Origin of the sequence: Streptomyces sp. NPDC005281, from assembly GCF_040607495.1 — a bacterium.
Taxonomy (GTDB): Bacteria; Actinomycetota; Actinomycetes; order Streptomycetales; family Streptomycetaceae; genus Streptomyces.
Genome location: NZ_JBEXGX010000038.1, coordinates 1 through 57,671, shown reverse-complemented (window position 1 = coordinate 57,671; position 57,671 = coordinate 1). Strand labels below are relative to the sequence as shown.

At 70.6% G+C, this 57,671-nt stretch carries 49 protein-coding genes (1 of these 49 running past the window's edge); 22 read left to right on the top strand and 27 right to left on the bottom strand.

The genetic code is table 11. The annotated features are described in order from the left end of the window. The 3 genes from ABZV42_RS36015 to ABZV42_RS36005 all read left to right on the top strand — a co-directional run. Positions 1-835: the 3' portion of an enoyl-CoA hydratase/isomerase family protein gene (locus ABZV42_RS36015; protein ID WP_355983180.1), read on the top strand. 452 nt of this gene lie to the left of the window's left edge; only the last 835 of its 1,287 coding nucleotides appear in the window; its start codon lies off the left edge, out of view; it ends in the stop codon at positions 833-835. Positions 836-912: 77 nt separating this feature from the next. Continuing rightward, complete coding sequence (locus ABZV42_RS36010; protein ID WP_355983182.1) at positions 913-1,827, top strand: hypothetical protein; 915 nt, start codon at positions 913-915, stop codon at positions 1,825-1,827. Between the two features lie 40 nt (positions 1,828-1,867). Continuing rightward, complete coding sequence (locus tag ABZV42_RS36005; RefSeq protein ID WP_355983184.1) at positions 1,868-2,623, top strand: hypothetical protein; 756 nt, start codon at positions 1,868-1,870, stop codon at positions 2,621-2,623. Positions 2,624-3,040: 417 nt separating this feature from the next. Here ABZV42_RS36005 and ABZV42_RS36000 read toward each other — a convergent pair whose 3' ends face one another. Together ABZV42_RS36000 and ABZV42_RS35995 are read right to left on the bottom strand one after the other, a co-directional pair. Next, the gene (locus tag ABZV42_RS36000; RefSeq protein ID WP_356055668.1) at positions 3,041-3,859 is read right to left on the bottom strand and encodes a hypothetical protein; all 819 of its coding nucleotides are present in this window, start codon (positions 3,857-3,859) and stop codon (positions 3,041-3,043) included. A gap of 192 nt (positions 3,860-4,051) precedes the next feature. Then, entirely contained in the window at positions 4,052-4,357 is a 306-nt protein-coding gene (locus tag ABZV42_RS35995; RefSeq protein ID WP_078943692.1) for a WXG100 family type VII secretion target, read from the bottom strand. Positions 4,358-4,634: 277 nt separating this feature from the next. Between ABZV42_RS35995 and ABZV42_RS35990 the strand changes: the two genes are divergently transcribed. Both ABZV42_RS35990 and ABZV42_RS35985 read left to right on the top strand, forming a co-directional pair. Next, positions 4,635-9,200, top strand: a complete 4,566-nt coding sequence (locus tag ABZV42_RS35990; RefSeq protein ID WP_356055666.1) for an FtsK/SpoIIIE domain-containing protein — start codon at positions 4,635-4,637, stop codon at positions 9,198-9,200. Between the two features lie 127 nt (positions 9,201-9,327). Then, positions 9,328-10,047, top strand: coding sequence for a hypothetical protein (locus tag ABZV42_RS35985; protein ID WP_356055664.1), 720 nt, complete (start codon positions 9,328-9,330; stop codon positions 10,045-10,047). A 146-nt stretch (positions 10,048-10,193) separates the two neighbouring features. Here the strand turns inward: ABZV42_RS35985 and ABZV42_RS35980 are convergent, their stop codons facing one another. After that, positions 10,194-12,074, bottom strand: a complete 1,881-nt coding sequence (locus ABZV42_RS35980; RefSeq protein ID WP_356055662.1) for a serine/threonine-protein kinase — start codon at positions 12,072-12,074, stop codon at positions 10,194-10,196. A 90-nt stretch (positions 12,075-12,164) separates the two neighbouring features. Beyond that, entirely contained in the window at positions 12,165-13,013 is an 849-nt protein-coding gene (locus ABZV42_RS35975; protein WP_356055660.1) for a menaquinone biosynthesis protein, read from the bottom strand. Positions 13,014-13,358: 345 nt separating this feature from the next. On the opposite strand from ABZV42_RS35975, the gene ABZV42_RS35970 reads away from it, so the two are divergent. Further along, entirely contained in the window at positions 13,359-13,562 is a 204-nt protein-coding gene (locus tag ABZV42_RS35970; RefSeq protein ID WP_037627265.1) for a cold-shock protein, read from the top strand. Positions 13,563-13,730: 168 nt separating this feature from the next. Here ABZV42_RS35970 and ABZV42_RS35965 read toward each other — a convergent pair whose 3' ends face one another. Further along, a complete protein-coding gene (locus ABZV42_RS35965; protein ID WP_356055658.1) occupies positions 13,731-15,716 on the bottom strand; it encodes an Ig-like domain repeat protein in 1,986 nt (661 codons plus the stop codon). 148 nt (positions 15,717-15,864) lie between these two features. Next, positions 15,865-17,769 carry an AMP-binding protein gene (locus ABZV42_RS35960; RefSeq protein WP_355983198.1) on the bottom strand — a complete coding sequence of 635 codons (1,905 nt, stop codon included), beginning with the start codon at positions 17,767-17,769 and terminating at the stop codon, positions 15,865-15,867. A gap of 839 nt (positions 17,770-18,608) precedes the next feature. Between ABZV42_RS35960 and ABZV42_RS35955 the strand changes: the two genes are divergently transcribed. Both ABZV42_RS35955 and ABZV42_RS35950 read left to right on the top strand, forming a co-directional pair. Further along, positions 18,609-19,517, top strand: a complete 909-nt coding sequence (locus ABZV42_RS35955; RefSeq protein WP_355983200.1) for a MaoC/PaaZ C-terminal domain-containing protein — start codon at positions 18,609-18,611, stop codon at positions 19,515-19,517. Between the two features lie 208 nt (positions 19,518-19,725). Then, positions 19,726-21,018, top strand: a complete 1,293-nt coding sequence (locus ABZV42_RS35950) for a DUF6716 putative glycosyltransferase (protein WP_355983202.1) — start codon at positions 19,726-19,728, stop codon at positions 21,016-21,018. Positions 21,019-21,058: 40 nt separating this feature from the next. Here the strand turns inward: ABZV42_RS35950 and ABZV42_RS35945 are convergent, their stop codons facing one another. From ABZV42_RS35945 to ABZV42_RS35910, 8 genes are all read right to left on the bottom strand, one after another. Then, positions 21,059-21,829 (bottom strand): TetR/AcrR family transcriptional regulator, encoded by a 771-nt coding sequence (locus tag ABZV42_RS35945; protein ID WP_355983204.1) that lies wholly within the window; start codon positions 21,827-21,829, stop codon positions 21,059-21,061. Positions 21,830-21,876: 47 nt separating this feature from the next. Beyond that, on the bottom strand, positions 21,877-22,182 hold the full coding sequence (locus tag ABZV42_RS35940) for a DUF4229 domain-containing protein (RefSeq protein ID WP_355983206.1): 306 nt from the start codon (positions 22,180-22,182) through the stop codon (positions 21,877-21,879). A gap of 221 nt (positions 22,183-22,403) precedes the next feature. Continuing rightward, positions 22,404-22,937 (bottom strand): GNAT family N-acetyltransferase, encoded by a 534-nt coding sequence (locus ABZV42_RS35935; protein WP_356055656.1) that lies wholly within the window; start codon positions 22,935-22,937, stop codon positions 22,404-22,406. Between the two features lies 1 nt (position 22,938). After that, entirely contained in the window at positions 22,939-24,102 is a 1,164-nt protein-coding gene (gene mqnE, locus ABZV42_RS35930; protein ID WP_355983210.1) for an aminofutalosine synthase MqnE, read from the bottom strand. A 95-nt stretch (positions 24,103-24,197) separates the two neighbouring features. After that, complete coding sequence (locus ABZV42_RS35925) at positions 24,198-24,653, bottom strand: Lrp/AsnC family transcriptional regulator (protein WP_355983212.1); 456 nt, start codon at positions 24,651-24,653, stop codon at positions 24,198-24,200. Between the two features lie 54 nt (positions 24,654-24,707). After that, positions 24,708-25,397 carry a UbiX family flavin prenyltransferase gene (locus ABZV42_RS35920; protein ID WP_355983214.1) on the bottom strand — a complete coding sequence of 230 codons (690 nt, stop codon included), beginning with the start codon at positions 25,395-25,397 and terminating at the stop codon, positions 24,708-24,710. A 31-nt stretch (positions 25,398-25,428) separates the two neighbouring features. Further along, positions 25,429-26,331 (bottom strand): menaquinone biosynthesis prenyltransferase MqnP, encoded by a 903-nt coding sequence (mqnP, locus tag ABZV42_RS35915; RefSeq protein WP_355983216.1) that lies wholly within the window; start codon positions 26,329-26,331, stop codon positions 25,429-25,431. Further along, a complete protein-coding gene (locus tag ABZV42_RS35910) occupies positions 26,328-27,779 on the bottom strand; it encodes a menaquinone biosynthesis decarboxylase (protein ID WP_356055654.1) in 1,452 nt (483 codons plus the stop codon). The genes mqnP and ABZV42_RS35910 overlap by 4 nt, the downstream gene beginning before the upstream one ends. Positions 27,780-27,868: 89 nt before the next feature. On the opposite strand from ABZV42_RS35910, the gene ABZV42_RS35905 reads away from it, so the two are divergent. After that, complete coding sequence (locus tag ABZV42_RS35905) at positions 27,869-28,267, top strand: PLDc N-terminal domain-containing protein (protein ID WP_355983220.1); 399 nt, start codon at positions 27,869-27,871, stop codon at positions 28,265-28,267. Positions 28,268-28,363: 96 nt separating this feature from the next. Here the strand turns inward: ABZV42_RS35905 and ABZV42_RS35900 are convergent, their stop codons facing one another. Beyond that, positions 28,364-28,699: an ArsR family transcriptional regulator gene (locus tag ABZV42_RS35900; protein WP_355983222.1), complete on the bottom strand. Its 336-nt coding sequence runs from the start codon at positions 28,697-28,699 to the stop codon at positions 28,364-28,366. Between the two features lie 120 nt (positions 28,700-28,819). Here ABZV42_RS35900 and ABZV42_RS35895 point away from each other — a divergent pair, with 120 nt between their 5' ends. From ABZV42_RS35895 to ABZV42_RS35875, 5 genes are all read left to right on the top strand, one after another. Continuing rightward, on the top strand, positions 28,820-29,806 hold the full coding sequence (locus ABZV42_RS35895; RefSeq protein ID WP_356055652.1) for a zinc-binding dehydrogenase: 987 nt from the start codon (positions 28,820-28,822) through the stop codon (positions 29,804-29,806). Positions 29,807-30,029: 223 nt separating this feature from the next. After that, the gene (locus tag ABZV42_RS35890; protein ID WP_355983226.1) at positions 30,030-30,698 is read left to right on the top strand and encodes a methyltransferase domain-containing protein; all 669 of its coding nucleotides are present in this window, start codon (positions 30,030-30,032) and stop codon (positions 30,696-30,698) included. Between the two features lie 65 nt (positions 30,699-30,763). Further along, a complete protein-coding gene (locus ABZV42_RS35885) occupies positions 30,764-31,222 on the top strand; it encodes a nucleoside deaminase (protein ID WP_355983228.1) in 459 nt (152 codons plus the stop codon). 94 nt (positions 31,223-31,316) lie between these two features. Next, a complete protein-coding gene (locus ABZV42_RS35880) occupies positions 31,317-32,258 on the top strand; it encodes a 2-oxoglutarate and iron-dependent oxygenase domain-containing protein (protein WP_355983268.1) in 942 nt (313 codons plus the stop codon). A 131-nt stretch (positions 32,259-32,389) separates the two neighbouring features. Further along, the gene (locus ABZV42_RS35875) at positions 32,390-33,475 is read left to right on the top strand and encodes a hypothetical protein (protein ID WP_356055650.1); all 1,086 of its coding nucleotides are present in this window, start codon (positions 32,390-32,392) and stop codon (positions 33,473-33,475) included. On the opposite strand, the gene ccsB is transcribed toward ABZV42_RS35875, so the two are convergent. From ccsB to hemL, 7 genes are all read right to left on the bottom strand, one after another. Next, positions 33,460-34,548: a c-type cytochrome biogenesis protein CcsB gene (gene ccsB, locus ABZV42_RS35870; protein ID WP_356055648.1), complete on the bottom strand. Its 1,089-nt coding sequence runs from the start codon at positions 34,546-34,548 to the stop codon at positions 33,460-33,462. The genes ABZV42_RS35875 and ccsB overlap by 16 nt on opposite strands. Positions 34,549-34,577: 29 nt before the next feature. Further along, entirely contained in the window at positions 34,578-36,392 is a 1,815-nt protein-coding gene (locus ABZV42_RS35865; protein ID WP_355983234.1) for a cytochrome c biogenesis protein ResB, read from the bottom strand. Between the two features lie 3 nt (positions 36,393-36,395). Further along, the gene (locus ABZV42_RS35860; RefSeq protein WP_355983270.1) at positions 36,396-37,133 is read right to left on the bottom strand and encodes a cytochrome c biogenesis protein CcdA; all 738 of its coding nucleotides are present in this window, start codon (positions 37,131-37,133) and stop codon (positions 36,396-36,398) included. A gap of 50 nt (positions 37,134-37,183) precedes the next feature. Next, positions 37,184-37,801: a TlpA disulfide reductase family protein gene (locus ABZV42_RS35855; protein WP_355983236.1), complete on the bottom strand. Its 618-nt coding sequence runs from the start codon at positions 37,799-37,801 to the stop codon at positions 37,184-37,186. Between the two features lie 66 nt (positions 37,802-37,867). Next, positions 37,868-39,130 (bottom strand): hypothetical protein, encoded by a 1,263-nt coding sequence (locus ABZV42_RS35850; protein WP_355983238.1) that lies wholly within the window; start codon positions 39,128-39,130, stop codon positions 37,868-37,870. 151 nt (positions 39,131-39,281) lie between these two features. Next, positions 39,282-39,983 (bottom strand): histidine phosphatase family protein, encoded by a 702-nt coding sequence (locus ABZV42_RS35845; protein WP_355983240.1) that lies wholly within the window; start codon positions 39,981-39,983, stop codon positions 39,282-39,284. Then, complete coding sequence (gene hemL, locus ABZV42_RS35840) at positions 39,980-41,296, bottom strand: glutamate-1-semialdehyde 2,1-aminomutase (RefSeq protein WP_355983242.1); 1,317 nt, start codon at positions 41,294-41,296, stop codon at positions 39,980-39,982. Before hemL ends, ABZV42_RS35845 begins: the two co-directional genes overlap by 4 nt. 578 nt (positions 41,297-41,874) lie before the next feature. Here hemL and ABZV42_RS35835 point away from each other — a divergent pair. Beyond that, complete coding sequence (locus ABZV42_RS35835; RefSeq protein ID WP_019061278.1) at positions 41,875-42,312, top strand: hypothetical protein; 438 nt, start codon at positions 41,875-41,877, stop codon at positions 42,310-42,312. 206 nt (positions 42,313-42,518) lie between these two features. Here the strand turns inward: ABZV42_RS35835 and ABZV42_RS35830 are convergent, their stop codons facing one another. Beyond that, complete coding sequence (locus tag ABZV42_RS35830) at positions 42,519-43,256, bottom strand: SDR family oxidoreductase (protein WP_355983244.1); 738 nt, start codon at positions 43,254-43,256, stop codon at positions 42,519-42,521. 462 nt (positions 43,257-43,718) lie between these two features. Here ABZV42_RS35830 and ABZV42_RS35825 point away from each other — a divergent pair, with 462 nt between their 5' ends. After that, positions 43,719-44,333, top strand: a complete 615-nt coding sequence (locus ABZV42_RS35825) for a hypothetical protein (RefSeq protein ID WP_356055646.1) — start codon at positions 43,719-43,721, stop codon at positions 44,331-44,333. Between the two features lie 311 nt (positions 44,334-44,644). Beyond that, positions 44,645-45,343, top strand: coding sequence for a class F sortase (locus ABZV42_RS35820; protein ID WP_355983248.1), 699 nt, complete (start codon positions 44,645-44,647; stop codon positions 45,341-45,343). 57 nt (positions 45,344-45,400) lie between these two features. On the opposite strand, the gene ABZV42_RS35815 is transcribed toward ABZV42_RS35820, so the two are convergent. From ABZV42_RS35815 to kdpF, 4 genes are read right to left on the bottom strand one after another with little or no spacing between them, the layout of a single operon-like run. Next, entirely contained in the window at positions 45,401-46,033 is a 633-nt protein-coding gene (locus ABZV42_RS35815; protein WP_356055644.1) for a potassium-transporting ATPase subunit C, read from the bottom strand. A 6-nt stretch (positions 46,034-46,039) separates the two neighbouring features. Next, a complete protein-coding gene (gene kdpB, locus ABZV42_RS35810) occupies positions 46,040-48,175 on the bottom strand; it encodes a potassium-transporting ATPase subunit KdpB (RefSeq protein WP_355983252.1) in 2,136 nt (711 codons plus the stop codon). Next, the gene (kdpA, locus tag ABZV42_RS35805) at positions 48,172-49,851 is read right to left on the bottom strand and encodes a potassium-transporting ATPase subunit KdpA (protein ID WP_355983272.1); all 1,680 of its coding nucleotides are present in this window, start codon (positions 49,849-49,851) and stop codon (positions 48,172-48,174) included. Before kdpA ends, kdpB begins: the two co-directional genes overlap by 4 nt. Positions 49,852-49,883: 32 nt before the next feature. Then, positions 49,884-49,973, bottom strand: a complete 90-nt coding sequence (kdpF, locus tag ABZV42_RS35800; protein ID WP_355983254.1) for a K(+)-transporting ATPase subunit F — start codon at positions 49,971-49,973, stop codon at positions 49,884-49,886. 302 nt (positions 49,974-50,275) lie between these two features. Between kdpF and ABZV42_RS35795 the strand changes: the two genes are divergently transcribed. The 5 genes from ABZV42_RS35795 to ABZV42_RS35775 all read left to right on the top strand — a co-directional run bounded on the left by ABZV42_RS35795 (position 50,276) and on the right by ABZV42_RS35775 (position 57,573). Then, complete coding sequence (locus tag ABZV42_RS35795) at positions 50,276-50,830, top strand: hypothetical protein (RefSeq protein WP_356055642.1); 555 nt, start codon at positions 50,276-50,278, stop codon at positions 50,828-50,830. Between the two features lie 116 nt (positions 50,831-50,946). Continuing rightward, positions 50,947-52,971, top strand: a complete 2,025-nt coding sequence (locus ABZV42_RS35790; protein ID WP_356055640.1) for an APC family permease — start codon at positions 50,947-50,949, stop codon at positions 52,969-52,971. Positions 52,972-53,183: 212 nt separating this feature from the next. Next, positions 53,184-55,142 (top strand): amino acid transporter, encoded by a 1,959-nt coding sequence (locus ABZV42_RS35785; protein ID WP_356055638.1) that lies wholly within the window; start codon positions 53,184-53,186, stop codon positions 55,140-55,142. Between the two features lie 166 nt (positions 55,143-55,308). Further along, positions 55,309-56,034 (top strand): response regulator transcription factor, encoded by a 726-nt coding sequence (locus tag ABZV42_RS35780; protein WP_355983262.1) that lies wholly within the window; start codon positions 55,309-55,311, stop codon positions 56,032-56,034. Continuing rightward, positions 56,035-57,573, top strand: coding sequence for a HAMP domain-containing sensor histidine kinase (locus ABZV42_RS35775; protein ID WP_356055636.1), 1,539 nt, complete (start codon positions 56,035-56,037; stop codon positions 57,571-57,573). It begins immediately after the preceding gene. Positions 57,574-57,671: the final 98 nt, after the last annotated feature.

Below are 57,671 nucleotides of genomic sequence, written 5' to 3'. Positions count from 1 at the left end.
GCGGGCAGCCGGGCTGATCAGCAAGGAACTCGACAAGGCGGCAGACATCGCGCCGGACGAACCCGGGTTCTGGGACAACCTCACCAAGGGTGTCGCGGACGCGTGGGATGCCACAGGTCAGTGGATCAAGGACCACGCCGACATGATCAAGCTGATCGGCGACTTGTTGAGCGACCTGACCGCGGTGCTCGGACTGCTGGCCATCATCACCCTCCCGTTTCCCCCGCTGGCGGCTGTCTTCGGTACCGCGGCGCTCATCGCGAGCGGGCTCGCGCTGGCCGCCCACGGGTTGGCCAAGGTCGCCGGCGCCGATGTGAGCTGGATGCAGCTCGGGATGGACGCGGTCGGTCTGATGCCTGGGATCGGGATGTTCAGCAAGGGCATCAAGGTGGCTGGAGAGACCGCTGATATCGCCAAGGTCGCCGCTGCGGGCAAGGTCGCCGCGCTGGGCGAAGGGTTCCAGGCCACCGAGATCGGCAGCTCGCGCATCCTGATGGCTTTCGGAAAGTCGTCACAGGGGCTCGCCGGCGGACTCGGCAAGGCCGGACTGGTGAAGCTCGGAGGCATGTCCGACCACGTCTTCGAGGTCTCTCACGCGACCAGTGGCCTGATGTCCCGCATGGGCGGTCTCGCGAGCGCCGGCTACCACGAGGGCCAATGGATGGGCTCCAAGGGCCTGAACATGATCCCGGGGGTGAAGATCGACCCGATGGGTGCCGGAATCGCCATCGACGCCGGCCTCAAGATCTTCCCCAAGATCGTTCCCATCCACCAGCACATAGGAGAGGCGCTCTTCCCCGGCGACCGATTCGAAAAGGCCGCTTCGGGCGGTTGAGTGCGGATACGACGTGACAGAGCAGACAGCATTCCACGGCTCCCGGTAGTCGTCGGACAAGGAAGATGCGTGCGGATATGAACGTCTGGCAGCCCGAATCGGGGGAGATGCTCCTCGCCCGCGCCCCCGTGGCCTTCGCCACGGGAGCGGCCATGCGCGTCAGAGGTATGCGATGGTTTCGCGACCTCGAGCGTCGTGACATCCAGAACGAGTTGACGGGCTGGCCTGAGGGACCGGCGTACACCGCTCGTTCAATGAGCGACGCAACGGCACGGAACACGGTCAAGGGCGCCGCCATCGCTGTGGGAGTCGCCGTCATGGGCGTCCTCGGCTCCGCGGGAGGCAACGTCAGCGGCAGCGCCTTCCCGGACTCCGGCTCCGACACTCCGGACAACCGGGACGACGAGGTACTGGACTTCCCCGTCATGTGTGCCGGGCCCGGCACCATCGCCCGCACCCTGCCGTGGCAACTCGACCCCGGACGTTCCGACGAGAAGCGCTACCGCACACATGCGATCGTCACCGATCGCCGCATGGTCCTCGTGGGTCTCCCCTTCCATAAAAAGAACCTGAAGAAAGTCGAGGACGAGGTCCTCTGGGAAACTCCCCGCTCGACAGTCCGTCGCGTCGAGCGAAAGGACTTCAAAGACGGGAACGACTTCAACGTCACGTTCACCGACGGTTCCTGGTGCAGGCTGAGCAGTTTCAGGCGCCAGCGCCTGACACGCCATCTGGTGGCGCCGATCGAACTGTTCCGCAAGGAATCCCTCACTGAGGCGCAACAGGCGGCAGTTGATGCCTACGCCTCGAAAGTGCAGGCTCCTGATGCCGTCTCTCCCGTGATCAGTCGCCCTCCGGGCGGTCATTACCGGGTCGAGTTCCTGCTGCCGAACAAACTCGATTCCTACTTCGGTGCATCGGAAACAAACATGATCATGGATTCCGAGGGGCGAGAGGTCCAACCTGCGGACTACCTCCCGGAAGACCTCTGATGCCCACCTCCTGCGCCTGACCAGAACGGTCCAGATATCCATGGCAACCTCCGCAGATGCAGCACGTGGTGTTCCCCTCACCGCATCCCACGACGAACCCCCGCCCATCTGGTTTCTCGTCCCTGAGGGCTTCTTCGCACTCCCCCTCGCCGTGACTCCCGAAGAACGGACGGAACGCGCGCATTCCTTCGTACGAGAGCTCTACTCGCGTGGTTGCGAGGAGGTCTGGGAGCCGGCGGCCCCGTACTACGCGGGCATCGCCGAACTCATGGCGGGTACCGGAATCTCGTACGCGGCGATGGGGCTCTTCTCCACCGCTGCCGGTGAGGACGACGCCGACCGGACCATGAGCCGGCACGAGCTCGCCAGGGGTGCCGCCCAGTGCTCCTTCACGGTGGCGGCCGTCCCGACCGATCAGTCCGCGAATGACACCGACGTGGTCGCCCAGGGCATCCTCGCCGTCCTCTCCGGCGATCAATACAACGACGCCCGCTGGCTCGATCTGCCCTGCGGTCCCGCGGTTTCCTGCGTCATGCTGCGCAAGTACTCACTCGCCCCGGAGACGACGGCGGACGGAGCGGCGTCAGATCTCCTCACCGGACAGATCCAGGTCCACGTCCCCTTCCCGACCGGCCCGTTCATTGCGGTGTTCACCCTCTTCACGGCGTCCATGGACTACTGGTCCGAATTCTGCGACCTACTGGCTGCCGTTCTGCGTACGGTTTCCTTTGCCGACCCCGGGGCCAGCAGCGTCGATGGCTCGGTCCGAGGGATCAGTGGGCGGCGGTCACCGTGATCGTCTCTGCGAGGCTGTCCGTCAGGGCGCACTACGCGGGCCAGCTCTCCCAGTCGCGGCTCCGGAACGTACGAGAGCGCGACGATCGGCGCACGGCCGCGCGCGTCGGCCGCCGCCGCCTCCAGTTCGACGGCGAGCGCCTCGATCAGCCTCTCGTCGCCGCCACGGCCGACGCGCAGCCGGGCCTCGCCCAGCGCCCAGGAATCCAGGTCGACCGGGCCGTGCACGGGGAGGACGGTCAGACGGTAGTCGGAAGGGGGCGGAGGGGTGGATCCCGGCGCAGGTCCAGGAACAGCTTCAGGAACCGGTGCTGGTGCGGGGGCAGGCGAAGGTACACGTGCAGGCCCAGGTGCGGGTCTCGGCGCGGGTGCCGGGCTCGGTTCCGGCCGGGGGCCGTGGTGTCGTCCGATGGCCCGGTCATGTCGCTCGCCCACCCGTCCGTTCCGCGCGGGGCTGCCTGGTCCTCGACCCCCGCCCCAGGACCACAGCCCCCACCGGAGCCAGAACCAGAACTGCTGCGGCCCCCAGCGCGACGATCACGCCCGCCGTGCCCCCGATCTCGGATCGCGTGCCGAGGAAAGGCCGGTAGTGGCCCGCCGGATCGACGACGGCGGTGTCCCTGAGCCCGGCCCGGTCGGCGCAGTTCTCCCGGTTGCCGAGTACCCGGCGGACAGAACCGTCCCGCAGCCGGACCCGGCAGTACGTCTCCCGGGTCCCGTGGGCCCACTGGTGGAGCGGTGCGGCGATCATCACCCGCTGCTCGGCCCCGCGCAGCCTCAAGTACCACTGCTGGGTGCCGAAGGAGCCGGCGAAAACCAGGGCCGCGTACGCCGCCACGGTGATCCACCGCAGCGCCGGCCCTCCGCGTGACTCACGGGTTCTGAACGCCGCGAACAGGACGCAGAGCCCCCAGACTGCTCCGACCAGAAACGCCGTCTCGTAAAGCACGAGGGTGGAGAGCTCGGTCAAGACCAGCCCGGCGACTGCCGCCAAGAACATCAGTACCCACGGCAGGACGGCACCCCGCGCCCGCGGTCCCTCGTCGTCACCGGGCCGCCGCGGGCGCGGGTCGGTAGTGAACTCGGAGAGCACACCACGCACCCGCCGCATCCCGCCGTCACGTGCGGCCATCCGGCGCAGTTCCTGCGGTCCCATGCCGATCTGTTCCAACGTCCGCCGGCCGTCCTCGGGCAACTGCGCGAACAGGTCGTCGACTGAACCCTCTTCGTCGTTCACCACGTGATCCTCCGAGGCCGATGGTCCGGTCCGGCACAAGTCGCTCCGAAACACGACTCACGGAAGCGCGAGGGGTGCGATGACCGCGCGGGCTCTCACACCTGGAGCAGGACTGTGCACCGCACCACCGGCACGGGTGCGACCGAGCGCTCTGCGCCCCGTCGCACCCGGTGTGGTCCGCGATGGCGGGTGTCAGCCCTTGACGCCCTTGGCCAGCTGGTCGTCAAGGTCCTCGTACGCCTTCGCGGCGTCCTCGAGGAACTTGGCCATGCCCTTGAGGCCCTCCAGGGTGTCCTTCATGCCCTTGGTGAACTCCTTGAAGGAGTCGTCGAAGGCCTGGGAGCCCTTGGACGTCGTGTAGCCGTCCGCGACGAGGCCGTCGATGTAGCTGTCGAGGCCGTGGAGCTTGTCCTCCATCTTCTCCTTCTCGTGGCCGAGCCGCTTCGCAGCGTGCCGCATCTTCTCGTAAGTGATGTCCGCGTCTTTGCCGCCGGCCATGTGGCGTCCTCCATGCTTCAACTCGCCGCAGGGCCAACCCCCGTGGCTCCTGATACGGATGATGTGAACGTCCGCGTCGAGCAAGCAGCTTACTTACGGCGCTTGCAGGAGCACACCCCGGTTCTGTCACGAGCGCGCACCAAGGGCGGTTCCCACGACGGGCCTTCGTGGTTCCCTCACACGGGGCGTTGCCTGCGGGAAGCGGTGAGCGGCTATGGTCGGGAGCACTGTGGCCCGCGTTCCGGAAGCGGCCTTCGGTGTCTGGGGGAGGACGAGCGTGCGGTTGACCGTGACCGTCGTCGACCCGCTCGGCGGCGCCACCGCCGACGTGGTTCTCGACGCGGACCCCGAGTCCTCGGTGGGTGACATCGCCAAGGAGCTTGCGGAGCACGTCGGTTACGGCGGTGGTGCGCAGATCATCCCCCTCGGCCAGTACCAGGGGGCAGCGGGAGGCGGCGCGCCCGTCGCGTACGTCGACGGCTATCCCGTCGACCCGGCCGCGACCATCGCCACCTCGCCGCTGCGCGAAGGCGCCGTCGTCAGCCTGCACGACCCCGCCGGATGCCTGCCCGGCGAGCCGACCGGACTGGTCGAACTGCGGGTCGCAGGCGGCCCGGCGGCCGGTGCCGTGCACCGGCTCGGGATCGGCCGGTACGACATCGGGGCCGGGGCCGCCTCGTACGTCCGGGTCGACGATCCCGAACTTCCGCAAAGGGCGCTGACGTTGTCAGTTGCAACGGACGGAACATGCCGGGTCTCCGTGCACGGCGAGAAGACGGGCGTCACCCTCGACGGCGCGCCCATCGAGGAGCGCGAGGACGACGAATGGCCGCTCGGCAGCCAGATCGCCGTCGGCAACACCCTTTTTCAGCTGGACCGTTACTCACAGCCCGACGCCGCTCTCAAGTGGTCGGACGACGGTGCCGGGCTCGACTACAACCGGCCGCCACGGCTGCATCCGCCCGAGCGCGAGACGAAGTTCCGGCTGCCGGGTCCCGTACGGGACTACGAAGCCCGGCCGCTGCCCTGGCTGATGGCGCTGACTCCGCTCGTCAGCGCCGTCGTCATGGCCCTCGTCTTCGGGCGCTGGTACTACATGATCATGGCTCTGCTGAGCCCGCTCATCATGTTCGGCAACTTCTTCATGGACAAGAAGCAGGGCCGCAAGTCCCATGCCAAGCAGGTCAAGGAGTACAACGAGCACAAGGCACGGATCGAGGAGGACGCCCAGGAGGCGCTGCTCGCCGAACGCCTCGACCGGCGCCGGGCGATCCCCGACCCGGCGACGGTGCTGTCGCTGGGCACCGGGCCGCGCACCCGACTGTGGGAGCGCCGCCGCACCGACCCGGACCACCTGCTGCTGCGCGTCGGCACCGGCCGGCTCCCCTCCGAGGTCGTGCTGGACGACCCGGAGCAGGACGACCACAAGCGCCAGGTCACCTGGACCATCGAGGACGCGCCCGTCGCCCTTCCGCTGGCCGAACGCGGTGTCGTCGGCATCGCCGGACCCGGCGACTCGGCCCGGGCGCTGGGCCGTTGGGCCGTCACCCAGACCGCGGTGCTGCACAGCCCGCTGGACGTCCAGTTCTACGTCCTGACGGAGAACGGCGGCCAGGACAGCTGGGACTGGGTGCGCTGGCTCCCGCACAGCAGACCCGCCGGCGCCCAGGACGCCAACGTCCTCATCGGCACGGACGCCGAGACCGTAGGCGCCCGCATCGGTGAGCTGACCCAGCTCCTCGACGCCCGCCAGAAGGCCGCCAGGCAGAACGGCAACAAGGCTTCGTTCAGCGACCCCGACATCATCGTCGTCTGGGACGGATCCCGGCGGCTGCGGTCCATGCCGGGCGTGGTGCGGCTGCTGCGCGAGGGCCCGGCCATGGCCATGTACGCGATCTGCCTGGACGCCGAGGAGCGGTTCCTGCCCGGCGAGTGCCAGGCCATCGTCATCGCGGAGCCGAAGGCCGAGGAGCACACGAGCGCGCAGGCGCCCGCCAGGACCGCGCCGGCCGCCCCCGGAGGCTTCCCCTCCTTCCACGCCTGGCACGCCACCGAGGCCGACGACTCCGCCACGGGCACGCAGAAGGCGCTCGAACTGCGGCTGCGGGTCCAGCAGACGGGCATCGCCCGGGTACGGGACGTACGGCCCGACTTCGTGTCGGCCGCCTGGTGTTCCCGGCTCGCCCGTGCCCTGTCCGCGCTGCGCGACATCAGCGGCGAGACCGAGGACTCCGCCCTCCCCGGCGCCAGCAGGCTGCTGGACGTGCTCCAGCTGGAGCCGCCGACCGGTGAGGCGATCAGCGCGCGCTGGCGGATGGGCGGCCAGTCGACGACGGCCGTCATCGGCGAGTCGTACGACGGTCCGTTCGGCATCGACATGCGGCGCGACGGCCCCCACGGTCTCATCGCCGGTACGACGGGTTCCGGCAAGTCGGAGCTGCTCCAGACCATCGTGGCGTCGCTGGCCGTGGCCAACACCCCCGAGAACATGACGTTCGTGCTGGTCGACTACAAGGGCGGCTCGGCGTTCAAGGACTGCGTCCAACTCCCGCACACCGTCGGCATGGTGACCGACCTCGACGCCCATCTCGTGGAGCGCGCGCTGGAATCGCTCGGCGCGGAACTCAAGCGGCGTGAGCACATCCTCGCCGCCGCCGACGCCAAGGACATCGAGGACTACCAGGATCTCGTACGCCGTGATCCCTCGCACGCGCCCGTGCCCCGACTCCTCATCGTCATCGACGAGTTCGCCTCCATGGTGCGCGACCTGCCCGACTTCGTGACCGGTCTGGTCAACATCGCCCAGCGGGGCCGTTCGCTCGGCATCCACCTGCTGCTCGCCACGCAGCGCCCGAGCGGTGTCGTCTCGCCCGAGATCCGCGCCAACACCAACCTCCGCATAGCGCTGCGCGTGACCGACGGCGGCGAGTCGAGCGATGTCATCGACTCCCCCGAGGCCGGGCACATCTCCAAGAACACACCGGGCCGCGCGTACGTACGTCTCGGGCACGCCTCGCTCGTACCGTTCCAGTCGGGACGCGTCGGAGGCCGGCGGCCCGGTGCCGCCGATCCGGCGGCGCTGGCGCCCTGGGCGGGGCCGCTCGACTGGACGGACCTCGGGCGGGCCGCGCTGGTCAAGCCGAAGTCCGAGCAACGCGAGGAGGAGGAGATCACCGACCTCAAGGTGCTGGTCGACGCCGTGCGCGAGGCCAACCGCGCCCTCCGCATCCCGGCCCAGCACAGCCCCTGGCTGCCCGCGCTGTCCGGGACGCTGCTGCTCGACGAGGTCCAGGTGCCCGCGTTCACGGGCGGTCCCGGCAAGCTGCCGCCCGCCCCGTACGGCGTCGAGGACCTGCCCGCCGACCAGGCCCGCCGCCCGGTCGTGGTGGACTTCGCCTCGTTCGGGCATCTGCTCATAGGCGGCGCCCCGCGCAGCGGCCGCTCGCAGATCCTGCGCACGATCGCGGGTTCGCTGGCCCGGACCCACTCGGCCGCCGACGTCCATCTGTACGGCATCGACTGCGGCAACGGCGCGCTCAACGCGCTCACCCGGCTGCCGCACTGCGGTGCCGTCGTCGGCCGCAACCAGACCGAGCGCGTGGTCCGCCTCATCGCCCGCCTGAAGGGTGAACTGACGCGCAGACAGGACTTGTTGGCCGACAAGGGCTTCGCCGACATCGGCGAGCAGCGGGCCGCGGTGCCGGCGGACGAGCGGCTCCCGCACATCGTGGTGCTGCTCGACCGGTGGGAGGGCTGGCTGCCGACGCTCGGCGAGTACGACCACGGTGATCTGACCGACCAGCTCACCGCGATGATGCGCGAGGGTGCGAGTGTCGGTCTGCATCTGGTGATGACGGGCGACCGGCAGATCCTGTCCACCCGGATCGGCTCGCTCACCGAGGACAAGTACGCCCTGCGGCTCGCCGACCGTTCCGACTTCTCGCTGATCGGCGTCAACGCGCGCAGGATCCCCGAGGAGATCCCGCCCGGTCGCGGCTACCGCAACGAGCACGGCACGGAGACCCAGTTCGCCCTGCTCGCGGAGGACGCGACGGGCCAGGGGCAGGCCGCGGCACTCACGGCGATCGGGGAGGCCGCCGCGGCCCGTGACGCCGAACTCCCGCGCGACCGGCGCCCGTTCAGGGTGGACGTGCTGCCCACCCGGATCGGCTTCGCCGACGCCTGGGAGATGCGCGACCCGGACGCCTCCCGCTCCAAGCTGTGGAGCCTGGTGGGCATCGGCGGCGACGACGTCATGGGCTTCGGCCCCGACCTCTCCCGGGGCGTGCCGACGTTCGTCGTCGCAGGCCCCGCCAAGTCCGGCCGCAGTACGACGCTGATGAACATGGCGCGCTCGTATCTCGCCCAGGGTGTACGTCTGGTCATCGCAGCGCCGCGCCCGTCACCGCTGCGTGAACTGGACGGCCATGACGGCGTGTTGAAGGTCTTCGACGAGGACGACATCGAGAGCGACGACCTGCGCGAGGCCATCGGCTCGGCGACGCCCGAGGAGCCGGTGGTGGTGCTGGTCGACGACGGCGAGGTCCTGGAGGACTGCGACGCCGAGACGGTCTTCAAGCGGATCGTGCAGCGCGGCGGCGAACGCGGACTCGGACTGGTCATCGCCGGTGACGAGGAAGACGTGTGCAGCGGATTCTCCGGCTGGCAGGTCGAGATGAAGAAGGGGCGCCGCGGCATCCTGCTGTGTCCGCAGGACTCCTCCGCGGGCGAGCTGATCGGCATCCGTACGAACCGCAGCATGGTCGGCGGACCGGTCGCCCCCGGCAAGGGCCTGCTGCACCTCGGGGACGGGGAGCCGATGACGGTGACGACACCGATGTGAGCGGCGGGTCCATGTCCTGCGCCTGCGGCGCACCAGCACGAACGGCACCGCACCCAGAAGGGCCACGGAGCCCGGCGAGGTGCGGGCAGTTGACGGAGGGACAGAAGGAAGAAGGGGGCGGATCCGGGTGGGCGGATCGGCGAAGCCGAGGCGGCGCAGGGCCGCGGGGGCGGCACCCGGCCGTGAGCGACAGCGGCAGCGGCAGCGGCAGCGGCAGCGGCCGAACGCGCGGGACGAGAAGAGGGCGTCCCGAGGGGAATCGGTTGTCGGCTGCCTGGCCCTGATCACCGCCACGGCGGCCGTCGCCGGGTTCGCGCTGACCGTCATGACCTGGGGTTCCGAGCTCTGGGGGCGGGCGGCACCCGCCTCACCCGGCGGCGGGTACGGCTTCGCGGCCTTGGCCGGTGCGCTGCTGCCGGTCGGGCTGACCGTGGTGATCGTGACCCTGACCCGGATGAAGTGGAAGCCGAGCCCGCTCCGCTCGATCGGCTGGGTGCTCGCCTCCCTGCCCGGTGTCGCCGCCGTCCTCATGTGGGCGGTGGTCGTCTTCGCGGGGTTCCGCCCCAGGCACCGGCGCGACTGGCACGGCGGCTGCTACTCCCGGGGCGGCCCCTGCTGGGTCCACGCCGAATACCCCTGGGTCTGGGCCGTCGGCCTGCTCTCGACGGTGCTCGTCGCCGCCGCGCTGATCACCGCGGCCGTCAGGATCACGAAGGCGCGCGAGGCGTCGGCCGACGGGCCCGACACAGCCGTCGGGCCCGACACGCCCGCCGGGACCGACACGGCCGCCGGGCCCGACAAGGCCAACAGGAGCGCGGCGACCGACGGGAACGCGGCTGCGAGCTGATCCCGGCAAGGGCACCTCGGTCGGCCGGCCCGCAAGGGCACCGCGGTCGGCGCAGATCCCGCGACGGCACCTCGGCCAAGCGGCCCCGCAAGGGCACCTCGGCCAGGCGGCCCCGCGAGGGCGGGCGACCCCCCGGCCGCCGCCGGTCACCCGACCTTCGCCATCCGGGCCACCGGGTCTCCGGCCTCGGGGTTGTCCGTCGCGTAGGTGAGATCGCCGCCCACGGGAGTGAGCCGGACCTCGTGCCGCCCCTTGGTGCAGACGTCCCTGTTGGACTCCGAGGCCACACTCGTGGCGACGAGCTGTGTCTTCGTGACCTTCTTCAGCAGCAGGACGTCGTCGCAGATCCCGCCGATCTGGTCCGTCTGCCGGAAGGTACCCAGTTCCTGCCCCACGGCCGCCTGCCGGACGGTGACGCGGAAGGTACCCATGGGGAGGGTGCCGTTGAGGCCGAGGCCGTCGCCCTCCCAGGTGCCGAGGTAGGAGGCCGGGATCTTCGGCAGCTGCTCGCCCGGATCGGACGCGCTCCTCGTCGGAGACGGTTCCTCGGCGCTCCCGGTGGAACCGGGCCGTGTGGCACCGGCCGACGGGCCCGTGTCGGAGGTGCCGCCGCTCGCCGTGACGGACGGCCGCCCGCCGGCCACGCTCCCCTGGTCGTCCGTGCCGCCTCCCGGCAGCAGGTCGAAGAGGAACGCTGATCCCACGGTCACCGCCGCCAGCGCTCCCGCCACGGCCAGGGCGACCGTGCAGCTCATCCTGCGGCCCTGCCCTCCGGCCCCGGGCGCGGAGGTCGCCGCCACGCTGACCGAGACCTTGCCCGGCCGGTCGGACGCCCCCGGGCCCGGGATCCCTTCGCGGTGCACGGCGTCCTGGGGCCCGGCGGTCCGGTCTCCGGCCTGTCCAGGTACGTACGCGGGCATCGGGGGCGGTGGCCCGAAGCCCGGCGGAGGCGGGCCGAAACCCCCGCCCGCACCCGGCGCCCCGCCCGGCGCTCCCGCCGCCCCGGATGTCACCTGGCCGGGCCCGCCACCAGGCCCGCCACCGGTCCCGGTGACCCGGTCCGCCTCGACCGAGGGACTGCTGAATCCCAACAGCCCGGAGGGCGTGGCCGGCTCGGCCCCCGTCGCCTCAAGGTTCAGCAGCTGTACGGCACTTCGGCTCACCCGCTCGACCAGGGCGCCCGGCAGCCAGCCCGCCGACACCAGCCGCGCGGCGCCCTGCGGTGCCAGCCGGGACCCCACCTCGCCCGGACTGGGCCGCGCCGAGGGCTCCTTGGCCAGGCAGGCCGCCACCAGCTCGCGCAACTCACCCCGCAGGGAGTCGAGTCGAGGCTCCTCGTGCACCACCTTGTAGAGGAGGGAGGCGGAGGAGTCGCCGGGGAAGGGGGGTTCGCCGGTGGCCGCGTAGGCGAGGACGGCGCCGAGCGAGAAGACGTCCGCGGCTCCCGTGACGCCCTTGCCGAGGATCTGCTCGGGGGACATGTAACCCGGGGAGCCGACGGAGACCCCGGTAGAGGTGAGCGAGGCGGTGCCGTCCGTGGCCCGCGCGATGCCGAAGTCGATGAGGAGCGGGCCGTCGAGGGTGAGCAGCACGTTGGAGGGCTTCACGTCACGGTGGACGAGGCCCAGCCCGTGGACCGCCGTGAGCGCCTCGGCCAGACCGGCGCCGAGGACCCGCGCGGAGTGGACCGGCAGCGGTCCGCCGTCGGCTATGGCGGCCGTGAGCGAGGGGCCGGCCGCGTAGCCGGTCGCGACCCAGGGGACGGGCGCCTCCGGGTCGGCGTCCAGGACGGGTGCCGTCCACGCGCCGCCCACCCGCCGCGCGGCCTCGACCTCGCGGCGGAAGCGGGCACGGAACTCCTCGTCGAGCGCGAAGTGCGGATGCACGATCTTGACCGCGACCGTACGCCCGCCCGCGCTGCGTCCCAGATACACGCGCCCCATGCCGCCTGAACCCAGCCGGCCGAGCAGCCGGTAGGGCCCCACGGCCGTGGGTTCGTCGGCTCCGAGCGGCTGCCATGCACTCACGGTTCCCCCTCCCCCGTACACACTGCCCAGCAGCGTAGTCCCGTGCGCGTCCCCGGCCCCGGAACTACCGGGACCGGGGCGGCCGGCGCCTCACGGCTGGAGGAGCCGTACGTTCACGTCCGCCGGGAAACCGGTGGTCGAACCGACCCGGCGCGCGAACTCCCGTACGGCCTCGAGCTGGGAGCCGCCGAAGCGGAAGTCGAGCGTCGTGAAGTACTGCTCCAGGACTGCCTCGTCGAACTCCTCCCACCGGGCCGCCTGCTCGACGACCTTGGAGACCTCGTCGAGGGAGAGGTCCCGGGAGGCGAGGAAGGCCTGGTGCACCTTGCGGGTGACGAGCGGCTCGCGCTCCAGGTAGTCGCGGCGGGCCGCCCACACGGCGAAGACGAACGGCAGGCCCGTCCACTCCTTCCACAGCGCACCGAGGTCGTGCACCTGGAGCCCGTACTTCGGCCCGTCGAGCAGGTTGGCGCGCAGCGCCGCGTCGCCGATGAGGACGGCGGCGTCGGCCTCCTGCATCATCAGGCTCAGATCGGGCGGGCACGTGTAGTACGAGGGCGTCACCCCGACCTTCTCGGCCAGCAGCAGCTGGGCGAGCCGCACGGAGGTGCGTGAGGTGGACCCGAGGGCGACGCGGGCGCCGTCCAGCTGGTCGAGGGGAACCTGAGACACGATCACGCACGACATCACGGGGCCGTCGCAGCCCACCGCGATGTCCGGAAAGGCGACGAGGTCGTCGGCGTGCTTGAGGAACTCGACGAGCGTGATGGGCCCGATGTCGAGGTCCCCTCGCACCAGCTGCTCGCTGAGCTTCTCGGGGGTGTCCTTGGTGAGCTCGAAGTCGAGGAGCGTGCCCGTTCTCGCGAGCCCCCAGTACAGGGGCAGGCAGTTCAGGAACTGGATGTGGCCGACGCGCGGCCGGGTGCGAGAATTGTCCACATCGCGAGGCTAGCCCCCGAGCGCCGGCGTGCGGGCTTCAGGGTCGGCGTGTGCCGGCGGAAACCGTCCCGACTCCTCGTGTCAACTGTTGTGACACCTCGCAGTCGGCGCACGTCAGACCACTGGCCGACGTGCTCACCACCCGTCCGGATGACGTGATCTTCGCCTCTGTTGCTTTCGGCTGCCTGCATGCTAGGCTCGCCGCAAGTTGCAGTTTGGTTTCCCTTGCAGTACAGAGCCTGCGGAGCATGTGACCGCGGGCTCTCGTCGTTTTCAGACGTATGCAGTTGTTTACACAATCGCAGGTTCTGGAGCAGGGCAACCCTTTGGGCCCAAGGAGGGCTTATGGCTACCGGAACCGTGAAGTGGTTCAACGCCGAAAAGGGCTTTGGTTTCATTGCCCAAGAAGGCGGCGGCCCGGACGTCTTCGTCCACTACTCCGCGATCAACGCGAACGGTTTCCGCTCGCTCGAAGAGAACCAGTCGGTTTCCTTCGACGTCACGCAGGGTCCGAAGGGCCCGCAGGCGGAGAACGTCACCCCGCTCTAAGCCTTCGGCTCCATGAGCCCAATGCTTTGATCCGGAACGGATAGCAGTACCCAAGGAGCCCCGCGCCAGCCGGTCGCGGGGCTCCTGCCTTGTGTCCGGAGCCCCGGCCGGCCGGGGCTCCGGAACAGCCGGGCCCCGGACCGGCCGGGGTCGGCCGGGTCAGCCGGGTCAGCCGGTGAAGAGGAAGTACTTCCAGGCACCGTCCGTCGTCGAGTTCACCGTGTCGCCCGACGAGCCGTTGATGTACGAGTCGCGCACCCGGAAACGGACGTTCTTCGGCGGAGTGCCCGTCACCGTCACCTGGGACTTGCCCGACGAACTCAGGGCGAAGTACTGCGTGCCCGTCGTCACCCAGGAGCCCTGGGAGTAGGCCTGTATCTGGAGGCGCTGCCTGCGGCCCGGGTACGCCGTCATCGTCGTCGTGAAGACGGGGTCCGTGGACTGGTGGAAGTAGTAGTACGTGTGCCCGTACACCGACCGCGTCGTGTAGTGCTTGGTGACCGCCGTCGACACGCTGACCCTGGCGCCGACCTTGCTCGCCACCGACTTGGAGCCGTAGTGGGCGTCGCCGGCGAACTTCGCGGTGACCGTCGCGTCCCGCTTGAGGTCGAGGGTGACCGACAGATTGCCGGACGAGTCGACCGTGCCGGACTTGACCCGCGTGTTGGGCTTGTCGGAACCGTACGGGTCGGCCCAGATCTCGACCTTGCGGTTCTTGTACGTCGAGCCGAGGTGGGCCGTGAACTTCACGTCCGCGCCGTAGGAGTACACCTTGCCGTTGTTGTTCAGCGTCAGGGTGGGGGTGGTGCGCGAGACGGCCACCGTGTCCGAGCCGGACCCCGCCGCGTGGCCGGCGTCGCCCGCGTACGCCGCGGTGTACTTGACGCTGCCGCCGACGGTCGGAGTGTCGGCGAAGGAGTACGTGCCGTCGGCGGCGACCGCCACCGAGCCGATCGACTTCCCGCCCGGTGACTCCAGGTCGGTGCGGGTCAGCGTCAGCCTGACACCGGCCGGGAGCGCCTCCTTGGACGTGACCTTGCCCTTGACCGTCAGCTTCTTGGCACGGGTCGCGGTGGCCGGGGCGCTCACGGTGATCGCGGTGGCCGGCTTGGCGGCGTCGACCAGGACCCGCAGCGAGTACACACCCAGGCTGTTGCTGGAGACGGCGAAGAGCCGGCTCTCGTCGGGTGCCCAGGCGAGCCCGGACTCGGCCAGCGTGTCCGCGCCGCTGCTGTCACCGGTGTTGGGGAAGTCGTACTGCCTCAGCGGGCTCGTGGCACCGGCCCGGAAGACGTACACGTCCGGGTCGTACCAGGCGAAGGAGCCCGCCGCGACCATGCCGTTCGGGGCGATGTCGACCGCGTTCGGGTAGGCGACGGTTCGGTAGGTGCCGTCCTCCGACAGGTCCGACGTCCGGTACACCGTGTGGGCGTTGGGGCCCGCGCCGGCGACCACGACGTCCTTGCCGTCCGGGGTGACGGCGAGGTCCGCCAGGCTGCCGCCGTTCGACGGGGAGGTGTGTGCGGTACGGACGACCGTGTCGGAGGACACGTCGTACACGGCCAGTTCGAGCGGGCTCTGCACCGGGATGCCCGCGACCAGCTGACCGGGCGCACCCGGCGAGGAGGCGAGCATCGGGGCCGCGAACCACGGACTGTCGGCGTCCTGGGCCGGCGTGACCTTGTGCTCGGGACCGGTCAGGTCGACGGATCCGATGTTGCCGCTGCCGGCCGAGCCGTAGCCGAACCACAGCTTGCCGCCCGCGAGGGCCGGGTACTTCGGGTCGAGGTTGCCGGTCGGGTAGCGGTCGGACTGGGTCGCGGTCGCCGTGTCGATGGCGACGATCGCGTCGTTGCCGCCGGGCACGGCCGCGTACAGCGTGCCGGAGTCGGCGGACAGTTCGAGTCCCTGCACACCCGGCAGGGAGGTGATCTGCTTGACGACCGTTCCGCTGTAGTCGGTGACCACGATCTTGCCGTTTGACGGGTCGCTCACGAAGACCCGTCGGTGGACGCCGTCCACCACGATGTCGCCGACCGACTTGACCGGCAGGATCTTGCTGGAGTCGGCGGCGGCCGTCGTGGCCGTGCCGACGGCCAGGGCCACGGAGCTGAAGGCGACCGCGAGTGCCGTGGCCATGGGAAGAGTGCGCATACGCACGCTGATTCGAACCCCCCGGAACGAAGTTGTGAAGCCGCCGGGCGTGCGGACGACGGCTTCTGTGCCTGACCTGCGCATCCGTGCGGCGAATGAACGAAGGCTAAGTCATGGCACTGACAACTCGATCAGCCGGGTGGGGGGACTACGTCGCGTACAGGCCCTCGATCTCCTTGCTGAAGTCCTTCTCGATCGCCGTGCGCCGCAGCTTCATGGATGGGGTGAGGTGGCCGGACTCCTCGGTGAAGTCGACCGGCAGGACGGTGAAGCGGCGGATGGACTCGGGGCGTGAGACGAGCCGGTTCGCCTCGTCGACGGCGCGCTGGAGGATGGCCAGCAACTGCGGGTCGTCCATGACGAGTTCCGGCGGAACCGGGTGCTTGCCGTTCATCCGGCGCCAGTGGGCGATGCCCTCGGGGTCGAGGGTGAACAGGGCGGAGACGAACGGGCGGCGGTCGCCGAGCACCATGCACTGGGCTATCAGCGGATGGGAGCGCAGCCAGTCCTGGAGGGGCGCGGGGGCCACGTTCTTGCCGCCCGCGGTGATCAGGATCTCCTTCTTGCGGCCGGTGATGGCGAGATAGCCCCCGTCGTCCAGTTCGCCGATGTCGCCGGTGGCGAACCAGCCGCCGGGAGCGGCGTCGACGACACCGCCCGCGTGCGGGTCCCAGTAGCCGCGGAAGACCTGCGCTCCGCACAGCAGCACCTCACCGTCGGCGGCGATCCGCACCCGGGTGCCCGGCAACGGCCGGCCCACCGTGCCGAGGCGCGGCTTCTGCGGGGGTGTGACGGTCGCGGCGGCCGTGGTCTCCGTCAGGCCGTACCCCTCGAAGATCTCGATCCCGGCTCCCGCGTAGAAGGCGGCGAGCCGGCGGCCGAGCGGGGAACCGCCGCAGATGGCGTGCCGGACCCGGCCGCCGAGGGCGTTACGGATACGGCGGTAGACCAGCGGGTCGTAGAGGGCGCGGGCCGCGCGCAGGGAGCGGCTCGGGCCGGGGCCGGTGCCGTGCTGCCTGGCCTCGACGGCCTCGCCGTACTTCTGGGCGATCCTGGCCGCCCGGTCGAAGGACGAACCGCGGCCCATCCGTTCGGCCGTGGCGCGGCCGGTGTTGAAGACCTTCTCCAGGACGTACGGGATGGCGAGCAGGAAGGTCGGCTTGAACGAGGCCAGGTCCGCGAGGAGTTCATCGGTCTTCAGGCTCGGCGCGTGGCCGAGTTTCACCCGCGCGCGCAGACAGGCCACGGCGACCATGCGGCCGAAGACATGGGAGAGGGGGAGGAAGAGAAGGGTGGAGGCGGGATCCTGGGTACGGGCCTTGAAGATCGGGTAGAGCAGTTCGACGGCGTTGTCGACCTCGGCGAAGAAGTTGCCGTGGGTCAGGACGCAGCCCTTGGGGCGGCCGGTGGTGCCCGAGGTGTAGATGAGGGTGGCGAGCGTGTCCGGGCCCAGCATCCCGCGCCGTACGGCGACTTCCTGGTCCGGGACCTCGCGGCCGAGTTCCGCGAGGCGTTCCAGGTGCCCCTTCTCGAAGACCCACATGTGCCGCAGATCGGGGATGTGATCGCGCTCGGGGCCGAGCGCCGCGGCCTGCGCCACGGTCTCGACGGCGAGCGCGACGGCTCCCGAGTCCTGGAGGATCCAGCGGGTCTGGAAGACCGAGGAGGTCGGGTAGACCGGCACGGTGACCAGACCCGCGGCCCAGGCGGCGAAGTCGAGGAGCGTCCATTCGTACGTCGTCCGGGCCATGATGGCGATCCGGTCGCCCGGCACGAACCCCTCCGCGATCAGCCCCTTGGCCACCGCCAGGACCTCGTCGGCGTACTCGGCGGCGCTCACGTCCTGCCAGCCCGCACCGTCCGGCGTCCTCCGGCTGAGGACCGGATCCAGCGGGGCGGCGGCCGCGTTGTCGAACGGGATGTCCGCCAGGGAGCCGTGCGTCACCTGGCCCACGATCGGCGGCACCGCGACCTCACGCACGACACCGTCCAGCCGCTTGATCTCGGGCTCCGGGAGTGGAGGGGCGGAGTCGGACTGGTAGAGGCTGGACACGGGGCGGCTCCTTGTCGGCCGGAGGCCGGGGCGGGTGCAAAGCGTGTTCGGGCTCGGAGGAGCGCGCGGGCGCGCGATTTCTCATACGGCCCTGGAGGGTGGGGGGTTCAGGGTTCTCGGCAACCCGGTGAAACGGGGATCCTACGGCTCCGAAGTGTGGGGTTTGTGACGCTTTGCCGTAGGCGAGGTGGGAGTTACCCGGGGTAGCTGTGCCTTTTCCGCTCCGGCGGAACCGGCGTCGGCGACCCGGGGGGACTCGGCGTCGGCGGACCCGGCAGATCCGATACCGGCAGAACCGGCAGAACCGGTACCGGCCACCCCGACAGAACCGGTACCGGCGAAACCGACGGACCCGAATCCGGCGGACCCTGCAGAACCGATACCGGCGGACCCGGCGCCAGCGCCCCCGACAGATCCAGTACCGGCGACCCCGGGGGACTCGGCGTCGGCGACCCCGACAGAACCGGTACCGGCGACCCCGGGGGACCCGGCGTCGCCGGACCCGGCAGAACCGATGCCGGCGGTCCCGGCAGAACCGGTAGCGGCGAACCCGACGAACCCGGCACCGGCGGCCCCGCCGACCCGTACGCCGACGCGCCGGGCGAGCCCGCGCCCGAGCGTGCACCCGAGCCCCCACCCGCCCCCGCACCCGAGCCCCGGCGAGCCGTCGCCGAGCGCTCCGCCCTCCAGAGACCTCCGCGCATCATCTCGACCCCGCCCTCCCCCTGACGTAGCCTTACCCCCGGTAACTTACTCCAGAGTAAATTAATGCCCGCCCGAACGCCGGGCAATCCCCCTTCCGGAAAGCCGCGCACCCCCCCGTCCGCCTGGAGACTCCGATGCGCACTCAGCCTCCCGTTAGCCCCGAGCCGCGGACCCGCACCCTCGCCGCTCCTCCCCCGCTCGTCCCGCTGCTGGCCCGCGGCGCCCTGCTCTCCCCCTTCAAGCGGCCCCGCCCGGACGCTCCCGCCCCCGCCGCCCGGCTCCTCCTCTCCGGCGCACGGGTCGACCTCGCCCACCTCGCCGCGTACGAGAGGGTGTGCGGGTTCCCGACCGGCGCGGACGCCCTGCCGGTCACGTATCCGCATGTGCTCGCCTTTCCGCTGGCGATGCGGATCATGGCGGGGCGCGCGTTCCCGCTTCCGCTGCTCGGGCTGGTGCACACCTCGATCGAGATCACCCGACACCAGGAGACCACCGCGACGGCCGCGTACGAACTGGCCGTGCTGGTCGAGAAGTTGGCGCCGCACCGACGGGGCACCGAGGCGACCGTACTGACCGAGGCGAGGGTCCACGGCAGGCTCGTATGGGAGTCGAGAAGCACCTACCTCGCCCGGCACAGGCCCCGGAACACGGACAAGTGCCGCGAGAGCCCGCGGAGCGTCCCGCCGTCCTCCGCCGAGATACCCGAGCCGCTTCCCGCCGTCGCCGAGTGGCGCCTCGCGCCGGACGTCGGCCGTCGCTACGGCGCCGTCTCGGGGGACCGCAACCCCATCCATCTGCACCCCCTCACCGCCCGCCTGTTCGGCTTCCCGGGAGCCATCGCGCACGGCATGTGGACGGTCGCCCGCTGCCTCGCCGAGTACGGACCACGTCAAGCGGTGTACGTGCGGGCCGAGTTCAGGGCACCGGTTCCACTGCCGGGGACGGTGACCTACGCGTCGCTCGGCCCGTCCTTCGAGCTCCGCTCGGGCGACCGGGTCCATCTGACCGGCGCCGTACGGCCGCTCCACGCGCGAGACGGGTGAACTTCTGACGAACACCGCACGGCGAAAGCCCCTCGCCGCCTTCAGCTGCTGCCATCAACTCCCTGATGGTAAGGGCATGTTGAGAAAGCTCTCACAGTGCGCACCCAGCGCACCAAGGTGCTTTCAAGCAGCCCCTCATCCCACCCTCAGACACCGTTCCTAGCCTCGGTCCACTCCCCAGGCCGCCGCCAGGAAAGGCTCCCGAACCATGCCGTCCAGACGTATCGCCGTCATCGCCGACTCCGACACCCGCTGGAAGTGGGGCGCGTCCGTCGCCCGGCAGATCGCGCCCGGGCACGCCCTCGACGCGCTCTTCCTGCGCACCCGGGCCACCCCGACGGAGCGCCAGCTGACGGAGATCGGGATCGTGCCGGACACCCGGCGCGAGGTCACGGTGGCGGAGCTGGTCGACGACGCGGAAATCGGCGCCGCCGACGTGGTCGTGCTGGCCACGGCCGGCGGTACGACACTCGCGCTCACCCACGCCCTGGGGATCGCGTGGGAGGGACGGGAGCGGCGGCCGGTCACGGTCACGGGGTATGTCGGGGTCGTGTACGAGAAGATGGTCGACGGACTCATGACCCGGGCCGGAACCGACCTCGTCCTCGCCAACAGCGCCTACGACGCGGACCGTTTCCGTGCCGCGTTCGCGAGCGTCGGCGTCGACGCGGACTCGGTGGTGGAGTGCGCGCTGCCCTTCCTCGGCGGGGAGCCCTATCTGCCGTCCCCGGAAAGGCCCTTCACGCTCACCTTCGCCGTCCAGCCGTCGGTGCCCAAGGGCCGGGAATCCCGGCTCAGGCTGCTGGAGCGGGCCGCGGCCCACGCGCGACGGCATCCCGAACGGCTGGTGCTGATGAAACTGCGCAGTCTCCCGGGCGAGCACACCACGCACGTCGAGGCCGACCCGTACCAGACGCTCGTCGAGAAGCTGGCCGAGCCCGCCCCGGCCAACCTGCGGCTGACCTACGGCAACATGGGCGAAGTCCTCGACCGCACCGACCTGTTGGTGACCGTCAGCTCGACGGCCGCCCTCGAGTCGATGCACCGCGGCATCCCGACCGCGATCCTCACCGACTTCGGGGTCCGCGAGGCGCACGGCAACCACTACTTCGTGCACTCCGGCTGCCTCGCGTCCTGGGACGACCTGGACGCAGGCGCAGCGCCCCGCGTCGACCCGGTCTGGGCGGCACGGCAGGGCGTCGGCAAGAGCGATCCGTACGCCGCCGCCCGCGCCAGGCTCGACGCGCTGGGAGCGGCGGGACGGCTGCCCGCGCTGCGCCCGTACTACTCGCCGCAGCGGGCGGGGGCGTACCTCGGCGGCATCCTGGAGCGCAACGGCCTCGACGAGAAGGGCAGACCGCTCGTCCTCGCGCCCGGCGCGGGCGGCGCGGGCCCGCTGCGGACGGTCGTCCGCCGCGCCGCGCGCAGCGGCGCCAAGTCCCTCTACCGCGTGGGCCGGGAGAAGGTCGCCCCCGCGCTGCGCCGCTGGGGCCAGAACTGAGCCCACCCGACGCGGGCGGGACCCGGGCCGGCCGGGCGGGTCAGGCCTCCGTGGCGGTCTGGGGCGGGACGCTTCCCGCGCCCGGCCCGGGGACCGGCGCCGTGCGCGGCCCCGGAACCGGCCTCGCGCTCGCGACGCCCGGCCCCGTGCCCGGCCCCGTGCCCGGCTCCGGGGCCGGCGGGGACCACGGCCGGCCCTGCATGAGGGTGCCGAGTCCCGCCCAGGCGAAGTTCATCAGGGTGGCGGCGGCCTGCCGGGCCGAGACGCCCGGGGTGGCGTTGGCCCACGCGGCCATCGACTCGGCGGCGCCGACCAGCGCCTCGGCGAGCCCGGCGACCTCGCGCGTGGGCAGCGAGGGGTCGCGGTGCGCCTCGCGGGCGGCGACGACGATCAACTGTGTGACGAACCGGACCAGTTCCTCGCGCATCGCGAAGACCTCGGCGGCGAAGGGCTCACCGTGCGTTCGGGCCTGGAGGTGCAGGACCGACCAGCCGTCCGGGTTGTCGGCGGTGTGGGTGAAGAACGCCCGCAGCCCTTCCCAGAGTTGCCGGTCGGCGGCCAGCTCGGGGCGGACACCGGCGCGGACCGCCTCGGTGAGCGCCTTGGCCTCACGCCGGATGCACGCCGTGAACAGGTCTTCCTTGGAGTTCAGGTACAGGTACACCAACGGCTTGGACACGCCCGCGAGTTCGGCGATCTCGTCCATCGACGCGGCCCGGTACCCACGCTGCCCGAAGGTCCGTACAGCCGCGTCCAGCATCTGCTGTTCGCGTACCGCACGCGGCATCCGCTTGTTCTTCACAGCACCCATGCGCCAAGCCTACGAGGGGCCGCCGCGCGGCCGGGCGCACAGCGGTTTCAGGAGGCCTGGTTCGCGGCGCCCCGGGCGCTCTCGTCCACGGCGGCGTCCTCCTGGTTGCGGTTGCGCTCCAGGTTCGCCCGGGTGCGGTCCACCCGGGCGACGACCTCTTCCGAGGCGCGGTCGCGGGCGCCGCGCAGGACGACGAAGCTGATCGGCGCGGAGATCACCAGGGCCAGCAGGACGACCCACATGTAGTTGGAGTCGCCGAGTCCGCGCGGGGCGATGCCCGAGTAGACGAGGCCCCAGACGACCACGAGGCAGCCCACGAAGATACCGAGGCGCATCAGTGTGTAGCGGAACATCTCAATCCACTCTTCCCGTTCCGAACGTCCCCAAAGAACTCCGTCCAGTGAAGCACGCCGGGACAGCGATCTTGCAGGGGGTCCTCGGTCACGGAGCACGAGTGCCCTCACCGCGGAGCGGGAGGGTTCTCGGCCGCGGAGCGGGAGGGTTCTCGGCCGTGGAGCAGGAGGGTTCTCGGCCGCGGAGCAGGAGGGTTCTCGGCCGTGGGGCGCGGGAACCCTCAGTCGCGGCGCGCGAGCGGCAGCAGCATCGTGATGTCGTCCCGCTCGTCGCCGAGCGCGACACGGATCGCGCCGGGCACCCGCCCGACCTCCTTGTAGCCGCAGGAGGCATAGAAGCGCTCGAGGCCCTCGCCGCCCCGGCAGGTCAGCCGTATCGCGTCGACGCCGTCGAGGCCGCCCGCCGCCACCTCGGCGGCGGCGAGCAGGTCCCGGCCGTACCCCTTGCCCTGGTGCCGCGGGTGGACCATCACGGTGTACAGCCACACCCAGTGCTTCATCAGCCGGTGGGTGTTGAGGGTGATGAAGGCGGTCGCGGCGACGCCGCCCTCCTCGTCCCGGCCGACGAGCAGCCGGGTGCGGCCCTCCGTCATGGCGACGAAGTGCTTCACGAGTTCGGGGCGTACGTCGCCGGCGGCCACCGGCGGCACGAAGCCGACGGAGCCGCCCGCGTTCGAGACGTCCACCCAGAGGCCGACGACACCGTCCCGGAGGACAGGGGTGACCGCCGGGTCCAGCTCGAAGACCAGCGCCACTTCAGACCCGCATGGCCTGCGGCGACTCGCGGCGCTCCGCGTCCGGGCCGTCGTACTCGCGGATGATCTCGTAGCGCGTGTTGCGCTCGACGGGCTGGAAGCCCGCGTCACGGATCAGGTCGAGGAGGTCCTCGCGGGTGAGCTTGTTCGGGGTGCCGTAGTTGTCGGCGTCGTGCGTGATCTTGTACTCGACGACCGAGCCGTCCATGTCGTCGGCGCCGTGCTGGAGCGCGAGCTGGGCGGTCTGGACGCCGTGCATGACCCAGAAGACCTTGACGTGCGGGACGTTGTCGAAGAGCAGCCGGGAGACCGCGAACGTCTTCAGCGCCTCGGCGCCGGTCGCCATCTGGGTGCGCGCCTGGAGGCGGTTCCTGACCTTGCCGTCCTTCATGTCCACGAAGTCGTGCTGGTAGCGCAGCGGGATGAAGACCTGGAAGCCGCCGGTCTCGTCCTGGAGCTCACGCAGCCGCAGCACGTGGTCGACCCGGTGCCGGGGCTCCTCGATGTGCCCGTACAGCATCGTGCACGGGGTCTTGAGACCCTTCTCGTGCGCGAGACGGTGGATGCGCGACCAGTCCTCCCAGTGGGTGCGGTGGTCGACGATGTGCTGCCGGACCTCCCAGTCGAAGATCTCCGCGCCGCCACCGGTCAGCGACTCCAGACCGGCCTCGATCAGCTCGTCGAGGATCTCCGAGGCCGACAGCCCCGAGATGGTCTCGAAGTGGTGGATCTCGGTGGCCGTGAACGCCTTCAGCGAGACGTCCGGGAGGGCCTTCTTCAGCTCGCTGAGCGAGCGCGGGTAGTAGCGCCAGGGCAGGCTGGGGTGCAGGCCGTTGACGATGTGCAGCTCGGTGAGGTTCTCGCCCTCCATCGACTTGGCGAGGCGGACGGCCTCCTCGATGCGCATCGTGTACGCGTCCTTCTCGCCCGGCTTGCGCTGGAACGAGCAGTACGCGCAGGACGCGGTGCACACGTTCGTCATGTTGAGGTGACGGTTGACGTTGAAGTGGACGACGTCGCCGTTCTTCCGCGTCCGCACCTCGTGCGCGAGCCCGCCGAGCCAGGCCAGGTCGTCCGACTCGTAGAGCGCGATGCCGTCCTCGCGGGTCAGCCGCTCACCGGCCCGGACCTTGTCCTCCAGCTCGCGCTTGAGCCCGACATCCATGCGATTACCTCTCCCTGTGACGAACGCTGCCAACCGTACTCCCCCGCCCTTCGGGCGAACGGGCCCCCACCAGGGCCTTCGCGCCCGGGGTGTGCTCAGTCCTCCTCGGGCAGCTCGCCGACCCGGTTCTCCCACTTCGTGGAGAGCACGATCGTCGTGCGGGTGCGGGAGACGCCCTTGGTCCCGGACAGGCGCCGGATGGTCTTCTCCAGTCCGTCGACGTCGCTGGAGCGCACCTTGAGCATGAACGAGTCGTCGCCCGCGATGAACCAGCAGTCCTCGATCTCGCTGAGGTCGCGCAGCCGGTGGGCCACGTCCTCGTGGTCGGCCGCGTCGGAGAGCGAGATGCCGATCAGCGCGGTGACGCCGAGGCCGAGCGAGGCCGAGTCGACCGTCGCGCGGTACCCGATGATGACGCCGGCCGCCTCCAGCCGGTTGATGCGGTCGGTGACACTGGGTCCCGACAGACCGACGAGGCGCCCCAGCTCCGCGTAGGAGGCCCGGCCGTTCTCTCTCAAGGCCTGGATGAGCTGCCTGTCCACCGCGTCCATGCGATCGAAGCCTTCCGCTGAAAAGGTCTGAGAAGTCCTGAGAATCTTGCGAGTCTAGGTGGTGGCGTCCCGGGAACCGCTCCCGAGTTCGCCCTTCCACCTGCGGTAAAGGCCGTGTTCGACACCCGCCGCGTCGAGAGCCCGCCCGGCGACGAAGTCCACCAGGTCCTGGATGTGCGTGGCTCCCGCGTAGAACGCCGGCGACGCGGGCAGGACGATGGCGCCCGCGTCGTCCAGGGAGACCAGGTGACGCAGTGTCTGCCCGTTCAGCGGGGTCTCCCGGACGGCGACGACCAGCGTGCGTCCCTCCTTGAGGGTGACGCTCGCGGCCCGCTGGAGCAGGTCCTTGGACAGGCCGAGGGCGACTCCGGCGACGCAGGCGGTGGACGCCGGCACGACGATCATGCCCTTGGCCGGGTACGAGCCCGACGAGGGCCCCGCCGCCAGGTCGCCCGCGCTCCAGTGCCGTACGCCGTCGAGGTGCTCCTCGGGGACGTCGAAGGTGCCGGGCTTGCCGTCGGCGCCCCGCGTCAGCCACGCGCGCAGGTCGCCTCGCCAGTGGGCGTCACGGAACGGGAGGCCGGTCTCGTCGAGCAGCGTGAGCCGTGAGGCCCTGCTGACGACCAGGTCGACGCTCTCCCCCGCTTCCAGCAGCGAACGCAGCACCGCGGCCGCGTACGGCGTACCGGACGCGCCGGACACCCCCACGATCCAAGGCCGGCGCTGCGTCTGTCCTGGCTTCATGATGTCGAGCCTATCCGGCCACCGCCCATGTTCAGACCGTGAGCCCTCGCACCAGCAGGTCGAGCAGGGCACACACGAACAGTGCGATGCCGATGAAGCCGTTGACCTGGAAGAACGCCCGGTTCAGACGGGTCAGGTCGTGCGGCTTCACGATGGAGTGCTCGTAGAGGAACGCGCCCGCGACGATCACCAGGCCCAGCCAGAAGAAGGCACCCGCGCCGGTGGCGGCCCCGTACCAGACGAAGAGCGCCGTCGTCACGGCATGACAGCCGCGCGCGCCCCAGATCGCGGCCGGGATGCCGAAGCGCGCCGGCACCGACATCACACCGATCTCGCGGTCGGTCTCGACGTCCTGGCAGGCGTAGATCAGGTCGAAGCCGCCGATCCAGACGCCGACCGCGAGACCGAGGACGACCGCGTCCCAGGACCAGGTTCCGGTGACGGCGATCCAGGCGCCGATCGGGCCCATCGCCTGGGCGAGACCGAGGATGGCCTGCGGGAAGTTCGTGAACCGCTTGCCGTACGGGTAGACGACCATCGGGATGACCGCGATGGGCGCCAGCGCCAGGCACAGCGGGTTGAGCAGGGCGGCGGCGGCGAGGAAGACGACCAGGGCGACCAGCGCGCCGGTCCAGGCGTGCTTCACGCTCATCGCGCCGGTGACCAGTTCACGCTGGGCCGTGCGGGGGTTGCGGGCGTCGATCTCCCGGTCGATGATCCGGTTCGCCGCCATGGCGAAGGTGCGCAGGCCCACCATCGCGACGGTGACCAGGAGCAGCTTTCCCCAGTGGATGTTCTTGTCGACCTCGAACATCGCCGTCAGCGCGGCGATGTAGGCGAAGGGCAGCGCGAACACCGAGTGCTCGATCATGACGAGGCGCAGGAACGCCTTGGTGCGGCCCGGCTGCGGAAGCGCCGCGGAAGCTGAACTCACAGCCCGTACTCCTTCCAACGGCGGTCGACCTTCGCCGCCGTCTGCGGGTCGGACAGCACCATCTCGGGCCAGCCGCCGTCCCGCGTGTAGCCCTCCTCGGGCCACTTCTTCGTCGCGTCGATGCCCGCCTTGCCGCCCCAGAACTGCTGGTAGGAGGCGTGGTCGAGATGGTCGACCGGGCCTTCGACGACGGTGAGGTCACGTCCGTAGTCCGTGTTGCCGAGCGCGCGCCAGGCCACCTCGTGCAGATCGTGGACGTCGCAGTCCGCGTCGACGACGATGACGAGCTTCGTCAGGGACATCATGTGTGCGCCCCAGACGGCATGCATCACCTTCTGGGCGTGCTTGGGGTACTTCTTGTCGATCGCGACGATCGCGCAGTTGTGGAAACCGCCCGCCTCCGGCAGGTGGTAGTCCACGATGTCCGGCACGATGATCTTCAGCAGGGGCAGGAAGAACCGCTCCGTCGCCCGGCCCAGCGGTCCGTCCTCCGTCGGGGGCCGGCCCACCACGATGGACTGGAGCAGCGGCCGCTTACGCATCGTCACACAGTCGATGGTCAGCGCCGGGAACGGCTCCTGCGGGGTGTAGAACCCGGTGTGGTCGCCGAACGGCCCCTCGGGCAGCATCTCGCCCGGCTCCAGCCAGCCCTCGATGACGACCTCGGCGTTCGCGGGCACCTGGAGCGGCACGGTCTTGCAGTCGACCATCTCGATCCGCTTGCCCTGGAGGAACCCGGCGAACAGGTACTCGTCGATGTCACCGGGCAGCGGGGCGGTGGAGGCGTACGTGACGGCGGGCGGGCATCCGAAGGCGATCGCCACGGGCAGCCGCTCGCCCCTGCGGGCGGCGACCTGGTAGTGGTTCCGGCTGTCCTTGTGGATCTGCCAGTGCATGCCGATGGTGCGCTTGTCGTGCCGCTGGAGCCGGTAGAGACCGAGGTTGCGGATGCCGGACTCGGGGTCCTTGGTGTGGGTGAGCCCGAGGTTGAAGAAGGAGCCGCCGTCATCGGGCCAGGTGAACAGGGCGGGCAGGGCGTCGAGGTCGACGTCGTCGCCGCGCAGCACCACCTCCTGCACCGGCGCGTCCTTCACCTTCTTCGGCGGCACGTGCGCCATCGCGCCGAGCTTCCCGAAGGCCTCGCGCACGCCGACGAAGCCGTGCGGCAGCTCGGGCCTGAGCAGTCCGCCGATCTTGTCGGAGATCTCGGCGTACGACTTCAGGCCGAGGGCCTTCAGCAGGCGCCGGTCGGTGCCGAACACGTTCATCGCGAGCGGCATCGCCGACCCGCGCACGTTCTCGAAGAGCAGCGCGGGGCCGCCCGCCTTCTGCACCCGGTCGACGATCTCCCCGACCTCCAGGTACGGATCCACCTCGGCCTTGATGCGCTTGAGGTCTCCCTCGCGCTCCAGCGCCCTGAGCAGGGAGCGAAGATCGTCGTAAGCCATGTGTCCAAGTATCGGCCACCCGCTACCCTGTGCCCGTCACCGGGGGGCCTGTGCCGCCCCGCCGTCGCTCACTGGGGGATCGTTCGGCCATGCTCAGGTATCTGCCGTTCCTGCTGGTCCTGGCGCTGTGGATCTACGCCTTCATCGACTGCCTGAACACGCCGGAGGAAGAGGTCAGAGGCCTGCCCAAGGTGGTCTGGGTCATCATCATCCTGCTGTTCGGCGAGGTGCTGGTCGGTCCGGTCGCCTGGCTCGTCGCGGGCCGCAACCGCCGTGGTCCGTCGGGCGGCTCCACGCCTTTTGAGTGGCACCGCAGCCACCGCACGGCGTTCGTCGCTCCCGACGACAACCCCGAGTTCCTCCAGTCCCTCAAGGCCGAGAACCGCAAGGACGAGGCGCTGCTGAAGGACTGGGAGGCCGACCTGCGGCGCCGCGAGGACGAGCTGAAGCGGCGCGAGGAGCAGAGCAGGTCCGACGAGGAGTCCTGACGTGACGTCCTCCCTCTGCCCAAAGAGGGGGGACTCCGGCCCACTTGGGCCGAGCCTCACGGGCGCCCCGCCCCGCGCGACGCGCGGACGCAGGCCCTAGCGGGGGGCGTCCTCGCGCAGGACGAGCGCGAGGAGGCCGGGGAAGCGGGCCTCGAACTCCCGCCTGCGCAGCCGGTTGACCCGCCTGGGGCCCTCGTCGCGCTGCTCGACGAGACCGGCGCCGCGCAGCACGGCGAAGTGATGGCTGAGAGCCGCCTTGCCGACGGGCACGTCGAAGCTGCCGCAGCTGCGGCTCCACTCCGCGGACCCGGCCAGTTCCCTGACGAGCTGGATCCGCACGGGATCGCCGAGGGCGCCGAGGGCGGCGAGCACGGGGACCCCGTCGGGGTGGGTGTGCTCGGGTGCCGCCCGGTGACTCTTGCGCTCCGCCACGTCGGCCTCCCTGAGTTCTTCCCTGTCTCCGCGATCCGCTTGCAGAGTGTTCGATGAAAACCATACACTCCCGAGTGTTCGCTTCTCGTTGAACAGTCGAGCGCCGATCAGGAGTGTGCCATGCGTACGGTCCAATTCCAGGAGTACGGCGGTCCCGAGGTCCTGCGGGTCACCGAGGCGAAGGTCCCCGATCCCGGCCCCGGGCAGGTGAGCATCGACGTGGCGTACGCGGGCGTGAACTTCGCCGACCTCAAGGCGAGGTCGGAGGGCTACCGCGTACCGGACCTCCCGTTCGTGCCCGGACTCGAGGTGTCGGGCCGGATCCGGGCGGTCGGCCCCGACGTCACGGGACTGCGGGCCGGCCAGGAGGTCGCGGCGCTGACGGAGGGCGGGGCGTACGCGGAGGTGACCGTGGCCGACGCGGTGACGGTCTTCCCGCTGCCCGGCGGAGTCGGACTGCGCACCGGCGCCACCCTGCCCACCGTCCTGCCCACGGCGTACGCGCTCCTGCACACCGTGGGCCGGCTCCAGCCCGGCGAGTCGGTGCTCGTCCAGGGCGCGGCGGGCGGTGTGGGCACGGTGCTGGGCCAGCTGGCGAAGACGGCCGGGGCCGGCAGGGTCTACGGCGTCGTGTCCAGCGCGCCGAAGGCCGAGTACGCCCTCGGCAACGGCTACGACCAGGTGTTCGTGGGCTCCTTCCGGGACGAGGTGCGCGCGGCGACCTCGGGCCGGGGGGTGGATCTGGCCCTGGACCCGGTGGGCGGCGAGACTCTCCGCAACTCCCTCGCCTCCCTCGCCCCCTTCGGCCGGCTGGTCTCCTTCGGCAACGCGAGCTCGGCGGAGCCCTGGACGGTGGGTCAGCCCGAGCTCTACCCGACCGGCCTGTCGGTCGCCGGGTTCTCGATCCTCGGCCTGGCCAGGACGGCCCCGGCCACGCTCCGCGGCATCGCCTCGCGCGCGTTCGAGGCGGTGGTCGACGGGACCGTGACCCTGCCGGTGACGGCGGAGTTCGCCCTGGAGGCGGCGGCGGAGGCGCACACGCTGATGGGATCACGGACGAGCACGGGCAAGCTGCTGCTGCGGGTGGCCGGTTCCGTACGATCGTGACCGCGACGGCCGGGCCTCCCGTCTAGGACCTGTCCGGCCGATCAAGTCGCAGGGAACTGACGGTTCTGGACGGTGCCGGTGAGCGGGGTCCGGTGCGTGTGGCTGCAAGGCGGAGGAGGGCGTCGACGCGGAGCGTCGGCAACCGACGACAACGCCGCAGACGCGCGTGCCGGACCCCGCGTCTGCGGCATGATCGGCCGGAGAGGTCCTAGCCTTCACCGCCATGACGACCCGTCTCCATGCCACCCGCGCCTCCTACGACACCGTCGCCGCCGACTACGCCGAGCTGTTCAAGGACAAGCCGGTCGCGCAGCCGCTGGACACGGCGATGCTGACGGCGTTCGCCGAACGGGTGCGGGCCGGCGGGGGCGGGACCGTGGCCGATCTCGGGTGCGGGCCGGGGCGGGTGACCGTCCATCTGGAGAAGCTCGGGCTCGACGCGTTCGGGATCGACCTGTCGCCCGGGATGGTGGCGGTGGCCCGGCGGGCCCATCCTCATCTGCGGTTCGAGACGGGCACGATGACCGGCCTCGACCTCCCGGACGGCACCCTCGCCGGAGCACTCGTCTGGTACTCCACGGTGCACACACCGATCGACGAACTGCCCGTGATGTTCGCGGAGTTCCACCGCGTCCTCGCCCCCGGCGGCCATCTGCTCATCGCCTTCAAGGCCGGCGACGAACAGGTCCGGCTGGAGCACGCGTACGGCCATGACGTGGATCTCGACGTCCACCGCTTCCCGCCCGAGCGGGTCGCCGTGCTCCTGCGGGCGGCGGGCCTGTCGGAGGTCGCCCGCCTCGTCCGCGAAGCCGATGACCGGGAGAAGACCCCGCAGGCGTTCATCCTGGCCCGCAGGACCGGAGATCCCCTGGCTCCCGCGACGGCCCGCTGAGCACTTCCTCGCACCGCCCTCGTGTTCCGGGCACACGCGGGGCGGGTCCGGGGGACAGTGGAGCCATGGAGCGCATCGATCAGGCACAGGCCCGCGAGTGGCTCGCGACCGCCCTGGCGGAGGCACGGACCGGGCTCGCCGAGGGCGGGATCCCCATCGGGGCCGCGCTGTACGGCGCCGACGGAACCCTGCTCGGACGGGGCCACAACCGCCGTGTCCAGGACGGCGACCCCTCGGCCCACGGTGAGACGGCCGCCTTCCGGGACGCGGGACGGCAGCGGACGTACCGCGGTACGACCATGGTGACCACCCTGTCGCCGTGCTGGTACTGCTGCGGGCTGGTCCGGCAGTTCGGGATCTCCCGGGTCGTCGTCGGCGAGGCGGCCACCTTCCGTGGCGGCCACGACTGGCTCGCCGAGCACGGCGTCCAGATCGTGCTGCTCGACGACCCCGAGTGCACCGCGCTGATGCGCGACTTCATCGAGAAGAACCCGGCCCTGTGGAACGAGGACATCGGTGAATGACCCGAAGCCGGCCACCGGCACCGGCAGATCCGCACACTCCGCGCCCCCCGGCACCGGCGGATCCGCTCACCCCGCCGCTTCCGCCGTTCCCACCATCGACCTCGGGCCCTGGCTCTCCGGGGACCGCGAAGCCCGCGACGCGCTCGCTCGCACCGTCGACGACGCCCTCCGCACGGCCGGCTTCCTGCTCGTCACCGGCCATGGCGTGGACCCGGAACTGCGCCGCCGGCTGCGGGAGGCGGCCCGCGCCTTCTTCGCGCTGCCCGCCGGGACCAAACAGCCGTACGCCACCCGGGTCGGCGGGCGCGGCTGGCTCGGGCCGGGCGCCGAGGCCAACGGCTACGCGGAGGGCACCGAGACCCCGCCCGACCTCAAGGAGTCGCTGACCTTCGCGACCCGCGAGCCGTTCGACGACCCGGAGACCGACGCGCAGTGGTACGCGCCGAACGTCTGGCCCGCCGAGACCCCGCAACTGCGGGAACTCTGCGAGGAGTACCTGACGGCGATGGCCGGGCTGGAGAACCTGCTGCTGGAACTGCTGGGCGACGCCCTCGGCCTCGAACCGGACTTCTTCACCCGGCACATGGACCATCCGACGTACGGCTTCAACATCAACTGGTATCCGGGCACGGAGGTCGTCGGCGCGCCGAGGCCGGGCCAGTTCCGCATCGGGCCGCACACCGACTTCGGCACCGTCACCATCCTCGACCGGCAGGCCGGCAAGGGCGGGCTCCAGGTGTTCACGGACGCGGACGGCTGGCAGGACGCGCCGTACGACCCGGCCGCGCTGACGATCAACATCGGTGACCTCATGGCCCGTTGGACCGGCGACCGCTGGCGCTCGGGACGGCACCGGGTGCTGCCGCCGCCGGCCGAGGCCCCCGCGGAGGAGCTGATCTCGCTCGTGTACTTCGGCGAGTGCACCCCGGGAACCCTGGTCGAGTCGGTGCCCGCGCCCGTGGGCCGCGCCGCGTACGAACCCGTCGACTCCCATGTCTATCTGCGCGAGAAGCTCGATTCGATCACCGTCGGCTGAACTGCCGCACGTTTTCGCAAATGAACGGACACCGGACGTCCTATCCCGAACCAACTGCCCCTTCTTGCACTGTTGTTGATACACCTCACAACAGCACATACGAACCGGACCGCGGACCAGGGGGAGATGCGGTGCACACAGGGCTGCACGACCGGGGGGCGCTGTTCGACGCCGATCCGCCCGGACTCGCGTCACGACTGGTCGGCCTGCGTCCCTACCAGCCGCGCGCCACACCGTACGAACACCCGGAGGAGCCACCCTTCGTGGTCTTCGCGGGCGGCCGGGGACTGGGCAAGACCGCCGTGCTCCTCGCCCTGCGCGACGCCTACCGCGGGCACACCCCCACCGCCCTGGTCGACGCCGAGGACCGGCAGTTCGGGGCGCCGCCCCCGGACCGTCCGGCCGAGTCCTGGTCGCCGGTCGGGCAGGCGCTCACCACGGCCGCGGAACAGCTCGCCGAACCCGTGAAGGGCGCGGGACGGATCGGATTCCCGCGGCTGTCGTGCGGACTGCTGGCGGTCGCGGCGGGCGGCTGGAGCGCCCGTGACGTACCGCGCGTCCGGCAGGAGGCGGAGCGGGTCCTGCTGCTCGGCGAGACCGATTCCTGGCTGTCGGGGTTCAGCGGGCGCTGGACGAGCAAGGTGATCTCCAGGCTCGTCGCGTCCATGAGCGGGACGGGTCCGATGACGGAGCCCGTCATCGAGGCGACGCTGGAAGCCTTCACGGAGGGCGTCTCGCCGGCCCACCGCCGGCTGCGCGGGGCCGCCGCCTGGTACCGCGACTGCCCGAACGCCGACGGCAGCCCCAAGCTCGCGCTGATCCTGCTCTCCCGGCACTTCCGGGCGGGCGGCGACTCCCGCAGACACGCCGAACGCCATCTCGTCCGGGCGCTGCTGGCCGACCTGGACGACGCGTACGCGGGCGTCGTCCAGCGCTCGCACCGGCGGGGACGCCCGCTCCTGCTGATCGACAACGTCCAGGAGCGCGCGGGCCTCGGCCTCATGGAGCCGGTCCTGCGCGACCGCGCCGACGGCATCAGGGACCAGGCCGTGTTCTTCGCCGCGCTACGCGGCCACACGCATCCGGCACTGCGCAACGCGGGCCGCCTCGACCTGCCCGAGACGGCCCGGGCCACCGGCTGGCGGCCCGGCACCTCACCGTCCTCGCGGGCACTGCTCGTCCCGCTGCCCCGAGGGGCGGGTCAGACTCCCGCGTAGGAGTGCTTGCCGCCGACGAAGATGTTGACGCCGTAGTAGTTGAACAGCCAGCAGCCGAAGGCGACCAGGGCGATGTAGGCGGCCTTGCGGCCCTTCCAGCCGGCCGTGGCCCTCGCGTGCAGATGGCAGGCGTAGGCGACCCAGGTGATGAACGCCCAGGTCTCCTTGGGGTCCCAGCCCCAGTAGCGGCCCCAGGCGTCGCCGGCCCAGATCGCGCCCGCGATGATCGTGAACGTCCACAGCGGGAAGACGGCGGCGTTCACGCGGTAGGAGAACTTGTCGAGCGAGGCCGAGGCGGGCAGCCGCTCCATGACGGAGGTGGCGAACCGGCCGGGCTGTCCGCCCTTCTCGAGCTTGCCCTCGTACGAGTCCTTGAAGAGGTACAGCACCGTGGCGACGGCGCCCACGTAGAAGACGGCGCCGCACAGGATTGCGGTCGAGACGTGGATGTACAGCCAGTACGAGTGCAGCGCGGGCACCAGTTGGTCGCTCGCGGTGTACAGGACGGTGACCGCGAGACCGAGGTCGAGCAGGACCGAGGTGATCAGGGGCAGGCCGAGCCAGCGGACGTTCTTCTTCAGCGCGAGCAGAACGAGGAAGACCCCGACGGCGACGGTGGAGAAGGTGATGTTGAACTCGTACATGTTGCCCCAGGGGGCGCGCCCCACGGACAGCGCGCGGGCGAGCACACCGGCCGCCTCGACGCCCCACGCCAGCACGCTGAGGGACACGGCGATCCGACCGTAGAGGTCGCCCTGTTCGTCCCCGCCGTGCGCGCCGGGCCCGTCGGGCACGTCCCGCGCGCCCGCCGCGGACCGGGTGACGACCTTCGGCCGCTCCAGCACGGCGGTGCCGCCGGCCTTCTGCACCGTGACCTCGGGAGCCGCCACGGCCGTCTTCGCGCCGTTCGCGGTGAGCGCGTTGGCGGTGCGGGCGACCTTGCTGCGGCTGCCGAAGATCCACTCGGCGATGAACGCGAAGAAGGCCAGGGTGTAGACGGCCATCGCGGAGTAGATCAGCGTGTTGCTGATGTTGGCGAGGTGTTCGTTGGTCGCGGTGGCCAGATCGGTCACGGCGCCAAGGTCGTGTGCGGTGGCGAGCGTCACTGCTTCTTGGACCCTTCAGCGGCGGGTACGGGGGATTCGGCGTCGGCGTCGGTGGGTGCCGCGTCTTCGTCGGGCTTGGTGGGTGCCTGTTCGTGCACGAGCGCGGCCAGGTCGCCGAGCTCCTCGGGAAGCTTCGCGGACTCGCTGCGGCCGAGCCCGGCCATCTCGACGACGGTGACACCGTCGTCGCCGGTGGTCGCCCGCACCCAGACCCGGCGGCGCTGGATGAACAGCGAACCGGCGAGTCCGAGGATCGCGGCGAACGCCCCGGCCAGCGCCCAGTCACTGCCGGGCTGCTGGGTGACCTGGAAGTTCGCCCACTCCTTGATGTCCTTGTCGAAGGTGATCGAACCGGCGCCGTCCGGCAGCGTCATCGTCTCGCCGGGCCGCAGCCGCGCCTTGAGGATCGCGCCCTTGGCGTCCTTGAACTGCTTCATGTGGCCGGTCTCGAGCTGGTACACGTTCTGCGGGAGGCCCGCGTCGACCCCGAGGCTGCCGTGGAAGCCGCTCAGCGCGAGCACCGGGTAGTCGAGCGCGGGGAACTGGGAGAACATGTCGCCCTTGCCCGCCCCCGCGAAGGTCGGCACGAAGAAGGCGGAGAAGCCGAGCTGTTCGCTCTTGCCCTGCGCGTTCCGGTAGCCGTCCATGACCTTGACGGCGCCCTGCGAGGTGACGTTGGAGTCCAGCGGCAGCAGGGGCACGGCGTCGTGGAAGACGACCTTGCCCTTGCCGTCCCGGACGGTCACGGTCGGCGCGTAGCCGTGGGCGGTCAGATAGACCTTCGTGTCGCCGATCACGAGCGGCTCGTTGACCTTGACGACCGTGTTGTGTTCCTTGCCGTAGGCGCCCTCGCTGTAGGTGAGAGCCGCCTGGTACGTGCGGGGCGTGCCCTTGTTGGGGCCCGTCCGCTCGTAGGTGCCGGTGAAGTTCTTCAGGTCGAAGCTGAACGGTGTCAGGTCGTCGGTGCTGAAGAGGTTGCCGGACTTGAAGTCGTCGTAGGACAGGAGCGTGTTGGAGAAGCCGTCACCCTCGACGATCAGCTTGTCGCCCTCGGACTTGAAGAGCTGGCCCCAGGCGAAGGCGACGAGCATCACGATCAGCGCGATGTGGAAGAGCAGGTTGCCGGTCTCGCGCAGATAGCCCTTCTCAGCGGCGACGGCGTCCTTCTCGACGTGCGCCCGGAACCGCTTCTCCTTGAGCACCTTCAGCGCGATCTCACGGACCTGCTCGGGCTCAGCCGCGGTGCGCCAGGTCGCGTACGCGGGAAGCCGGGACAGCCGCTTCGGGGCGCCCGGCGGACGGCCGCGGAGCTGTCCGACGAACTGCCAGGTGCGGGGCACGATGCAGCCGATGAGCGAGACGAACAGCAGGATGTAGATCGCGGAGAACCACACCGAGCTGTACACGTGGAACAGGCCGAGCCGGTCGTAGAGCGGACCGAGCACGCTGTGCGCGTCCTTGAAGTCCTGCACCTTCGTCGCGTCGGTGCCGGACTGCGGGATCAGCGATCCGGGGATGGCGCCGAGCGACAGCAGGAAGAGCAGGATCAGCGCGACCCGCATCGACGTCAGCTGGCGCCAGATCCAGCGGACCCAGCCGGTGACCTCGCGGGCGGTCCAGGCGATCCCTCCGAGGGCGCCGGGGGTCCGCCGGCCTCCGAAGGAGCCGGGCATCGCCGTCTCGACGGGCGCGGTGGACAGCTGCGAGGCGGCCTCGCCGAGTTCACCGTCGGCGCTCGCCCCGATGTGCCGCTTGGCGCTCGCCCGCTCCTCCGTCCCGCCGGAGCCGGTGTCAGTGTCGGTCGTGCTCATGGATCAGATCCCTACCGTGAAGCCGTCGGACCAGGTCTGCATCTGCTGCACGATGCCGTCCCAGGCACCGGTGAGCAGCAGCAGGCCGGTCACGATCATCATTCCGCCGCCGATCCGCATCACCCAGGCGTAGTGGCGCTTCACCCAGCCGAACGCACCGAGCGCCTTGCGGAAGGCGACCGCGGCGAGGACGAAGGGCACTCCCAGGCCGAGGCAGTACGCAACGGTCAGTATGGCCCCGCGCCCGGCGCTCGCCTGGTCCATGGAGAGCACGGTGACGGAGGTGAGCGTCGGGCCCAGGCACGGCGTCCAGCCGATGCCGAAGAGCGCGCCCAGGATCGGCGCACCCGCGAGCCCGGTCACCGGCCGCCGGTGGAAGCGGAACTCGCGCTGGGTGAGCCAGGGCATCAGCCCCATGAAGAACACACCCATCACGATCATCAGTCCGCCGAGGACCTTGCTGAGCGTGCCGTTGTACTCGTGCAGCGTCGAGCCGAAGTACCCGAACAGCGCGCCGCCGGAGACGAACACGGCGGTGAAGCCGAGCACGAACAGGCTGGCCCCGGCGACCATCCGTCCCCGTCTGGCCTCCGCCAGATCCGTGCCGCTGACTCCGGTGACGTACGACAGATAGCCGGGCACCAGCGGCAGGACGCACGGCGAGAAGAAGGAGACGAGCCCGCCGAGCACGGCGATGGGCAGCGCGAGCAGCAGGGCGCCGCTGTAGACCGTGGTGTTCATGTCGGTCGGGGCGGCGAGGTTCACGGAGGCCTGGAGAAGGGACACTTCGGTCACTTCTCCGCGAGGACGGGGGCGAGCATCTCGTGCAGCTTGTCCTCGCTGAGCGCCTGGAGCGTGCGGGCCGCGATCTTCCCGTTCCGGTCGATGATGATCGTGGAGGGGATCGTCTGCGGGTTGAGCGTGCCCTTCTTGAAGCGGAGCATCAGCTTGCCCGTCGGGTCGTACAGGCTGGGGTACGGGACGCCCTGTGCCTTCTCGAAGGCCCTGGCCGGGGAGGTGCTGGGGTCACGGGTGTTGATGCCGACGAACTGCACGCCCTGCGCTGCGGTCTCCTTGGCGACCTTGACCAGGTTCGGGGTCTCGGCGCGGCACGGCGGGCACCAGGAGCCCCAGACGTTGAGGACGACGACCTTGCCCTTGTAGTCCGCGACGTCGAGCTGCTTGCCGTCGATGGTCTTGCCCGAGAGGTCCGGGGCGGTGGCCCTGGACCCCTTGGCGACGGTGGAGATGCCGTCCTTGCCGCGGACGAAGTTGCTGTTGTCCGCGCCGCCCGAGGTGCCGCCGGATCCGCACGCGGACAGCAGGAGCGCGGCGACGGCGGCCCCCGCGGTGTACAGGGCGGCGCGGGGGCGGTTCGGGCGCTGGTCTGCGCGGCAGGCGGCACTCATGTGAAAAGTTTCGCATGCCCGATTCGGGGATCTTCCGCACCCCCCTTGCGGGCGGAAACCCGCATTTCAGGCGGCCTGTCCCCGGAGGTAGCGGTGCCAGCCCCCGACGGGCTCCTCCGCGACGTCCATCGCTTGGAGCTTGGCGAGCACCTCGGGCCGCTGGACGTCCAGCCAGTCCACGAACTGGCGGAAGGAGACCATGCGCACGTCGCCGCCCTTCTGCTTCTCCCGGGCGATGTGGGTGAACACGTGCTCCACGGCGTCCATGTAGATGCCGCCGTTCCACTCCTCGAAGTGGTTGCCGATGAAGAAGGGCGCCCGGTTCGTCTCGTACGTCCGCTTGAATCCCGCCACGTACGACGCGGACGCCTGGGTGCGCCAGCCCGGGTAGTTGTACGAGGGTGCCCGGGTGGTGGCCACCGACTGGTTGGCGAGGATGTTGTAGTCCATCGAGAGGACCTCGAAGCGGTGCCCGGGGAAGGGCATCGCCTGAAGGGGCAGGTCCCACAGCCCTCCCTTCCTCTGCGGCCAGCGCTGGACGCCGCCGGGCGAGGAGGCGTCGTAGCGCCAGCCGAGCTCCTTGACGGCGGGCAGCAGGTTGTCCTGGCCGAGCAGGCACGGGGTGCGGGCGCCGATGAGCTCCTTCTCGTAGTCGAAGGGCAGCGGGGGCAGGTCGGTCCAGCCGGTGTTGGTGCGCCACTCGGTGATGAAGGACTTGGCCTGTTCGATCTCGCTGGTCCACTGCCGGGGCGTCCAGTTGCCGACCGAGCCGGAGCCGCCGCAGAAGTGGCCGTTGAAGTGGGTGCCGATCTCGTGGCCGTCGAGCCAGGCCTGACGGACCAGCTTCAGCGTGGAGCGGACGTGTTCGTCGCTCAGGTAGCCGATGTCCGAGGCGCCGCGGGGGTTGTTCGGCGGGTCGTAGAGGCGCTTCTTCGACTCGGGCAGCAGGTACAGCCCGGAGAGGAAGAACGTCATGTGCGCGTCGTTCTGCTCGGCGAGCTGGAGGAAGCGGTCGAAGAGGCCGGTGCCGACCTCTCCGGCGCCGTCCCAGGAGAAGACCACGAACTGCGGCGGGGTCTGGCCGGGTTCCAGCGGCACGGGGGCCTGCGGCTGGCGAGGCTGCTTGCCGGTGTACGCGGTGGAGCCGTCGCCGATGAGACGCGCGGCCGGCTTCTTGGGGGCGCCGGGCCGGCCGGTGCCGGCCGTGGCGGAGGGGTCGGGATGATCCGCGGAGCCCTTACCCGAGGTGGTGCCGCACGCGGCGAGTCCGAGCGCGGTCGCCGCACCCGCACCGAGGCCGATCATTCCCCTTCGGCTGACGTCGCGCATACGGTCCTCTTTTCATCGCACCCTCTCAGCTGACTCTCAGCTTGTATCCCATGAGAGGGCACGACGAAGTCGGGGGTTCCGTTTAACGCGCGCGGATTTATATGATTTTACGAAGATGCGCCCATTTAGCCCGGCTCTTCGGTTTTGACCGTCAGGCCCCGAACGCCTTGCCCTTCCCCTTCACCGGCTTGGCGCCCGCGAGGAGATGAGCCGGAACCAGATCGCGCGCGGGCTCGGTGTAGCCCACGGACACGATCTTGTCGCCGCGGTAGGTGAACGTCGTCAACGACGCCAGGGTGCACTGCCGCTTGCGCGGATCGTGCCAGAGCCGCCGCTTCTCCGCGTAGCTGCGGACGATCCAGATCGGCAGCTGATGGCTCACCACAACCGCCTCGTGGCCGCGTGCCGCGTCCTTGGCGGCGTCCAGCGCCCCCATCATGCGGACGACCTGGTCCACGTACGGCTCGCCCCAGGACGGCTTGAACGGGTTGACGAGGTGCTTCCAGTTCTCCGGCCGCCGCAGCGCGCCGTCACCGACACCGAAGGTCTTGCCCTGGAAGACGTTGTCGGCCTCGATGAGCCGCCCGTCGGTCGCCAGGTCGAGCCCGTGGGCCTTGGCGATCGGCGTGGCCGTCTCCTGGGCCCGCTCCAGCGGCGAGGCCACGACGTGCGTGACATCGCGCGCGCTGAGGTGCTCGGCCACCCGGTCGGCCATCTGCCGCCCCAGCTCGGACAGGTGATAGCCGGGCAGCCGCCCGTAGAGCACCCCTTCCGGGTTGGCGACCTCGCCGTGCCGCATCAGGTGGACGACGGTGATGTCGTCCGCGCCGTTGTTGCCGCTGGTCTCGCTCATGCCGTGGCCTCCGCCGCTGCCCGCGCCGCCGCCGGAAGGGCGTCGGCGATCCTCTGAACCGCCTGGTCGTCATGGGCCGTCGACACGAACCACGACTCGAACGAGGACGGCGGCAGGTAGACGCCCCGCGCCAGCATCGCCTGGAAGAACGCGGTGTAGCGGAAGGACTCCTGCGCCTTCGCGCCCTCGTAGTCGCGCACCTCGCGTCCCGTGAAGAACACCGAGAACATGTTGGAGGCGCGCTGGAGGCGGTGGGTCACGCCCTCCTTGGCGAGCGCCTCGGTCACCAGCGCCTGGATCCGCTCGGACACCGCGTCGACCTTGTCGTACGCGGCCTGGTCGAGCAGCCGCAACTGCGCGAGCCCGGCGGCGGTCGCGACGGGATTGCCCGAGAGCGTGCCCGCCTGGTACACCGGCCCGGCCGGCGCGAGGTGCGCCATGATGTCCGCCCGGCCACCGAACGCGGCGGCCGGGAAGCCACCGCCCATCACCTTGCCGAACGTCATCAGGTCGGGACGTACGCCGTCGATCCCGTACCAGCCGGCCCGGCTGGTACGGAAGCCGGTCATGACCTCGTCAGAGATGTACAGTGCGCCGTTCTTCGCACAGGCGTCCTTGAGGCCCTGGTTGAAGCCGGGCGCCGGCGGCACCACACCCATGTTCCCGGGCGAGGCCTCGGTGATCACACAGGCGATCTCGCCGGGGTGCGCGTGGAACGCGGCCTGCACGGACTCGAGGTCGTTGTAGGGCAGCACGATCGTGTCGGCGGCCTGGGCGCCGGTGACGCCGGGCGTGTCCGGGAGCGCGAAGGTCGCGACCCCGCTGCCCGCCGCGGCGAGCAGCGAGTCGACATGGCCGTGGTAGCAGCCGGCGAACTTGATCACCTTGGTGCGGCGGGTGAACCCGCGGGCGAGCCGGATGGCCGACATGGTCGCCTCGGTACCGCTGGAGACGAGCCGGACCTGCTCGACGGGCTCGACGCGGGCGACGATCTCCTCGGCGAGGGCGACCTCCCCCTCACCGGGTGTACCGAAGGAGGTACCGCGTGCGACGGCCTCCTGAACGGCCGCGATGACCTCGGGGCGGGAGTGCCCGAGGATCATCGGACCCCAGGAGCAGACGAGGTCGACGTACTCACGGCCGTCGGCGTCGGTCAGATACGGACCGGTACCGGACACCATGAACCGGGGCGTACCGCCCACGGCCCGGAAGGCGCGCACCGGAGAATTCACGCCACCTGGTGTGACGGCCGCCGCACGGTCGAACAGCGACTGCGAGGCTGGGGCTTCGTAGGGGTATGGCAGTTCGGTCATGACCTGCGACTTCTCCGACTCCGGGGGGCTGGGACCTCCTCAGGGTAGGCCAGGGGCCCCGGTGGGCCGTGAGGGGAACAGCGGGGCGCCGTGAACGGACCGGCCCGGCCCGACGTACGGCTCGACAAAGGAATGATCCCGGCCATCGCCGGGCCGGTGTGACGGAGCCCGGCAGGACAACCGGGTCCCTTCCCCCGGCCATCTGCGAAACTGGGCCACGAACGGACAGCTCACATGAACGACGGTGTTCAGGGGCCGCGAAGATCCCGCCGACAGGTGTTTCGGCGCACGTTTCGGCGTGCGAACGTGGGGGAGGTCACTGTCACGATGATCGGGTTGCGTGGCGGGGGTCGCGCGACTTAGAAAAGCAGTCGGGTGGAGATATGCATCGCGGTGGCGGACTGGGCGAGGGGACCGATGACCTCAACCCTCGGCGTGCCCGGCGGGGGAAGCACCGGCGTGAGGCGGAGGAAGCCGCCGGCAGAGCGGGACAGACACGGGGATCGCAGGGTGACCCCGACGAGCGGATCGATCGCGCGGTCGAACGACTGCGGGCGGAGAGCGGGAATGGTGGCCGAGTGGGGGTGACGTACAAATACTTCGGCGCGCCGGACGGCGCGACGGCCGCCAGGGTCCCGATCTCGATGCGCCCCGAGGAACTCGGCGGCGACGAACTCGGCATGAACGGCATGTTCACCAAGATCAAGCCGGAGACGATGGCCGCGATGGTCCTCACCGGCATAGAAGGCGTCCCCCTGAACAAGGTGCCGCCGCTCGAACTTGTCGTCCTGCACCCCGACTACGCCGTGGTCAAGCTCCCGATGACCGTCGTCGACCCGTTGCGCGGCATAGGCGAGGAGGCCGTGGGCGCGGCCGCCTTCATCTGGTCCACCGTCCCGGACCGGGGCGGCCCGCGCGACGCCTTCAACGTCTACCAGCTGTTGCACGAGTGGCAGGACTTCTCACACCGCCTGCACGAGGCGGGACACCAGCCGTACTGCCTGGTGTGGCCCTGAGTCAGGGTTCCGTTGGTTTCGGGCGGGGTTCTCGGACCCCGCCTTTTCATGCCCCGGCGGGCACCTGAGCGATCCGGCGGTGATATCCGGGCCCTCACCTCCCGAGCCGGCCGCCGGAGGCCCTGGCCCTGTGCTCCTGGACACCGCCCGGGAGATCGCCAAGCCGGCCCATCCGCGCCTGAGCGGCCGGCCCCGATCCCCGTCGCCTACATCCCGCCCGCCACCCGGAGCACCGCGCCCGTCGTGTACGAGGCGTCGTCCGACAGGAGCCAGGACACCGCGCCGGCGATCTCCTCGGGGCGGCCGGCGCGGCCCATGGGGATGGTGGCGGCCGCCCGGGCCGGGCGCCGCGGGTCCTCGTGGAAGTCGGTCCAGACCGTGCCCGGCGCCACACCGTTCACACGGATGCCGTCGGCGGCCACTTCCTTGGACAGGCCGACGGTCAGGGCGTCGACGGCCGCCTTCGCGGCGGCGTAGTGGACGTACTGGCCCGGGCTGCCGAGGGTCGCCGCGGCGGACGAGATGTTGACGATCGCGCCCCCGCCGGACGCGGTCATCTCCCGTACGGCACGGCGCGCGCAGAGCAGATACCCGAGGACGTTGACCGCCAGGGCGTCCCGCATGCCGTCGGGGTCGGCATCGGCCAGCACTCCGTTGGGTCCGCTGACGCCGGCGTTGTTCACCAGGCCGGTGACCGGCCCGAGTTCACCGGCCGCCGCGTCGAAGAGCGCGTCGACCGCGGCGGGGTCGGACGTGTCCACGGCCACCGGAAGGGCGCGCCCGCCCGCGTCCGTGACGGCGGCGGCCACCGTCCCGGCCGCCGCGCGGTCGGAGCGGTAGCCGATGACGACGTCGTGCCCCTCCAGGGCCAGCCGCCGGCAGACGGCGGCCCCGATGCCGCGGCTGCCGCCGGTCACCACCGTGATCTTCCGCCCGTTTCCCATGGCCGGCTCTCCCGTCCGTACGGACGATCAGTGTGCCAGGAGGGGGGTTCGGCTCCCGCCCACGCGGCCGGGCGCGACGTGACGCATCGAAGGACATGACTCGGCCATGAATCGTTCACGGCTCGGCCAAGGACAACAGCGGCCGGTGCACCGGGATCTGACGGTGACGGCCCGCACGGCCCAACCGGGCCAGGCAGACGTGTCGCCGCCGATCGGGTCATCCGTGAGGTGCCGCCCACTGCCGCCCGACGGCCCGTGAGCACAGCGAATCAGCAGGTCAGAGAGGTGGGGCCGGTTCCGGACGCAGTCAGGGCCGGCGCCGGGCGGGACCCAGGTCGTGGGCCGGGCGGGCTTCTCGGGTGGTGCGCTCGCCACTTCGGATTGACGGTGGATCACGTCGCACCGGGTTTTCGTCTGCTGACAAGAAGTCAGCTGCCCGGTCCTGACGGAAGGACTCACACGATGCGATCTGCCCGCATGCTCCTGGCCGCCGCCACGGCCACCGCCGCTCTCGCGATCGCCGCCCCGGGCGCGTACGCCGCCGCCGGCGGCGACTGGGACCACAGCGACTCCTCGTCCTCCTCCTCTTCGTCGTCCTCCAGCAAGGAGCACGAGGACTCCGGCTCCAGCAAGGAGCACGGGGACTCCGGCTACGGCAAGGAGCACGACGACTCCGGATACGGCAAGGAGCACGACAGCAACAGCGACCACGGCAAGCCCAGCTGGCACCACGAGAAGCCGGAAGGCGGCGTCCACACCGGCGGCGGTGCGCTGATGTCCGTCAAGACGGACGACTCCTCGAAGGGCGACAAGAAGTACGACCCGGAGACCTACAAGGACAAGGACTCCTCGAGCTCCGACCACAGCAGCGGGTCCTGGGACTCCGGCACGGACAAGGGCTCGTGGGACTCGAGCAGCAAGGAGTCCACGGACAAGCCGCACGGCGGCATGCACACCGGCGGCGGCGGTCTCGCCACGACGTCCGGAGTCACCGCCGGCGGCATCGGTGTCCTGGGCCTCGCGGCCGCGGGCGTCTACATGCTGCGCCGTAAGAACGCCCAGGGTGGTGTGGCCTGACCATGCCTGACGACATAGCGGTCCGGGCCGCCGCCCCCTCACCCTGTGGCGGCCCGGCCGGTCTCTCCCTCAGCTTCCACCGCTCTTGCCGCTGTTGCTTCTGTTGCTTCCGTTGCTTCTGTTGCCGCTCTTGTCCCTGTTGCCGCCGTTGAAGCCGATGCCGCCGTTCCCGCACCTTCTGCCGTTCCCGCGCCTTCTGCCGTTCCCGCAGTTCCCGCAGTCCCGCAGTTCCCGCAGTTGTCGTCCCTGGTCCCGCTGTCCCCGCCCAGTCCGCTCCGCTTCGCTGCCCCGACCCGATGAGGTGGTACCCGATGGCAGCCCGGTTGTCCTCTCCTGCCGAGACCCCGCACACCAAACCCGAGCGGACCTTCCGGCGTCGTGCGACCTGGGTCGTGTGGTGCGCCGGCATCGCGGTCCTCGTGGCCACGAACGTGCTCCACCGCCAGGACGAACCGTCCGGCCCCTCCCCCGCTTCGCCCGCGGCGGCGGCCCCCCTGCACTCGCACCCGCCGCTCTCCTCGGCCTCGCCCTCCAACGACCGCCCGGCCGCGAGACACCTCCCTCGAGCCGAGCCGATCCGGCTGCTCATCCCGAAGATCTCGGTGGACGCGCCCTTCACCGAGCTCGCCCTCGACGCCACGGGCAAGCTCCAGCCCCCGCCCGCGAACGACACGAACATGGTCGGCTGGTACGCCAAGGGTGTCTCCCCCGGTGAGGTGGGTACGGCGGTCATCGCCGGGCACGTCGACACGAAGACCTCCGCCGCCGTGTTCGCCGGTCTCGGAGACCTGAAGAAGGGCGACAAGTTCAGCGTCGAGCGGTCCGACGGCCGGACGGCGTCCTTCGTCGTCGACAGCGCGGAGACCTTCGCGAAGGACGCCTTTCCCGACGACCGGGTGTACGCCGACACTCCCGATGCCGAGGTCCGCCTCATCACCTGCGCCGGCACCTACGACCGCACCGTCAAGGACTACACCGACAACCTGGTGGTCTTCGCCCATCTCGCCTGATCCGACGTACGGCGGCCGGTCCGCGGAAACCGCGACTGGCCGCCGTACGCGTACCTGTCAGCCCTTGGCCACAAGTGCCTTGAGGGCGATGTTGAGTTCGAGGACGCCGACCCGGGGTTCGCCGATGAAGCCGAGGGTCCGGCCCTCCGTGTGATCGTCGACCAGTCTCTGGACCCGGGCGACGGAGAGGTGGTTGCGTTCGGCGATCCGGTGGACCTGGAGGCCGGCGTAGAGCGGGGAGATGTCGGGGTCCAGGCCGGAGCCGGAGGAGGTGACGGCGTCGGCGGGGACCTGGGAGGGACTGACGGTGTAACCGGCGGTGGAGTTCTCCTTGATCACCTCGGCCTTGGCCTTCTCCACCTGCTTGATCAGGTCCTTGTTGTCGGCGGCGAGGTTGGTGGCACCGGACAGGAGCAGCTTGTACTGGGTGTTGACGGAGTTCTCGCCGAGCCCGTTCGCGGGGCGCGGCTGGAAGTAGTCCAGGCTGTATCCCTGCTGTCCGATGAGGGAGGAGCCGACGACCCTGCCGTCGGACTTGATCTCGGAGCCGTTGGCCTTGCCGGGGAACAGTCCCTGGGCGATGCCTGTGATCGCCAGCGGGTAGAGGACGCCGGTCACCACGGTCAGTACGAGCAGGGCGCGCAGGGCGGCGCCGAGCAGGCGGGCGGTGTTCGTGACGGAGTTGTTCATGGTCCTTCAGCCGATCCCGGGGATCAGAGAGATGAGCAGGTCGATGATCTTGATTCCGATGAACGGGGCCACCAGGCCGCCGAGACCGTAGATCCCGAGGTTGCGCCGCAGCAGCCGGTCGGCGCTGACCGGCCGGTAGCGCACTCCCCGCAGGGCGAGCGGCACCAGCGCGATGATGACCAGCGCGTTGAAGACGACCGCGGAGAGGATCGCGGAGTCGGGCGAGGACAGGTGCATGACGTTGAGCTTGTCCAGGCCCGGGTAGACCGCGGCGAACAGCGCCGGGATGATCGCGAAGTACTTCGCCACGTCGTTGGCGATGGAGAACGTCGTCAACGCACCCCGGGTGATCAGCAGTTGCTTGCCGATCTCGACGATCTCGATGAGCTTGGTCGGGTTGGAGTCCAGGTCCACCATGTTCCCGGCCTCCTTGGCGGCCGAGGTTCCGGTGTTCATGGCCACGCCGACGTCGGCCTGGGCGAGCGCGGGGGCGTCGTTGGTGCCGTCGCCGGTCATCGCGACGAGCTTGCCGCCCGCCTGTTCCCGCTTGATGAGCGCCATCTTGTCCTCGGGGGTGGCCTCGGCGAGGAAGTCGTCGACACCCGCCTCCTCGGCGATGGCCTTGGCCGTCAGCGGGTTGTCGCCCGTGATCATGACGGTCCTGATGCCCATGCGGCGCAGTTCCTCGAACCGCTCGCGCATGCCCTCCTTGACGACGTCCTTGAGGTGGATCACGCCGAGGACCCGTGCGCCGCGGGTGTCCTCGACGGCCACGAGCAGCGGGGTGCCGCCCGCCTCGGAGATCCGGTCCGCGAGGGCGCCGGCGTCCTCGGAGACCTCGCCGCCCCGCTCCTTGACCCAGGCGATGACCGAACCGGCCGCGCCCTTGCGGATCCTGCGGCCGTCGACGTCCACTCCGGACATCCGGGTCTGGGCCGTGAAGGGGATCCACTCGGCGCCGGTGAGCTCGCCCTGATGGCGCTCGCGCAGCCCGTACCTCTCCTTGGCGAGTACGACGATCGAGCGGCCCTCGGGCGTCTCGTCGGCCAGCGAGGAGAGCTGGGCGGCATCCGCGGCCTCGGCCTCGGTCACCCCCGTCACCGGGGCGAACTCCGCGGCCTGGCGGTTGCCGAGCGTGATGGTGCCGGTCTTGTCCAGCAGCAGCGTCGAGACGTCACCGGCGGCCTCGACCGCCCGCCCGGACATGGCGAGCACGTTGCGCTGCACCAGCCGGTCCATGCCGGCGATGCCGATCGCGGAGAGCAGGGCGCCGATGGTGGTCGGGATCAGGCAGACCAGCAGGGCCACCAGCACGACCATCGTCAGGTGCGTGCCGGCGTAGTCGGCGAACGGCGGCAGGGTGGCCACCGCGAGCAGGAAGGCGATGGTCAGGGACGCGAGAAGGATGTTCAGCGCGATCTCGTTGGGCGTCTTCTGCCGGGCCGCGCCCTCGACCAGGGCGATCATCCGGTCGATGAAGGTCTCACCCGGCTTCGTCGTGATCTTGACGACGATCCGGTCGGAGAGGACCTTCGTGCCGCCGGTGACGGCCGACCGGTCGCCGCCGGACTCCCTGATGACCGGGGCCGACTCACCGGTGATGGCCGACTCGTCGACGGAGGCCACTCCCTCGACGACGTCACCGTCGCCGGGGATGATGTCGCCCACCTCGCAGACCACGAGGTCACCGACGCGCAGCCCGGTGCCGGGCACCTGCTCCTCGGAGCGGCCGTCCGGGGAGAGCCGTCGTGCGACCGTGTCGGTCTTGGCCTTGCGCAGGGTGTCCGCCTGCGCCTTGCCGCGCCCCTCGGCCACGGCCTCCGCCAGGTTGGCGAAGACGACGGTGAGCCACAGCCAGGCGCTGATCGCCCAGCCGAACCAGTCGCCGGGGTTCTTGAAGGAGAAGACGGTCGTCAGCACCGAGCCGACGAGGACGACGAACATGACGGGCGACTTGACCATCACCCGGGGGTCGAGCTTGCGGAAGGCTTCCGGCAGGGACGTGACGAGCTGCCGGGCGTCGAACATGCCCCCGCCGACCCGTCCTTCGTCCTTGTGGCCGGTCGGCACATCGCTGTGCGGCGCCCGGGCCGGGGTGAGTGTGGACATCGAGTCCTCTTGGTTCTCGGTACGAGTGGTCATGACGCCAGCCCCTCGGCCAGCGGGCCCAGGGCGAGGGCCGGGAAGTAGGTCAGGCCGGTGATGATCAGGATCGCGCCCACCAGCAGACCGGTGAACAGCGGCTTCTCGGTGCGCAGGGTGCCCGCGGTCGCCGGGACCGGCCGTTGCCCGGCGAGCGAGCCCGCCAGCGCGAGGACGAACACCATCGGCAGGAAGCGGCCGAGCAGCATGGCCAGTCCGATGGTGGTGTTGAACCACGGAGTGTCGGCGCTCAGACCCGCGAAGGCCGAGCCGTTGTTGTTGGCGCCCGAGCTGTAGGCGTAGAGGATCTCGGAGAATCCGTGCGCCCCGGAGTTGAGCGTCGAGTGGCCCGGGGTGGGCAGGGCCATCGCGGCGGCGGTGAAGACGAGCACCAGCGCCGGGGTGACCAGGATGTAGAGAGCCGCGAACTTGATCTCGCGGGTGCCGATCTTCTTGCCCAGGTACTCGGGAGTGCGGCCGACCATCAGACCGGCGATGAACACCGCGATGACCGCCATGATCAGCATGCCGTAGAGGCCGGATCCGGTGCCGCCGGGCGCGATCTCCCCGAGCTGCATGCCCAGCATGGTGATTCCGCCGCCGAGTCCGGTGAACGAGGAGTGGAAGGAGTTCACCGCGCCGGTCGAGGTGAGCGTCGTCGCCACCGCGAAGATCGACGAGCCGCCGACGCCGAAGCGGGTCTCCTTGCCCTCCATCGCCCCGCCCGCGATGTCGAGGGCCGGGCCGTGGTGGTGGAACTCGGTCGCCATCATCAGGACGGTGAAGCCGATCCAGATGGTGACCATCGCGGCGAGGATCGCGTAACCCTGCTTCACCGAGCCGACCATCACACCGAAGGTGCGGGTCAGGGAGAACGGGATCACCAGGATCAGGAAGATCTCGAAGAGGTTGGAGAACGGGGTCGGGTTCTCGAAGGGGTGGGCGCTGTTGGCGTTGAAGTAGCCGCCGCCGTTGGTGCCGACCTCCTTGATGGCCTCCTGCGAGGCGACCGCGCCGCCGTTCCACTGCTGCGAGCCGCCCACGCCGTGCCCGTTGAAGAACTGGCCGACCTCGTGGATGCCGGAGAAGTTCTGGATGGCGCCGCACGCCACCAGGACGATGGCGGCGACGACGGACAGCGGCAGCAGGATGCGCACGGTGCCGCGCACCAGGTCCGCCCAGAAGTTGCCGAGTTCACCGGTGCGCGACCGGGCGAAGCCGCGCACGAGGGCCACGGCCACGGCTATGCCGACGGCCGCCGAGACGAAGTTCTGGACCGCCAGACCGGCGGTCTGCACGACATGTCCCATGGCCTGTTCGCCGTAGTACGACTGCCAGTTGGTGTTCGTGACGAACGAGGCGGCGGTGTTGAACGCCTGGTCCGGGTCGATGGACCGGAAGCCGAGCGAGCCGGGCAGATGGCCCTGGACGCGCTGGAGGACGTACAGGAAGAGGACGCTGACGGCGGAGAAGGCGAGGACACCGCGCAGATAGGCGGGCCAGCGCATCTCGGTGTCCGGGTCGGCGCCGATGGCCTTGTAGATCCACTTCTCGGCACGCAGATGCCTGCTGGAGGAGTAGACCCCGGCCATGTAGTCGCCGAGGGGCCGGTAGGCGAGTGCCAGTGCCGCCGTGAGGGCGAGCATCTGGAGCGCTCCGGCGAGGACGGGACTCATTGCGCCCGTCGCGAGGGAAATCGGTGTCACCGTCAGAACCTCTCCGGGAGGATGAGGGCGAGGACGAGATAGCCCAGCAGGGCGACGGCCACGATCAGGCCGACGATGTTCTCGGCGGTCACAGCTTCGTCACCCCCTTGGCGACGAGGGCCACCAGCGCGAACACCGCGATCGTGGTGACGACGAAGGCCACGTCGGCCATCGGAGCTCCTAGGTGAGGTTCGGTTCTGAACTGACAGTCAGAGCAAAACCCCTCACCGGCCGGATCCGGCCACCGTTGACGCCTCCCATACGGGGCTCGGCACGCCTTTGACACATCCCATACAGGGCACGGCGGGCCTTGTCGCAACGTTGACGCCACGGCTCATCAAAGATCCGTCAAGCCATGACGCCCGCGGCGGCGCGGTTCACTACCTTCGGAGGTATGGAACGGCGCGACGATGCGTGGAGCGTGGCCGAGGTGTCCCCGCCACCGGCCGAGGAGGTCGCGCACGACCTTCTCTGGGCCCGGGACCTGCGCTGCTCGATCCGCTGCGCGGGCGCGTTCCTCGCCCTGCTGGTACTGATCGACGGGGCCGCCGGCACCCTCACCGGCCCGCGCGTCCTTCTGTGGCTCGCGCTCGCGGCGCTGCTCCTCCTCGTGCTGTACCCCACGCGGATCGCCGCGGGCGAGGGCTGGCTGACCGCACGCGGTCCGCTCCGCACCCGCCGGGTACGGACCGACCACCTGGTCTCCGTGCGCTGCCCGGAAGGCGTCGGACAGCGGCTCGTCCTGCGCGACGCCTTCGGAGCGCGGCTGGAGATCGACCCCGGTGTGCTGGTGTCCAACCCGGAACTGTGGCACCGCCTGGACGAGGACGCCCGGATCTCCGCCCGGCGCGGCACCCTCACCCGCGGGGAGACGGCCCTGCGCGACGTCTCGGAGCGGATCGACCGCGAGACCGCGCGGACGGTGTTCAGGGTCTCGGGCCTGGACTGATGGCCGGGGCAGGACCGCAGGCCGGGGCCGGACCGTGTGAAGGGGCTGAGCCGAAGGTCGGGCCGGACCGAGTGTCGGGGACGCCCGCCCCATCCCGGCGGGCTTAACCTCCGCCCGTGCTCAACGTGACGGGGATCCTCAAACGCCTGGTGATCGGCCGCGCCATGCGCAGCGAGGAACTGACCGGGACGCTGCTGCCCAAACGGCTGGCCCTGCCGGTCTTCGCCTCCGACCCGCTGTCGTCCGTGGCGTACGCGACGCAGGAGATCCTGCTGGTCCTCACCCTCGGCGGGCTGGCGTACCTGCACTTCACGCCGTGGATCGCCGGGGCGGTGGTGGCACTCATGGCCGTCGTGGTGCTGTCGTACCGGCAGGTGGTCCACGCCTATCCGAGCGGCGGCGGCAGCTTCGAGGTGGCGACCACGAACCTGGGCCCCTCGGCCGGTCTGGTCGTCGCCGCCTCGCTCCTGGTCGACTACGTCATGACGGTCGCCGTCTCGGTCGCCTCGGGCGTCGACAACATCATCTCGGCGCTCCCCGGGCTCGCCCACCAGCGCGTCCTGATGGCGCTCGTCTTCGTGGCGGTGCTGGCCGCCATCAACCTGCGGGGCGTACGCGAGTCGGGTCGGGCCTTCGCCGCGCCGACCTATCTGTTCATCGGCGGCGTCCTGATCATGGTGATCACCGGCCTGGTCCGGTACGCCCTCGGGAACCCGCCGCTCGCCGCGAGCGCCGCGTACGGGATCACCCCGGACCCCGCCGACGCGCACCTGAGGGGCCTTGCCCTGCTGATGCTGGTCCTGCGCGCGTTCTCCTCCGGCTGCACGGCGCTGACCGGTGTGGAGGCGATCTCCAACGGCGTCCCCGCGTTCCGCAAGCCCAAGTCGCGCAACGCGGCCACCACCCTGGCCGCGATGGGAGGGCTCGCGATCGCCATGTTCGCCGGCGTCACCACCCTGGCGCTGGTCTCGAAGGTGCACATCACCGACGACGCGTGCCGGCTCACCGGGCTGGACGGCGACTGCGCCACGTACACCCAGCGCACGGTCATCGCGCAGATCGCGGCGGCCGTGTTCGGCGGAGAACACAGCCCCGGCTTCTACTTCATCCAGACCGTGACGGCCCTCGTCCTGATCCTGGCCGCGAACACCGCCTTCAACGGCTTCCCCCTGCTGTCCTCCATCCTCGCCCAGCACCGCTATCTGCCACGCCAGTTGCACAACCGCGGCGACCGGCTGGCCTTCTCCAACGGCATCCTGGCCCTCGCGATCGTCGCTGGCCTGCTGCTGTGGGGCTACCGGGCGAACGTCACCAGCCTCATCCACCTCTACATCCTGGGCGTGTTCACCTCCTTCACGCTCTCCCAGCTCGGCATGGTGCGGCACTGGAACCGCGAGCTGCGCGGCGAGCCCGACGGTGCCACGCGCCGGCGCCACCACACCGCGCGTCTGATCAACGCGGTCGGCGCGGTCGTCACCGGACTCGTCCTCCTCATCGTCCTGACCACCAAGTTCACCCAGGGCGCATGGCTCGCCGTCCTCGCGGCGACCGTCCTTTGGGTGACGATGCGCGCGATCAGGCGCCACTACGACAGCACGGCGGCGGAGCTGGCGGTCACCGACCCGCACAGTGAACTCCTGCCGCCCACCCGGGTGTTCGCGATCGTGCTCGTGTCCAGGCTGCACAAGCCGACACTGCGGGCCCTGGCCTACGCGCACGCCATCCATCCCGACCGGCTGGAGGCGCTCACCGTCTCCGTCGACCCGGACGCGACGGCCGAGCTGCGCCGGCACTGGGAGGAGTACGGCATCGACGTACCCCTGAAGATCGTCGACTCCCCGTACCGCGAGATCACCAAGCCGGTCGTCGGGTACGTCCGCTCGGTGCGCCGCGAGAGCCCGCGCGATGTCGTCGCCGTCTTCGTCCCCGAGTACGTCGTGGGCCACTGGTGGGAGAACCTCCTCCACAACCAGTCCGCCCTGTGGCTCAAGAGCCGGCTGCTCTTCACCCCGGGCGTGATGGTGACGAGCGTGCCCTGGCAGCTGACCTCCTCCGCCCACGCCGACCGGCCGGCGGCCAGGGCACCGGGCTCCGTCCGACGCGGCGAACCACCGGTGCCACCACGGCCACGGACCCGGTAGCCGCGGACCGTGAACCGACGGGCACCTGAACGGGCGACGAACCCCACCCCTCCCGGCGCGCTCGTGATGCGCCACCAGCGGGTCTTAACGCAAGCTTGACGCCTGAGGCCCCTGGACGCTTGGGCCCTTGGATCACTCTCTGCATACGCTGATGGGCGCCGTCTCCTCGATGGCCGGAATGTTCGAAGAGACGTACGTCAGGAGAGTCACCGATGGCCAGCACCGAGCCCGCCCCGCCGAGCCGCTTGCGGGCGTGGATGCTGGAAGGCCTGTCCGACATGGGCAAGACCAAGGGCCGCCAACTGCCGGGCCCGGCCGAGCCCGCGCCCGTGCACAAGGGACAGCGCTGGTGGCGCGTCATGTGCCTGACCGGCGTCGACTACTTCTCCACCCTCGGCTACCAGCCCGGCATCGCCGCCCTCGCGGCCGGACTGCTGTCCCCCGTGGCGACCATCGTGCTCGTCATCGTCACCCTGGCGGGCGCCCTGCCCGTCTACCGCCGGGTCGCCGAGGAGAGCCCGCACGGCGAGGGCTCCATCGCGATGCTGGAACGCCTGCTCTCCTTCTGGAAGGGCAAGCTGTTCGTCCTCACCCTGCTCGGCTTCGCCGCCACCGACTTCCTGATCACCATCACCCTCTCGGCGGCCGACGCCTCCACCCACCTGGTGGAGAACCCCCATCTGAACAGCGCGCTGCACGACAAGCAGCTGGTGATCACCCTGTTCCTGGTGGCCCTGCTCGGCGCCGTCTTCCTCAAGGGCTTCCTGGAGGCGATCGGCGTCGCGGTGGTGCTGGTGGGCATCTACCTCGCCCTCAACGTCGTCGTCGCCGTCGCGGGAGTCTGGGAGGTCGCCACCCACGAGCACCTCGTCACCGACTGGTCCACCGCGCTGACCGCCGAACACGGGAACGTCCTCGCCATGATCGGGGTGTCCCTGCTGGTCTTCCCGAAGCTCGCGCTCGGCCTGTCCGGCTTCGAGACCGGTGTGGCGGTCATGCCGCACGTGGAGGGCGAGGCCAGCGACACCGAGGAGAAGCCGACCGGACGGATCCGCGGCGCGAAGAAACTGCTGACCACCGCCGCCGTGATCATGAGCGTCTTCCTGATCGTCACCAGCTTCATCACCACCGTGCTGATCCCGGAGAAGGAGTTCCAGCCGGGCGGCCAGGCCAACGGCCGCGCCCTCGCCTACCTCGCCCACGAGTACCTCGGCAACGCCTTCGGCACGGTCTACGACGTCTCCACCATCTGCATCCTGTGGTTCGCCGGCGCCTCCGCCATGGCCGGGCTCCTCAACCTCATGCCGCGCTATCTCCCGCGCTACGGCATGGCCCCCCACTGGGCCCGCGCCGTCCGCCCGATGGTGATCGTCTTCACCCTGGTCGCGTTCCTGGTCACCTGGATCTTCGACGCCGACGTCGACAAGCAGGGCGGCGCCTACGCCACCGGTGTCCTCGTCCTGATCAGCTCCGCCGCCATCGCCGTCACCATCGCCGCCCACAAGGCCGGCCAGAAACACTGGACCGTCGGCTTCGCCGTCATCTCGGCGGTCTTCCTCTACACGACCGTCGTCAACGTCATCGAGCGCCCCGACGGTGTGAAGATCGGCGCCTGCTTCATCGCCGGCATCATGCTCGTCTCCTTCCTCTCCCGGCTCGCCCGCGCCTTCGAGCTGCGGGTGACCAGCATGAGCATGGACGACATGGCCCAGCGGTTCGTACGGGACATCGCCAGCCGCCGGATCCGCTTCATCGCCAACGAGCCCGACAAGCGCGACATCACCGAGTACCGCGAGAAGATCGAGCAGATCCGCGCCGACCACGATCTCCCGGCCCAGGAGGACTTCGTCTTCCTTGAGGTCACCGTGGGCGACCCCTCGGAGTTCGAGTCGGTCATGAACGTGCGCGGCGAGGTGCTGCACGGCCGCTACCGCGTCATCACCCTGGAGTCCGCCTCCATCCCCAACGCCCTCGCCGCCCTGCTGCTGTACGTCCGCGACACCACGGACCGCATCCCGCACATCTACTTCGAGTGGACCGAGGGCAGCCCCTTCGCCAACTTCCTGCGCTTCTTCCTCTTCGGCCAGGGCGAGGTGGCCCCCGTCACCCGGGAAGTCCTGCGCGAGGCCGAACCCGACCGCGCACGGCGGCCCCGGGTCCACGTCGGCTGACGCGGGGGCCGGACGAAACCAGGCCGGCTCACGCGGGCCGGACGGAGCCCGCAGACCTATCCGGACACGTCCGACACACCGGGAAGGGGTGAGAGGCCGGTAAGAAGGCCGGCCGCGGACCCGCTCACCAGGTCGCATCACGCCAACGGCTTGGCAGACTGGTCGGGTGCCCCAGAACGTACTGCTCGCCGAGGACGACCGCGCCATCCGCCATGCCCTGGAAAGGGCACTGACTCTGGAGGGCTACGAGGTGACAGCCGTGGCCGACGGGGTGGAAGCGCTGGCCCAGGCCCACCGGACCCCGCCGGACGTCCTCGTCCTCGACGTCATGATGCCCGGCATCGACGGCCTCCAGGTCTGCCGCGTGCTGCGCGCCGAGGGCGACCGCACCCCGATCCTGATGCTCACCGCGCTCGTCGAGACCGCCGACCGCATCGCCGGCCTCGACGCGGGCGCCGACGACTACGTCGTCAAGCCGTTCGACGTCGAGGAGGTCTTCGCCCGGCTGCGCGCCCTGCTGCGCCGCACCGGGAACGGCGCCCTCGACGAGGACACGCCGACGCCCGCGCCCCGGGAACCCCAGACGTCCGGCACACAGATCTCCGCGGCCGAACTGCGCATGGACATCCAGGCCCGCCGGGCCTGGCGCGGACAGCGCGAGCTGGAACTGACCCGCACCGAGTTCGAGCTCCTCGAACTGCTCGTCCGCAACGCGGGCATCGTCCTCGACCACTCCACCATCTACGACCGGATCTGGGGCTACGACTTCGGCCCCGGCTCCAAGAACCTCGCCGTCTACGTGGGCTATCTGCGGCGCAAGCTCGACGAGCCGGGCGCCCCGGCCCTGATCCACACCGTTCGGGGCGTGGGGTACGTCCTGAGGGAGGACTGAGTGCGACGACGGCTGCGGCAGGTGTCCTCCCTGCGGGCCACCTTCACCGTGTCCTTCGCGGCCGTCGCCGCCGCCGTCACGGTCCTGGTCGGGTTCCTGAGCTACGACGCCGCCGCGCGACTGGTGCGCGTCGACCAGCAGACGGTCTTCGCCGAGGTGGTGCAGGACCTGCGCGACCAGGTGCGTGAGCACCCGTTGGACCCGAGCGACTTCGCCTCCTCCGACCCGGACCACGACGGACCCCTCGACGACATCATCCGGCCCAGCCGCACCGACGTGCAGGTGCTCGGGCCCAAGGGCGCCATCGTCGACCACGGCATTCCGCCACTGCCCGTCGACAGCCACGACCGGGCGATCTCCGACGACGCCAAGGCGGGCAAACTGGAGGAGCACAAGGACGTCGACGTCGCCGGCGACCGCTACCGCCTGGCGACCGTCTCGCTCGGCGGCGCACGGGGTGCGGTGCAGGTGTCCCAGCAGTTCAGCGACACCGAGGACCTGCTGCGCGAGCTCCAGCAGCGGACGGTGCTGCTCGTCGGGGCCGTCGTGATCGCCGCCGGGCTGTTCGGCTGGTGGCTGGCCCGGCGCATCACCCGGCGCCTGGTCCGGCTCGCCGGGGCCGCGGAGGACGTGGCGCGCACCGGCCGGCTCGGCATCCAGGTGCCCGTCACCGGTCACGACGAGGTGGCCAGGCTCGGCCGGTCCTTCGACCGGATGCTCGGCCGCCTCGCCCAGTCCGAGGAGGACCAGCGCCGCCTGGTCCAGGACGCGGGACACGAACTGCGTACGCCGCTGACCTCGCTGCGTACGAACATCTCCATGCTCCGCCGGATCGACGAACTGCCGCCCGACGCCCGCGAGGAACTCGTCGCCGACCTGGCCCTGGAGTCCCGGGAACTGACCGACCTGGTCAACGAACTCGTCGCCCTCGCCGCCGGCCAGTCGGACACCGAGCCCGTACGGCGGCTCGACCTCGCCGAACTCGCCGAGGACGTCGCGATCGTCGCGCGCCGACGCACCGGCCGGGACATCGCCGTCCGCACCACCGGCGACACCACGGTCGACGGCCGCCCGAGCGCCCTCCAGCGCGCGGTGTCCAACCTCGTGGAGAACGCCGCCAAGTTCGACCGGGGCGGAGCGGCGCCGATCGAGGTCGTGGTGACGGGCCCTGCCCGCCAGCCGGGCACGCCCTGGCAGACGGGCACGGCCCGTCCCACCGACCCCGCCCAGCCCGGCACCCCGGCGAGCCCCACGCCCCACCCAGTCGCCACCGGCCCCCTGGGCTCCTCTGGCCGTCACACACACGGCCCGGTCCGCGTCGAGGTCCTCGACCGGGGCCCCGGCATCGGCGAGGACGACCTCATGCGTGTCTTCGACCGCTTCTACCGGGCCGCCGACGCCCGCAGCCTCCCCGGCTCGGGCCTCGGCCTGTCGATCGTCCGCGAGGTCTCCACAGCCCACGGAGGCACCCCGTTCGCCTACCCCCGAAAGGGCGGCGGCACGGTGATCGGCTTCACGGTGGAGGGCGCGCCCGGGTGACCTGCCACTCGACGTTCCGCCTGGTCGGGGACCGGCTCGAGGAGTTCGTCGACACCGGTGAGGTCTCGTTCTCGGCCCGCCATCTGACGGTCACCGTC

Bases quoted from the DNA above. Each gene is read 5' to 3' on its own strand.
- ABZV42_RS35855 (WP_355983236.1), bottom strand. From the start codon at position 37,801: ATGAGTGCCGCCTGCCGCGCAGACCAGCGCCCGAACCGCCCCCGCGCC.
- ABZV42_RS35910 (WP_356055654.1), bottom strand. From the start codon at position 27,779: ATGGCTTACGACGATCTTCGCTCCCTGCTCAGGGCGCTGGAGCGCGAG.
- ABZV42_RS35995 (WP_078943692.1), bottom strand. From the start codon at position 4,357: ATGGCCGGCGGCAAAGACGCGGACATCACTTACGAGAAGATGCGGCAC.
- ABZV42_RS35825 (WP_356055646.1), top strand. From the start codon at position 43,719: ATGCGATCTGCCCGCATGCTCCTGGCCGCCGCCACGGCCACCGCCGCT.
- ABZV42_RS35860 (WP_355983270.1), bottom strand. From the start codon at position 37,133: ATGAACACCACGGTCTACAGCGGCGCCCTGCTGCTCGCGCTGCCCATC.
- ABZV42_RS35785 (WP_356055638.1), top strand. From the start codon at position 53,184: ATGGCCAGCACCGAGCCCGCCCCGCCGAGCCGCTTGCGGGCGTGGATG.
- ABZV42_RS35830 (WP_355983244.1), bottom strand. From the start codon at position 43,256: ATGGGAAACGGGCGGAAGATCACGGTGGTGACCGGCGGCAGCCGCGGC.
- ABZV42_RS35820 (WP_355983248.1), top strand. From the start codon at position 44,645: ATGGCAGCCCGGTTGTCCTCTCCTGCCGAGACCCCGCACACCAAACCC.
- ABZV42_RS35850 (WP_355983238.1), bottom strand. From the start codon at position 39,130: ATGCGCGACGTCAGCCGAAGGGGAATGATCGGCCTCGGTGCGGGTGCG.
- ABZV42_RS35865 (WP_355983234.1), bottom strand. From the start codon at position 36,392: ATGAGCACGACCGACACTGACACCGGCTCCGGCGGGACGGAGGAGCGG.
- ABZV42_RS35965 (WP_356055658.1), bottom strand. From the start codon at position 15,716: ATGCGCACTCTTCCCATGGCCACGGCACTCGCGGTCGCCTTCAGCTCC.
- ABZV42_RS35945 (WP_355983204.1), bottom strand. From the start codon at position 21,829: ATGGGTGCTGTGAAGAACAAGCGGATGCCGCGTGCGGTACGCGAACAG.
- ABZV42_RS36010 (WP_355983182.1), top strand. From the start codon at position 913: ATGAACGTCTGGCAGCCCGAATCGGGGGAGATGCTCCTCGCCCGCGCC.
- ABZV42_RS35955 (WP_355983200.1), top strand. From the start codon at position 18,609: ATGCGCACTCAGCCTCCCGTTAGCCCCGAGCCGCGGACCCGCACCCTC.
- ABZV42_RS35925 (WP_355983212.1), bottom strand. From the start codon at position 24,653: ATGGACGCGGTGGACAGGCAGCTCATCCAGGCCTTGAGAGAGAACGGC.
- ABZV42_RS35815 (WP_356055644.1), bottom strand. From the start codon at position 46,033: ATGAACAACTCCGTCACGAACACCGCCCGCCTGCTCGGCGCCGCCCTG.
- ABZV42_RS35795 (WP_356055642.1), top strand. From the start codon at position 50,276: ATGGAACGGCGCGACGATGCGTGGAGCGTGGCCGAGGTGTCCCCGCCA.
- ABZV42_RS35845 (WP_355983240.1), bottom strand. From the start codon at position 39,983: ATGAGCGAGACCAGCGGCAACAACGGCGCGGACGACATCACCGTCGTC.
- ABZV42_RS35890 (WP_355983226.1), top strand. From the start codon at position 30,030: ATGACGACCCGTCTCCATGCCACCCGCGCCTCCTACGACACCGTCGCC.
- ABZV42_RS35970 (WP_037627265.1), top strand. From the start codon at position 13,359: ATGGCTACCGGAACCGTGAAGTGGTTCAACGCCGAAAAGGGCTTTGGT.
- ABZV42_RS36005 (WP_355983184.1), top strand. From the start codon at position 1,868: ATGGCAACCTCCGCAGATGCAGCACGTGGTGTTCCCCTCACCGCATCC.
- kdpA (WP_355983272.1), bottom strand. From the start codon at position 49,851: ATGAGTCCCGTCCTCGCCGGAGCGCTCCAGATGCTCGCCCTCACGGCG.
- mqnE (WP_355983210.1), bottom strand. From the start codon at position 24,102: ATGGATGTCGGGCTCAAGCGCGAGCTGGAGGACAAGGTCCGGGCCGGT.
- ABZV42_RS35950 (WP_355983202.1), top strand. From the start codon at position 19,726: ATGCCGTCCAGACGTATCGCCGTCATCGCCGACTCCGACACCCGCTGG.
- ABZV42_RS35895 (WP_356055652.1), top strand. From the start codon at position 28,820: ATGCGTACGGTCCAATTCCAGGAGTACGGCGGTCCCGAGGTCCTGCGG.
- ABZV42_RS35940 (WP_355983206.1), bottom strand. From the start codon at position 22,182: ATGTTCCGCTACACACTGATGCGCCTCGGTATCTTCGTGGGCTGCCTC.
- ABZV42_RS35920 (WP_355983214.1), bottom strand. From the start codon at position 25,397: ATGAAGCCAGGACAGACGCAGCGCCGGCCTTGGATCGTGGGGGTGTCC.
- hemL (WP_355983242.1), bottom strand. From the start codon at position 41,296: ATGACCGAACTGCCATACCCCTACGAAGCCCCAGCCTCGCAGTCGCTG.
- kdpB (WP_355983252.1), bottom strand. From the start codon at position 48,175: ATGACCACTCGTACCGAGAACCAAGAGGACTCGATGTCCACACTCACC.
- ABZV42_RS35885 (WP_355983228.1), top strand. From the start codon at position 30,764: ATGGAGCGCATCGATCAGGCACAGGCCCGCGAGTGGCTCGCGACCGCC.
- ABZV42_RS35905 (WP_355983220.1), top strand. From the start codon at position 27,869: ATGCTCAGGTATCTGCCGTTCCTGCTGGTCCTGGCGCTGTGGATCTAC.